Annotated in this window: 48 protein-coding genes and 1 tRNA gene (1 of these 49 running past the window's edge); 26 read left to right on the top strand and 23 right to left on the bottom strand. The window is 66.9% G+C overall.

What is annotated here, in order from left to right; translation table 11 throughout:
• The 4 genes from DI041_RS11765 to DI041_RS11750 form a co-directional block, all read left to right on the top strand.
• On the top strand, nt 1-1,709 hold the 3' portion of the coding sequence (locus DI041_RS11765) for a M13 family metallopeptidase (RefSeq protein WP_136639365.1). Its footprint begins 394 nt before the window's first position; the window shows 1,709 of its 2,103 coding nt (coding positions 395-2,103); its start codon lies beyond the left edge, outside the window; it ends in the stop codon at nt 1,707-1,709.
• A gap of 203 nt (nt 1,710-1,912) precedes the next feature.
• Nucleotides 1,913-3,919: a M13 family metallopeptidase gene (locus DI041_RS11760; RefSeq protein ID WP_046983575.1), complete on the top strand. Its 2,007-nt coding sequence runs from the start codon at nt 1,913-1,915 to the stop codon at nt 3,917-3,919.
• Between the two features lie 123 nt (nt 3,920-4,042).
• The gene (locus DI041_RS11755; protein ID WP_046983574.1) at nt 4,043-4,537 is read left to right on the top strand and encodes a VOC family protein; all 495 of its coding nucleotides are present in this window, start codon (nt 4,043-4,045) and stop codon (nt 4,535-4,537) included.
• A 75-nt stretch (nt 4,538-4,612) separates the two neighbouring features.
• Entirely contained in the window at nt 4,613-6,196 is a 1,584-nt protein-coding gene (locus DI041_RS11750) for a phytoene desaturase family protein (protein ID WP_046983624.1), read from the top strand.
• 193 nt (nt 6,197-6,389) lie between these two features.
• Here DI041_RS11750 and DI041_RS11745 read toward each other — a convergent pair whose 3' ends face one another.
• From DI041_RS11745 to DI041_RS11720, 6 genes are all read right to left on the bottom strand, one after another.
• A complete protein-coding gene (locus DI041_RS11745) occupies nt 6,390-7,064 on the bottom strand; it encodes a rhomboid family intramembrane serine protease (protein ID WP_005410509.1) in 675 nt (224 codons plus the stop codon).
• Between the two features lie 93 nt (nt 7,065-7,157).
• Nucleotides 7,158-7,586 (bottom strand): MGMT family protein, encoded by a 429-nt coding sequence (locus DI041_RS11740; protein WP_428705144.1) that lies wholly within the window; start codon nt 7,584-7,586, stop codon nt 7,158-7,160.
• The gene (locus tag DI041_RS11735; RefSeq protein WP_046983623.1) at nt 7,493-8,413 is read right to left on the bottom strand and encodes a DMT family transporter; all 921 of its coding nucleotides are present in this window, start codon (nt 8,411-8,413) and stop codon (nt 7,493-7,495) included. The genes DI041_RS11740 and DI041_RS11735 overlap by 94 nt, the downstream gene beginning before the upstream one ends.
• A gap of 569 nt (nt 8,414-8,982) precedes the next feature.
• On the bottom strand, nt 8,983-10,341 hold the full coding sequence (gene gorA, locus DI041_RS11730) for a glutathione-disulfide reductase (protein WP_046988030.1): 1,359 nt from the start codon (nt 10,339-10,341) through the stop codon (nt 8,983-8,985).
• Nucleotides 10,342-10,556: 215 nt separating this feature from the next.
• Entirely contained in the window at nt 10,557-11,801 is a 1,245-nt protein-coding gene (locus DI041_RS11725; RefSeq protein ID WP_136639364.1) for a DUF418 domain-containing protein, read from the bottom strand.
• A 99-nt stretch (nt 11,802-11,900) separates the two neighbouring features.
• The gene (locus DI041_RS11720; protein ID WP_012511747.1) at nt 11,901-12,383 is read right to left on the bottom strand and encodes an FKBP-type peptidyl-prolyl cis-trans isomerase; all 483 of its coding nucleotides are present in this window, start codon (nt 12,381-12,383) and stop codon (nt 11,901-11,903) included.
• 111 nt (nt 12,384-12,494) lie between these two features.
• Here DI041_RS11720 and DI041_RS11715 point away from each other — a divergent pair, with 111 nt between their 5' ends.
• Entirely contained in the window at nt 12,495-13,034 is a 540-nt protein-coding gene (locus DI041_RS11715; RefSeq protein WP_012511748.1) for a C40 family peptidase, read from the top strand.
• Nucleotides 13,035-13,180: 146 nt separating this feature from the next.
• Entirely contained in the window at nt 13,181-13,939 is a 759-nt protein-coding gene (locus DI041_RS11710; protein WP_426355739.1) for a C40 family peptidase, read from the top strand.
• Between the two features lie 233 nt (nt 13,940-14,172).
• On the opposite strand, the gene DI041_RS11705 is transcribed toward DI041_RS11710, so the two are convergent.
• Nucleotides 14,173-15,507, bottom strand: coding sequence for a dicarboxylate/amino acid:cation symporter (locus DI041_RS11705; protein ID WP_046988032.1), 1,335 nt, complete (start codon nt 15,505-15,507; stop codon nt 14,173-14,175).
• Between the two features lie 154 nt (nt 15,508-15,661).
• Here DI041_RS11705 and DI041_RS11700 point away from each other — a divergent pair, with 154 nt between their 5' ends.
• From DI041_RS11700 to DI041_RS11680, 5 genes are all read left to right on the top strand, one after another.
• A complete protein-coding gene (locus DI041_RS11700) occupies nt 15,662-17,368 on the top strand; it encodes an alkaline phosphatase (RefSeq protein WP_136639363.1) in 1,707 nt (568 codons plus the stop codon).
• Nucleotides 17,368-17,910, top strand: a complete 543-nt coding sequence (locus DI041_RS11695; protein WP_430543765.1) for a WG repeat-containing protein — start codon at nt 17,368-17,370, stop codon at nt 17,908-17,910. The genes DI041_RS11700 and DI041_RS11695 overlap by 1 nt, the downstream gene beginning before the upstream one ends.
• 535 nt (nt 17,911-18,445) lie before the next feature.
• A complete protein-coding gene (gene tilS / locus DI041_RS11690) occupies nt 18,446-19,732 on the top strand; it encodes a tRNA lysidine(34) synthetase TilS (protein WP_211195218.1) in 1,287 nt (428 codons plus the stop codon).
• 36 nt (nt 19,733-19,768) lie between these two features.
• Nucleotides 19,769-20,029: an exodeoxyribonuclease VII small subunit gene (locus DI041_RS11685; protein WP_136639650.1), complete on the top strand. Its 261-nt coding sequence runs from the start codon at nt 19,769-19,771 to the stop codon at nt 20,027-20,029.
• Complete coding sequence (locus tag DI041_RS11680; RefSeq protein ID WP_136639649.1) at nt 20,019-20,897, top strand: polyprenyl synthetase family protein; 879 nt, start codon at nt 20,019-20,021, stop codon at nt 20,895-20,897. The genes DI041_RS11685 and DI041_RS11680 overlap by 11 nt, the downstream gene beginning before the upstream one ends.
• A 112-nt stretch (nt 20,898-21,009) precedes the next feature.
• On the opposite strand, the gene DI041_RS11675 is transcribed toward DI041_RS11680, so the two are convergent.
• Both DI041_RS11675 and pmbA read right to left on the bottom strand, forming a co-directional pair.
• Nucleotides 21,010-21,381, bottom strand: coding sequence for a DUF4870 domain-containing protein (locus DI041_RS11675; RefSeq protein ID WP_012511754.1), 372 nt, complete (start codon nt 21,379-21,381; stop codon nt 21,010-21,012).
• Between the two features lie 87 nt (nt 21,382-21,468).
• Nucleotides 21,469-22,836 carry a metalloprotease PmbA gene (pmbA, locus tag DI041_RS11670; protein WP_136639648.1) on the bottom strand — a complete coding sequence of 456 codons (1,368 nt, stop codon included), beginning with the start codon at nt 22,834-22,836 and terminating at the stop codon, nt 21,469-21,471.
• 68 nt (nt 22,837-22,904) lie between these two features.
• Here pmbA and yjgA point away from each other — a divergent pair, with 68 nt between their 5' ends.
• Nucleotides 22,905-23,495, top strand: a complete 591-nt coding sequence (gene yjgA, locus DI041_RS11665) for a ribosome biogenesis factor YjgA (protein WP_012511756.1) — start codon at nt 22,905-22,907, stop codon at nt 23,493-23,495.
• Nucleotides 23,496-23,536: 41 nt separating this feature from the next.
• On the opposite strand, the gene tldD is transcribed toward yjgA, so the two are convergent.
• From tldD to DI041_RS11645, 4 genes are read right to left on the bottom strand one after another with little or no spacing between them, the layout of a single operon-like run.
• Entirely contained in the window at nt 23,537-24,982 is a 1,446-nt protein-coding gene (gene tldD / locus DI041_RS11660; RefSeq protein WP_046983570.1) for a metalloprotease TldD, read from the bottom strand.
• A 59-nt stretch (nt 24,983-25,041) separates the two neighbouring features.
• Nucleotides 25,042-28,893 carry a YhdP family protein gene (locus DI041_RS11655; RefSeq protein WP_136639647.1) on the bottom strand — a complete coding sequence of 1,284 codons (3,852 nt, stop codon included), beginning with the start codon at nt 28,891-28,893 and terminating at the stop codon, nt 25,042-25,044.
• A 30-nt stretch (nt 28,894-28,923) separates the two neighbouring features.
• Nucleotides 28,924-30,411, bottom strand: coding sequence for a ribonuclease G (rng, locus tag DI041_RS11650; RefSeq protein ID WP_136639646.1), 1,488 nt, complete (start codon nt 30,409-30,411; stop codon nt 28,924-28,926).
• Entirely contained in the window at nt 30,404-31,012 is a 609-nt protein-coding gene (locus tag DI041_RS11645) for a Maf family nucleotide pyrophosphatase (protein WP_046983567.1), read from the bottom strand. Before DI041_RS11645 ends, rng begins: the two co-directional genes overlap by 8 nt.
• Before the next feature lie 129 nt (nt 31,013-31,141).
• Between DI041_RS11645 and DI041_RS11640 the strand changes: the two genes are divergently transcribed.
• The 4 genes from DI041_RS11640 (at nt 31,142) to DI041_RS11625 (ending at nt 37,315) form a co-directional block, all read left to right on the top strand.
• Entirely contained in the window at nt 31,142-31,879 is a 738-nt protein-coding gene (locus tag DI041_RS11640; RefSeq protein ID WP_046983566.1) for an SIMPL domain-containing protein, read from the top strand.
• 217 nt (nt 31,880-32,096) lie between these two features.
• Nucleotides 32,097-32,753, top strand: a complete 657-nt coding sequence (locus DI041_RS11635) for an energy transducer TonB (protein ID WP_046983565.1) — start codon at nt 32,097-32,099, stop codon at nt 32,751-32,753.
• A 191-nt stretch (nt 32,754-32,944) separates the two neighbouring features.
• The gene (locus tag DI041_RS11630) at nt 32,945-35,755 is read left to right on the top strand and encodes a TonB-dependent receptor (protein ID WP_046983564.1); all 2,811 of its coding nucleotides are present in this window, start codon (nt 32,945-32,947) and stop codon (nt 35,753-35,755) included.
• A gap of 138 nt (nt 35,756-35,893) precedes the next feature.
• On the top strand, nt 35,894-37,315 hold the full coding sequence (locus DI041_RS11625) for a basic amino acid/polyamine antiporter (protein ID WP_046983563.1): 1,422 nt from the start codon (nt 35,894-35,896) through the stop codon (nt 37,313-37,315).
• A gap of 114 nt (nt 37,316-37,429) precedes the next feature.
• Here the strand turns inward: DI041_RS11625 and DI041_RS11620 are convergent, their stop codons facing one another.
• The 9 genes from DI041_RS11620 to DI041_RS11580 form a co-directional block, all read right to left on the bottom strand.
• Complete coding sequence (locus tag DI041_RS11620; protein ID WP_169050361.1) at nt 37,430-38,389, bottom strand: alpha/beta hydrolase; 960 nt, start codon at nt 38,387-38,389, stop codon at nt 37,430-37,432.
• Nucleotides 38,390-38,478: 89 nt separating this feature from the next.
• Nucleotides 38,479-38,555, bottom strand: a tRNA-Asn gene (locus DI041_RS11615).
• A gap of 22 nt (nt 38,556-38,577) precedes the next feature.
• Entirely contained in the window at nt 38,578-39,048 is a 471-nt protein-coding gene (gene rlmH, locus DI041_RS11610) for a 23S rRNA (pseudouridine(1915)-N(3))-methyltransferase RlmH (RefSeq protein ID WP_012511763.1), read from the bottom strand.
• A gap of 64 nt (nt 39,049-39,112) precedes the next feature.
• On the bottom strand, nt 39,113-39,526 hold the full coding sequence (gene rsfS / locus DI041_RS11605; RefSeq protein ID WP_012511764.1) for a ribosome silencing factor: 414 nt from the start codon (nt 39,524-39,526) through the stop codon (nt 39,113-39,115).
• Nucleotides 39,527-39,584: 58 nt separating this feature from the next.
• A complete protein-coding gene (nadD, locus tag DI041_RS11600; protein ID WP_046983561.1) occupies nt 39,585-40,250 on the bottom strand; it encodes a nicotinate-nucleotide adenylyltransferase in 666 nt (221 codons plus the stop codon).
• Between the two features lie 3 nt (nt 40,251-40,253).
• The gene (gene holA, locus DI041_RS11595) at nt 40,254-41,291 is read right to left on the bottom strand and encodes a DNA polymerase III subunit delta (protein WP_046983560.1); all 1,038 of its coding nucleotides are present in this window, start codon (nt 41,289-41,291) and stop codon (nt 40,254-40,256) included.
• Nucleotides 41,292-41,300: 9 nt separating this feature from the next.
• Entirely contained in the window at nt 41,301-41,885 is a 585-nt protein-coding gene (locus DI041_RS11590; RefSeq protein WP_046983559.1) for an LPS-assembly lipoprotein LptE, read from the bottom strand.
• Between the two features lie 136 nt (nt 41,886-42,021).
• Nucleotides 42,022-44,664, bottom strand: a complete 2,643-nt coding sequence (gene leuS, locus DI041_RS11585) for a leucine--tRNA ligase (RefSeq protein ID WP_136639644.1) — start codon at nt 44,662-44,664, stop codon at nt 42,022-42,024.
• A gap of 105 nt (nt 44,665-44,769) precedes the next feature.
• Entirely contained in the window at nt 44,770-45,372 is a 603-nt protein-coding gene (locus DI041_RS11580; protein WP_136639643.1) for a DUF998 domain-containing protein, read from the bottom strand.
• A 124-nt stretch (nt 45,373-45,496) separates the two neighbouring features.
• Between DI041_RS11580 and trxA the strand changes: the two genes are divergently transcribed.
• From trxA to DI041_RS11555, 5 genes are all read left to right on the top strand, one after another.
• Nucleotides 45,497-46,354, top strand: coding sequence for a thioredoxin (gene trxA, locus DI041_RS11575; protein WP_046983556.1), 858 nt, complete (start codon nt 45,497-45,499; stop codon nt 46,352-46,354).
• Between the two features lie 107 nt (nt 46,355-46,461).
• Nucleotides 46,462-48,162: a FecR family protein gene (locus tag DI041_RS11570; protein WP_136639642.1), complete on the top strand. Its 1,701-nt coding sequence runs from the start codon at nt 46,462-46,464 to the stop codon at nt 48,160-48,162.
• Complete coding sequence (locus DI041_RS11565; protein WP_136639641.1) at nt 48,159-49,784, top strand: CHASE2 domain-containing protein; 1,626 nt, start codon at nt 48,159-48,161, stop codon at nt 49,782-49,784. The genes DI041_RS11570 and DI041_RS11565 overlap by 4 nt, the downstream gene beginning before the upstream one ends.
• A gap of 73 nt (nt 49,785-49,857) precedes the next feature.
• Complete coding sequence (locus DI041_RS11560; RefSeq protein WP_046983553.1) at nt 49,858-50,310, top strand: DUF4442 domain-containing protein; 453 nt, start codon at nt 49,858-49,860, stop codon at nt 50,308-50,310.
• A gap of 47 nt (nt 50,311-50,357) precedes the next feature.
• Nucleotides 50,358-51,074, top strand: a complete 717-nt coding sequence (locus DI041_RS11555) for a hypothetical protein (RefSeq protein WP_046983552.1) — start codon at nt 50,358-50,360, stop codon at nt 51,072-51,074.
• Nucleotides 51,075-51,082: 8 nt separating this feature from the next.
• Here the strand turns inward: DI041_RS11555 and DI041_RS11550 are convergent, their stop codons facing one another.
• Nucleotides 51,083-52,396, bottom strand: coding sequence for a hypothetical protein (locus DI041_RS11550; protein ID WP_136639640.1), 1,314 nt, complete (start codon nt 52,394-52,396; stop codon nt 51,083-51,085).
• Between the two features lie 76 nt (nt 52,397-52,472).
• Here DI041_RS11550 and DI041_RS11545 point away from each other — a divergent pair, with 76 nt between their 5' ends.
• From DI041_RS11545 to gloA2, 5 genes are all read left to right on the top strand, one after another.
• Entirely contained in the window at nt 52,473-53,156 is a 684-nt protein-coding gene (locus tag DI041_RS11545; RefSeq protein WP_046983550.1) for a DUF502 domain-containing protein, read from the top strand.
• Entirely contained in the window at nt 53,153-53,938 is a 786-nt protein-coding gene (locus DI041_RS11540) for a queuosine precursor transporter (RefSeq protein ID WP_046983549.1), read from the top strand. Before DI041_RS11545 ends, DI041_RS11540 begins: the two co-directional genes overlap by 4 nt.
• Before the next feature lie 95 nt (nt 53,939-54,033).
• On the top strand, nt 54,034-55,974 hold the full coding sequence (locus DI041_RS11535) for a DUF885 domain-containing protein (protein WP_136639639.1): 1,941 nt from the start codon (nt 54,034-54,036) through the stop codon (nt 55,972-55,974).
• Nucleotides 55,975-55,990: 16 nt separating this feature from the next.
• Nucleotides 55,991-57,061 (top strand): serine hydrolase domain-containing protein, encoded by a 1,071-nt coding sequence (locus tag DI041_RS11530; protein ID WP_046983547.1) that lies wholly within the window; start codon nt 55,991-55,993, stop codon nt 57,059-57,061.
• Nucleotides 57,058-57,462 (top strand): SMU1112c/YaeR family gloxylase I-like metalloprotein, encoded by a 405-nt coding sequence (gene gloA2, locus DI041_RS11525; protein ID WP_136639638.1) that lies wholly within the window; start codon nt 57,058-57,060, stop codon nt 57,460-57,462. Before DI041_RS11530 ends, gloA2 begins: the two co-directional genes overlap by 4 nt.
• Nucleotides 57,463-57,671 lie beyond the last annotated feature (209 nt).

The raw sequence follows: 57,671 nt of genomic DNA, 5'->3' as shown, positions 1-57,671 counted from the left end.
CCACCGGCATGGACGAAGCCAAGATCAACGCGCAGGGCATCGAGCCGCTGAAGGCCGACCTGACCGCGATCGAGGGCCTGCAGGACAAGGCAGCCATCGCCAACTACCTGCGCACCAGCGCCGCCAAGGGTGACAACATCCTGTTCGGCTTCGGCGCCGAAGCCGACTTCAAGAACTCGGCCGTGAACATGGCCTACGCCAGCCAGGGCGGCCTGGGTCTGCCGGACACCACCTACTACACCGATGCCAAGAACGCGGACAAGCTGAAGGCCTACCAGGCGCACGTCGCCAAGGTGCTGGAACTGTCCGGCGTCGCCGCGGCCGACGCCGCCAAGCAGGCCGAAGAAGTGGTCAAGTTCGAAACCCGCCTGGCCAAGGCCTCCAAGTCGCGCGTCGAGCTGTCGCGCAACGTTGAGTTGTTCTACAACCCGGTCACTCTGGCCGACGCCGACAAGCTGACCCCGAACTTCAACTGGACCGAGTTCTTCAAGTCGCAGGGCGTTGCCGCGCCGGAGAAGTTCTCGCTGGCCATGCCGGCCTTCCATGAAGAAGTGAGCAAGGCGCTGGGCGATACCGATCCGTCGGTGTGGCGTGCCTACCTGCGCTTCCACACCGTGGACAGCGCTTCGCCGTACCTGGCCGACGCCTTCGTGCAGGAGAACTACGAGTTCTACGGCAAGACCCTCAATGGCCAGAAGGAACAGAAGCCGCGCTGGAAGCGCGTGCTGGGCACCATCGAGAACGATGCCGGCGAAGCCTTCGGCCAGCTGTACGTGAAGGTGGCCTTCTCGCCGGAAGCCAAGGCGAAGATGGAAGAGCTGGTGAAGAACCTGGCGGCTTCGCTGAAGGAACGCATCCAGGGCTTGAGCTGGATGAGCGAGGAAACCAAGGCCAAGGCCATCGCCAAGTGGGAAACCTTTACCCCGAAGATCGGCTACCCGGACAAGTGGCGTGACTGGTCGGGCCTGCAGACCCAGCGCGACAGCTTCCTGGGCAATGTGCGCGCCGCCAGCGAATTCAACTACAAGTTCAACCTGTCCAAGATCGGCAAGCCGGTGGACAAGACCGAGTGGGGCATGACCCCGCAGACGGTCAATGCCTACTACAACCCGCTGCAGAACGAGATCGTGTTCCCGGCTGCCATCCTGCAGCCGCCGTTCTTCGATCCGAAGGCCGACGACGCGCTGAACTACGGCGGCATCGGTGCGGTGATCGGCCATGAAATGACCCACGGTTACGACGACCAGGGTGCGCGCTTCGGGCCGACCGGCAACATGGAAGACTGGTGGACCCCGGCCGACAAGAAGAACTTCGAAGGCCTGACCGGCAAGCTGGTCAAGCAGTTCGACCAGTACAAGGTCGACGGCCAGGCGGTGAACGGCCACCTGACCCTGGGCGAGAACATCGCCGATCTGGGTGGCCTTGCCACCGCCTACGATGCCCTGCAGAAGGCCACCGCCGGCAAGGAAGATGCGAAGGTCGACGGCTTCACCCGCGACCAGCGCTTCTTCTTCAACTGGGCCACCGTGTGGCGCACCAAGTACACCCCGGAGAACGCCAAGGTCCGCCTGGCCACCGATCCGCACGCCCCGGCGCAGTTCCGAGCCATGGGTGCGCCGTCGAACCTGCCGACCTTCGCCGCTGCGTTCCAGTGCAAGGCCGGTTCGCCGATGGTCCGCGCCGGCGAACAGCAGGTGGTGATCTGGTAAGCCCTGGCTGATGCCAAGGTAGACCTGCAGAGGCCCGGGAATTCCCGGGCCTCTGCTTTTGGCGGCGCATTGCATGTCATCCACGCATGGCCTGGATCTACTGATGCCGGTGACCCGCGAACAGGGCGTGACGCCTGCATGCCGCGTCGATGCACAGCTTGCTATAGTGCGCGCGCCCTCAATCCATCACGGATTCGTTCCACATGCCCAATTTCCGTCCGCTTGCCATCGCCCTGGGCATCAGCCTGGCGACCCTGGTCCCGACCCACGATGCATTCGCCGCCAAGAAAAAGGCCGCGCGCGCCCCGGCTGTCAGCGCCCAGTGCAGCGACTTCTACGACGCCACCAATGCAGGCTGGCTGAAGGCCAACCCGGTACCGCAGACCGGCGCCATCACCGCACTGGGCCAGCTGGTCGACCGCAGCCGCCAGCAGCAGCGCGAACTGCTCGACGCGGCGATGAAGTCGCCGCAGGGCAACGTGCAGAAGCTGCTGGGTGATTTCTGGGCCAGTGGCCTGGACGAAGCGGCCGTGGAAGCGGACGGCTCCAACCCGATCGCACCGCTGCTGACCCGCATCAACGCGATCAAGAAGGCCAAGGATGTACCGGCCTCGATCGCGGCACTGCACCAGGTCGGCATCCCGGTGGCCTTCAACTTCGGCCCGGACGTCGACCTGAAGGCACTTGACCGCCACATCGGCTACTTCATGCAGGGCGGCATGGGCTTGCCGGATCCGGCGTTCTATACCCGTACAGATGCCGACACCGTGGCCCTGATGGGGCGCTACCGCAACTACGTCAAGCAGATCCTGGCGCTGACCGGCACCCCGGCCGCCAAGCTGGATGCCGAGTCGCAGGCGGTGATCGCGCTGGAAACCGAGCTGGCACGCAATGCGCAGTCGCTGGCCGGCATCAACAACCCGTTCAACAACTACGCGCCGATCTCCACCAAGGAGCTCAACAGCCGCTACCGCAACCTGCAGCTGGACGCTTTCCTGAAGGCACAGGGCGTGGATGACGACCTGGTCTCGCTGGCCGACCCGGGCCTGTTCAAGCAGCTCGACGGCATGGTCACCAAGCTCAAGCCGGACCAGTGGAAGGCCTACCTGCGCTGGCGCGTGGGCGACTCGATGGCGCCGTACCTGTCCAAGGCCTACCGCGACGCCGAGTTCGAATTCCGCGGCCGCGTGCTGCGTGGCGAGACCCTGCCGCCGCAGCGTTGGGAAGACGTGCTCGATGCGATCAACGTGGCCGCTGGCCCGATGGTCGGTCGCGAATACGCCGCCCGTTACCTGCCGGCCGAAGACCGTCGCCAGGCGGCGTGGATCGTCGACAAGGTCCGTGAAGTGCAGATCGAAGCGGTCAAGAACAGCAGCTGGATGAGCGCCGAGGCCAAGACCGAAGCGCAGGCCAAGCTGGCCGCGCTGAAGATCGAGATCGGCACCCCGCTGCGCGACCTCGACTACAGCGTGCAGCCGATGGGCCGTGGCTCGTTCGGCGGCAACATGCTGATCGCTTCGACCTGGCGCCATCGCGAGGAAATGAAGCGCATCGGCAAGGGCAACGCCGACCGTCGCTGGGACGTGCTGCCGCAGCAGCCGTCGCTGGCCTACGACCTGGCCCAGAACCGCCTGATCGTCACCGCCGCGATCCTGCAGGGCCCGGTGTTCAACGCCAAGGCCGATGCCGCCGACAAGTTCGGCAGCTTCGGTGGCCTGGTTGGCCACGAACTGACCCGTGCGATCGATGCCAAGGGTGCGCTGGTCGACGCCAAGGGCGAGTTGCGCAGCTGGTGGACCCCGGCCGACAAGACCGCCTGGACCCTGCTCGGCAACCGCGTGGCCGCGCAGTACGGCAGCTATGATTTCCCGGGCGTGAAGGGTGCCAAGGTCAACGGCACGCTGACCCAGGAAGAGAACCTGGCCGACATCGCCGGCCTGGAGCTGGCCTGGGCGGCTTATCTCGCACAGGAGCCGAAGGCCAAGCAGGCACAGCAGCAGGGCTTCTTCCGCGCCTGGTCGGCGCTGTGGGCACAGCAGCTGTCGCCGAACGAAGCCGTGCGCCGCCTGACCGCCGACATCCGTGCGCCGGGCCTGTGGCGCAGCAACGGCACGCTGGCCAACCTGCCGGCATTTGGCGCCACCTTCAGCTGCAAGGCCGGCCAGCCGATGCAGCGCAGCGAAGCCGAGCAGATCAAGGTCTGGCGCTGAGCCAACTGCCGCACCGGTAATGCAGAGGGCGCCTTCGGGCGCCCTTTTTTGCGGGTGCAGCACGATCCCGGGTTAACACCGGGCGTGCTATCGCTGCGGCTTCGTCCATCGCGGAGCCCCGACATGGCACACAAGAATACGATCTGTGTCTGGTACGACAACGGCGCGCTCGAGGCCGCCACCTTCTACGCCAGCCTCCTGCCCGACAGCGCGGTGACCGCCGTGCATCACGCCCCCGGTGACTATCCCGACGGCAAGGAAGGCAATGTGCTGACGGTCGAGTTCACGGTCTGTGGTGTTCCCTGTGTCGGCCTCAACGGCGGCACCGCGTTCAAGCACAGCGAAGCGTTCTCCTTCCAGATCCAGACCGAGGACCAGGCCGAGACCGACCGCCTGTGGAATGCGATCGTCGGCAACGGCGGACAGGAGAGCCAATGCGGCTGGTGCAAGGACCGCTGGGGCATCTCCTGGCAGATCAGCCCGCGCATGCTGATCGAAGCGGTAACCAGCAAGGACAAGGCACTGGCCAAGCGCGCCTTCAACGCGATGATGCCGATGAAGAAGATCGACATCGCCACCATCGAAGCGGCAATCAAAAAAGGGGACGGAGGGGATTAAGTCGTTTCTGCCCCTGTCCTGTGCTCAGATGCAGATTGCGACTTAACTCCCTCCGTCCCTTTTTCCGAGGTGCTGATGACCTGGGATGCGATCATCGTTGGCGGTGGCCACAACGGCTTGGTCTGCGCGGCCTATCTGGCGCGCGGCGGAAAGAAAGTGCTGGTGCTGGAACGTCGTGGCGTTCTCGGCGGCGCGGCAGTCACCGAGGAATTCCATCCCGGTTTCCGCAATTCGGTGGCGTCATACACGGTCTCGCTGCTGCAACCGCAGGTGATCGATGACCTGCAGCTGCATGCACATGGGCTGCGCATCGTCGCGCGTCCGGCCAACAACTTCCTGCCGTTGCCTGATGACCGCTATCTGCTGTCGGCGCTGGGCCGCACCCAGGCCGAAGTAGCGAAGTTCTCCAAACAGGATGCGCAGCGCTTGCCAGCGTACGAGGCGCGCCTGGAGATCTTCGCCGACGTACTGCGCGCGTGGGCTCTGCGTGCGCCACCGGATCTGGGCGTGACGGGCGGTTGGCGTGCCCTGCCCGCCCTGTGGCAGATGGGCCGCCTCGGTCGTGAACTGGCTACGCTGGATACCTCGCTGCGGCAGGAACTGCTCGACCTGTTCACGCTGTCGGCGGCCGAGTATCTGGATCGCTGGTTCGAGAGCGCGCCGATCAAGGCGCTGTTTGGTTTCGATGGCATCGTCGGCAACTACGCAAGCCCGTACACACCGGGCAGTGCGTACGTGCTGCTGCACCACGTATTCGGCCAGTGCAATGGCGTGAAAGGCGCGTGGGGCCACGCGATCGGCGGCATGGGAACGATCAGCCAGGCGATTGCGGCGTCGGCACGCGAGGCCGGCGCGGAACTGCGCGCGGAGGCCGGGGTGCAGCGCGTGCGGATCGAACAGGGCCGCGCGGTGGGCGTGGAACTGGCCAACGGTGAAATCCTGCGTGCAAGAGCAGTGATCGCCAACGTCAATCCAAAACTGCTGTACGAGCAATTGTTGGAACCTTCGCAGGTACCGGCAGCTACGCGCGAGCGGATGGCGAACTGGCGTTGCGGCTCCGGCACCTTCCGGATGAACGTGGCGCTGTCGCGGTTGCCGGACTTCCGCGCCCTGCCCGGCCCCGGCGATCACCTCAGCGCCGGCATCATCATTGCGCCCAGCCTGGACTACATGGACCGGGCCTGGCTGGATGCGCGCCGCGACGGCTGGTCGCGCGAACCGATCGTGGAAATGCTCATTCCCAGTACGCTGGACGATTCGCTGGCGCCGCCCGGCCAGCATGTGGCCAGCCTGTTCTGCCAGCACGTGGCGCCGGTGTTGCCTGAAGGCCGCCATTGGGATGATCACCGCGATACCGTTGCCGACCTGATGATCGCCACCGTTGAACGGTATGCACCCGGCTTCGCCGACAGTGTTCTCGGTCGACAGGTGCTGTCACCGCTGGATCTTGAACGGACCTTCGGCCTGATCGGTGGCGACATTTTTCATGGCGCGCTCAGTGCCAACCAGCTGTTCTCGGCTCGACCGATGGTCGGCCAGGCCGGCTATCGCGGCGCCCTGCCCGGACTATACCTGTGCGGGTCGGGCACCCATCCCGGTGGCGGTGTGACCGGTGCGCCGGGACACAATGCCGCCCAGGTGGTGTTGCAGGATCTGTAGATCCTCGCCACGCGCGGATGCGGGTTTGCCCTGCCGTTGTCGCGATCTGCTGTTGGTAGGTGCCAACCAAGGTTGGCAACTACCGGGCAATGCGTGCCGACCAACGGTCGGCACCTACAGCGTCAAATGATCCCGTTCAAAGCGTGCCAACCAAGGTTGGCACCTACCCGCGTGAAGCGAGGCGCATCGCGCCTCACTTCACGCTGCGCAGATGGTTCGGGCGCTTCGGCGGGCCGGGCGGACGACGCTTGTTGAACGGCGGCTGCCCGCGCCAGTAGCGGATCAGCAACCAGCCGAACAGCATGCCGCCCAGGTGCGCGAAATGGGCCACGCCCGGCTGCCAGCCGGTCATGCCCAGCACCAGCTCGCCCACGCCGAACAGGATCACGAAGGTCCGTGCCTTCATCGGAATCGGCGGGAACAGCAGCATCACCCGTTGGTTCGGGAACAACATGCCGTAGGCCAGCAGCAGGCCGAACACGCCACCGGAAGCGCCCAGCACCGTGGCCGGGTTTTCCAGCAGCGTGCCCACCAGCAGCTGGCAGACGCCGGCACCGGCCACGCACACCAGGTAATAGAGCAGGAAGCGCTTCTCGCCCCAGGTCTGCTCCAGTGGCGCGCCAAACATGAAGACGGCCAGCATGTTGAAGAACAGGTGCCCGAAGCTGCCGTGCAGGAAGCCATAGGTCAGCAGCTGCCACGGCTGGAAGTTGCCACCCGGCGAGAATGCGTCGAAGCCCTGCTGCAACGGTTGCAGCATGAACGGCTCGAAGGTCTGCATGCCGAGCAGGAACGGCTGCTGCAGCAGGAACAGGATCGCGTTGGCGATCAGCAGGGCCTTGGTAACGGTAGGCAGTCGCGGGAACATGGGAGCACCGGCATGGAACGGCCTCCATCATAGCCGCAGCACCGTGTCTTGTTGGCGACCGGCAGGCGTAGCCTGTTCAGTCGCCAGCGGCGCTCAACCGGGGCCCCACACGGCCGCATCCAGCGCTGCAACCGGATCGGTCGCGGGCATCCGCACCCGGCCATTCTCCACCACTACGCCCTCGGCACGCAGCCGCTGCGACTGCTCGCGCCAGCCGGCCGACCCTTCTTCCATGGCAATGCGCCCATCCGAGCGCAGCACGCGGTGCCAGGGCAGGTCTGGATCGTCGTTCTGGCCGAGGATGCGTGCGGTCAACCGCGCGCGCCCAGGCAGGCCGGCACGCATCGCCACCTGGCCGTAGCCCATCACCTTGCCAGGCGGAATCGCACGGATCACCGCCAGGATGCGCGCACGCGCCTGCTCCGGCGTCAGCGTCGCAGGCGGGTCACCAGCAGTACGCCGATCAGCACCAGTACGGTGCCGGCGATCTGCGCCGGCCCCATCGGTTCGTCGAGCAGCCATAGGCTCATCACGATGGTGGAAACAGGGCCCAGCATACCGACCTGCGCGGCCAGCGACGAACCCACGCGCTGCACCGCCAGCATGATCGCCAGCACCGGCAGCACCGTGCACACGGTGGCGTTGACCAGCGACAGCCACTGCACCGGCGCCGGAGCCTGCCACAGCAGCGGCAGCGGATGGGTCACCGCGAAATGCAGCAGCACCAGCGCGCTGGCCACGCAGCTGGCATAGGCGGTCAGCCGCACCGCACCGATGCGCGCCACCACCTGCCCACTGCCGAACAGGTACAGCGCATAGCTGAGTGCACTGCCCAGCACCAGCAGGCTGCCGAGGATGATCTGCCCGCCCTCACGCTGCAGATCGTGGCCGAAGGCGATCAGCACGCCGATATAGCTCAGCACCAGCGCACCGATCTGCCAGCGGCCCGGCCGCTGTCGTGCCAGCAGCACGTTGATCAGCAGTACCAGGGTCGGGTTCAAGTACAGGATCAATCGTTCCAGGGTCACGCTGATGTACTGCAGCCCCTGGAAGTCCAGCAGGCTGGACAGGTAATAGCCGGTGAAGCCCAGCCACAGCACGCGTGCACGGTCGCGCCAGGACAGCGGTGCGGCACGGCGCGAGGCCCACACCGCCATCAGCGCGAACAGGGGCAGCGCCATCAGCATGCGCAGCGCCAGCAGCGTTGTGGCATCCACGCCATGGCGCAGCCCCAGCTTGACGATGATGGCCTTGCCTGAAGCGGCAATGGCGCCGATTGCAGCCAGGCCGATGCCGCCCAGAGCGATGCGCGGGGACGTGGTGGCGATGCGGGGGGAAGAAGTGGACATCAGGAAGAAAACGGGCCGCATGGGCGGCTGGAAGCAGCCGGATTGCTTCCAATTGTCTCATGGCACTTCCGGGCGAACGATCCGATGTCCGTTCATGCTCACTGCAACTCCTGATCCACGCATGGCGTGGATCTACGTGTCGACCAAGGTCGACACCTACCAACAGCAACACAAAACGCAGTTCGGATAGATCGCAGGAGTCTGTCGAAGGCGGGGTGGGTCCGGTTGCGGGGGCGTGAGCCGCATGGGCCCGAGGCACGCCTCGGGCGGGTTGGGCAGGACGCCCAACCCCGGTCTTGCCGTGTACGCAGGACAGCGCACACGAGCAAGCGGCGACCGAGCTTGCGGGGGTGAGGGCGCTTTGCTTGCGAAGCACTGCTTCGCAAGCGCCCGAACGCACAGCCGCCAGCGGCTGGGCCGGGCCCCGGAGGGGGACTTGCAGCGTCCCCCGCAACCAGACCCACCCCGCCATTCCACGGAATGCACGCTGTTGCTGTTGCTGTTGCTGTTGCTTCGGCCGTTGCTGTCGAGGTTGCCGGCCAGCGGCCGGCACTACCGTGAGTGTCGGCTCAGCGCATCAACACCACTTCTTCAGCAGACGTCGGGTGGATCGCCACGGTGTCGTCGAACTGGGCCTTGGTCGCGCCCATCTTCACCGCCACTGCGAAGCCCTGCAGGATCTCGTCTGCGGCCTCGCCCAGCAGATGGATGCCGACCACGCGTTCTTCCGGGCCGGCGCAGACCATCTTGAACAGGCTGCGCTGGGTGCCATTTGCCAGCGCCTGCAGCATCGGGCGGAAACGGCTGTGGTAGACGCTCACCTGGTCGAAACACGCGCGTGCTTCTTCTTCGCTCATGCCCACCGCGCCCAGCGGTGGGTGCGAGAACACTACGCTGGCCACGTTCTCGTAATCCATCTTCGATTGCGGCCGGCCACCGAACAGGCGGTCCATCAGCCGCCGCGATGCCGCCACCGCCACCGGGGTCAGGCCGACCTTGCCGGCGATGTCCCCCACCGCGTGCACGCTCGGCACGTTCGTGGTCTGCCACTCGTCCACCTGCACCTGCTGGTGCTCGCCGATGCCGATGCCGAGTGCTTCCAGGCCCAGATCACGGCTGTTGCCGCGGCGGCCGGTAGCAAAGAACACCGCATCGAACACGCTGTCGAGTGGGCCGTCATGGCCGAATGCACGCACGCGTTCACCATCGCGCTGCAGTTCGCGCAGGCGGTAGTCGAAATGGATGCGCACGCCCTGCTGTTTCAGGTTCTCGGCCAACTGATCGGTCAGTTCGTAGTCGAACCGCTCCAGCAGTCGCTTGCCGCGCACCAGCAGGCTGACCTTGCTGCCCAGTGCCTGCAGCAGGCCCGCCAGTTCCACCGCGATGTAACCACCCCCGATGATCGCGACCTCGGCAGGCGCCGCGCGCAGATCGAAGAAATCGTCGGAGACCAGGCCCAGTTCGGCACCGGGAATGTCGGGCCGCAACGGGTGCGCACCAGTGGCGATCAGGATGTGCTCGGCGCTGTAGCGCACACCATCGCTACAGGCCACGGTGTGCGCATCCAGCAGATGGCCACGCGCTGGAATACGCACCACGCCGGTCTCATCCAGGCGCTTGTGGTAGCTGGTGTGGATGTTGCTGATGTAGGCCTGGCGATGGATCACCAGTTCCTTCCAGGAAAGTGCCGGGCGCGCTTGGACATCGAAGCCCATCGCACTGGCCAGGCCGATGCGCTCGTGCAGGTCGGCCGCCAGCCACATCGCCTTCTTCGGCACGCAGCCGACATTGACGCAGGTCCCGCCCAGTTCGCCCGGCTCCAGCATCGCCACGCGCTTGCCGTGCTGCGCGGCGCGGATCGCGCCAGCCAGGCCGGCGGAGCCACCGCCAAGGACGATCAGATCGTAATCATAGGGTGCAGTGCTCATCGGAATCGCTCGGGTCGGTAGGAGGCAGGATCGATCACGGGTGGACGGTCGCAGACAGGATCGGTGATCAGCGGGCCGGTGCCGGCACTCATGCTGATATCGAGCATGACACGGCCCACTGCAGGCCAGACGTGAACTGACGCGACCGATGATCTGCAACAGCTGCACAGATGATGGCGGCGATCAAGGTCAACGGCGTGTGTGCCAGGCATCGATCAGCCCTGCCCGGCAACACGTCGCATCGCCGGCAATTGCCCGTAGGTCATCGCTCGCCACAGCCATTCCATCGGACCAAAGCGGAACCGACGCAACCAGAGATGGCTGATCACCACCTGGCTGGCGAACAGCAGCAATGCCGACAGCAGCTGCACGCTGCGAGGCATCACCTCGAACCATCCCAGGCCGTAGTGATAGAACAGGAGCGTGCAGACCAGCGACTGCGCCAGGTAATGGGTCAGCGCCATGCGCCCGACCGGTGCCAGCCAACCCAGCTGCGTGCGCCAGCGCACGATCCACGCCAGGTAGCCCAAGCACATCAGCAGACCGCCGATCGTCACCAGTGCCATCGCGGCTGTCACCGGCAGGTCGTAGGCACCCGGCACCAGGTACGGCTTCCAGGCAACGCCCAGTACCGTGACCAGCAGGCCCAGCGGCAGCGCAATCCAGCGCAGCACCGCGTACAGCCGCGGGAAGCGCTCCGGCGCCACCAGCGCACCGCTGCCGGCGAACCAGCTGCCAATCAGGAACATGCCCAGCACTTCGGGGCCGGTGATCAGCAGCGCACCCATCGACGTGCCGAACTCGCTCAACCGCTGCACGTTGGCCTGCATCCAGCTGCCGTGCCCGTACACCAACCGTTGCTGATCGATGCTCTGCTGCGCCTCAGCCAGCATTTTCTGCACATCCTCGTCCGAGGCCATCGATACCATCGCGCCGACCATCAGCATCATCACCACACCGCCCAGATAGAGCATCACGCCCATCCATGGCAGCCAGCTGCGCGGCGCCTCGCGGCAAGCCAGCAACGGCAGCGACACCAGCGCGTACATCACCAGGATGTCACCGGACCAGACCAGCAGCGCATGGCACAACCCGATCAGCAGCAGTCCGGCGCTGCGGCGCAGGTAGAACGGAGTGAAGCCACGCCCGGCCACTTCAGCGCGCTGCGCCATCACCGCAAAGCCGGCACCGAACAGCAGCGAGAACAAGGTAAAGAACTTGCCCTGCACGAACACGTAGACGAAGGCGTCAGCCCAATAGTCGATGCCCTGCCAATGCGCGTCGATGCCGGTGAAAGCCAGATCCAGCGGTCCGCTGAAGGCCTCGATGTTCATCAGCAGGATGCCCAGCAGCGCGGCACCGCGCAGCATGTCCAGCACCGCGATGCGTTCGCCGGAAGCCACCGGCTGCAGGGAAGGAGAAGCGGCGTTCACGGGGGATCCGTCGGGCAGATTCGCCATTATGCCGCTGGCCTGCGCGCCATGGATGGCCGCGCCGTGTTCCACAAACGCAACGGCCCGCCGTAGCGGGCCGTTGCAGCCATCACGATCGCGCTGCGATCAGTGCTGGTGACCACCGTCGCCGTGGACGTGGCCGTGGTCGAGCTCTTCCTTGCCGGCTTCGCGCACGTCGACGATTTCCACGTCGAAATGCAGGTCCTTGCCGGCCATCGGGTGGTTCAGGTCAACGTCGACAACGCTCATGCCGACCTTCTGCACGGTCACCGCACGCGGGCCGAAGTTGGTCTGCAGCACGACCTGCTGGCCCGGGACCAGCTTGGTGTTGCCGAAGTGCTTCTTCGGCACGCGCTGGGACAGGCCGTCACGGCGCTCGCCGTAGGCGTCGGCCGCCTTGACGTCGACATTGAAGGTCGCGCCGGCTTCCTTGTCCATCATGGCGTTTTCCAGGCCCGGGATGATGTTGCCGTGGCCAATCAGGATCGCCAGCGGCTCGCCGCGGTCCTTGGACGATTCGATCGGCTCCTGGCCGGCTTCGGAAACGGTGTAGTGGAAGCGGACAACGCGGTCTTTTTCGATCTTCATGCGCAACTCTGTATGGATCTGCCGGAGGCAGGCGGGTTGGGGCGGGTTGTCGCCCGGCGGGGACGCCGCCATCATGACGGCCAATCCAAGGTGGCGCATTATCCGGAGATCATGCAGATCACGCCAGTTTCGTCCGGCCCGCGCCGGCTCCTCGCCCCGGCCCTGCTGCTGGCCCTGCCCCTGTTGATGACCGCCTGTGGCGGCGGCAAGGCCACGCGCCCGGCCCCACCACCGCCCTCGGCGAACTGGCCGAAGACGGTGCCGGACAATCCCGAGGCCGCCAACTCGGTGCTGATGCGCGCCATCAGCCTGGTCGGCACGCCTTACCGCTATGGCGGCAACACGCCTGATTCGGGCTTCGACTGCAGCGGACTGGTCGCCTACGTCTATCGCGAGATGCTGGACCTGAAGCTGCCGCGGACCTCGCGCGACCTGGCCGCGGTGCAGGGCCCGAAGATCGATCCGCAGCGCCTGGCCACGGGTGACCTGGTGTTCTTCGGCAGCCGCGGCAGCGTCACCCATGTAGGCATTTATGTAGGTGAAGGACGCTTCGTGCACGCGCCGAGCACCGGCGGTACGGTTCGCCTCGATTCGCTCAGCGGGCCCTATTGGAAAGACCACTACACCGGCGCAAAACGTGTTCTTCGCTAAAATGAACAGGCGATATGTTCAAAAGTGTGACGTCCATCACCATCAAAATAACGGTTTTATAACGGAATTTTTAACTTTTAGATGCGTCCGCAGGGCATGATGCCCCATCGTTTTTTTCCTGTGACCGACGCGTGACGACTGACGACCTGAAAAGCGAAGGCCAGACTTCCGTATCTTCACGTAGTGCCCGCCCGCTGTTGCTTGGCTTGGCACTGTGTCTGACCAGCCTTCCGGCCTGGTCGCAGACTGCTCCGAACCGTTCCGATGTGACCCCGGCCCCGGCGGCCGAGAACACCGCCCGACCGGCTGCCAAGGCCGAGGCTGCTGCTCCGCAGCGCAGCCGCGTCGATGCCGCCGCCAGCGCCACGCTGGCCGCCCTGCTGCCGCACCTGGCCGCCAACGACACCATTCCGCTGATGGACCGCTCGGCCGTAGTGGCCGGCGACCTCAGCCGCCTGCTTGCCAACTACGACACCAGCAGCGCCGCCAACGGCAGCGTTGTCGGTACCGCCGCCGACAACGGCAAGGTGCAGTCGCTGCTGCGCCGCGCAATGACGCTGCTGGGTACCCCGTACCGTTGGGGTGGCAGCAACCCGGACAGCGGTTTCGATTGCAGCGGCCTGGTCGGCTACGTGTTCCGCTCGGCCCTGGGCATCGAGCTGCCGCGCGTCTCGCGCGAGATGGCGCACGACGACAACGCCGAACTGATCAATGACCGCACCGCGCTGGCCGCGGGTGACCTGGTCTTCTTCGGCCGCAAGGGCCGTGTTGACCACGTCGGCATCTATGTTGGCGACGGCCGCTTCCTGCACGCTCCGAGCTCGGGCAAGGACGTCCGCGTGGACACCCTGCTCAGTGGCTACTGGGGCAACAAGTTCATGCAGGCCCGCCGGGTCGACCTCTGATCTGGCCCGCTGGCGCCACGGCGCCGCCTGATAGGAGAAAAAGCCGCTGCCCCTGCAGCGGCTTTTTTGTTGTGCCCGTTATGGGTGGGTAGCTGCCGACCTTGGTCGGCACTCTCCATCCACGCATGGCGTGGATCTACCGGGGGGGGGGGCCGCCTTGGTCGGCAACGCGTCCGCCATCCCCCAAACAAAAGGCCCGCCGGTCAGGGCGGGCCTTTCATTTCCACGCAACCTCAGCCGCGTGGCGGCGTCGGATCTGGATCGTCCACGCCCACGTTGCTGGACGGGTTGTCGTACACCGCTTGGTCGAGCAACCCGGTTTCCTTGGCCACGATCACCGGTACCAGCATCTGGCCGGTCACATTGGTCATCGTGCGCATCATGTCCAGGATGCGGTCGATCGCGTACAGGTAACCGATGGTTTCCAGCGGCAGGTTGGCCGCACTCAGCACCACGGTGGCCATGATGACCGCCGTACCCGGTACGCCGGCGGTGCCGAAGCTGCCCAGCACCGAGGCGATCAGCACCACCACGTACTGTTCCGGCGTCAGCGGCACGCCGCTGTACTGCGCGATGAACACCGCGCACAGCGCCGGGTAGATCGCGCCGCAGCCGTCCATCTTGATGCTCGCGCCCAGCGGCACGGCGAACGAACCGTAGTCCTTGTTCACACCCAGGTTGTGGGTGATCGAACGCAGCGCCACCGGCATCGCAGCGAAGCTGGACGAACTGACGAAGGCGACCTGCATGCCCGGCGCCGCACCACGGAAGAACTTCAGCGGGTTCAGGCCATGGGCAAGCAGCAGCGCGCTGTAGACCACCACGATGTGCAGCGCGCAGGCGACATACAGCGCCAGCACGAAATGACCCAGTGGCAGCAGCTTCTCGAAGCCATAGCTGCCGACCAGGCCGGCGATCAGGCCGAAGGTACCGATCGGGGTAACCTCAAGCACGAAGCGGGTCACCTGGATCATGATGTCGCTCATCTGCCCGACCAGCTTGCGCGCTTCGGTCACCTTCTCGCCCAGCTTGACGATGGCAAAGCCGACCAGGCCGGCGAAGAAGATCACCGGCAGGATCGAGCCTCGGCCGGCGGCCAGCACGGTTTCACCCGCTGCGTTGACCTTGGTGCCGATGCCGGACAGCGCGTAGAAGACATTGGCCGGTACCACGTCCAGCAGCACCTGCACCACGCTGGGCACTTCACGCGGCACGTAGTTGCTCGCCATCGACAGCTGCAGGCCACCGGCGCCGGGCTGCAGAACGGTGCCCACGCCCAGGCCGACGCAGACCGCCAGCGCTGCGGTGATCACGAACCACAGGAAGGTGCGGCCACTGAGCGCGGCGACCGACTTCTGGCCGTGCAGCGACGAGATCGCATTGATGACCGCGAAGAACACCAGCGGCACCGCGATCATCTTGATCAGGGTGACGTACAGCTCGCCCAGCGGGCCGAACCAGGTTTCAGCAGCCGGGCCGAGCGCCCAGCCGGCCAGCGCGCCAAGCACGAAGCCACCGACCACGCGCTGCCAGAATGGAATCCGCAGCCAGGCAGAGACCAGCTTCATAGGCAATCCAGAGGGGAAGGAAGGGATGCTGGCACGATAGCCCAAGGCGGCCCGCAGAACGACCGCCGGGCGGGCAAATCAGTGTGTCATCGGCGTGCCTTGCGAGGGCGGGCATAATGAACGTCCCGTTACAGTTTGTGAGATCCCAGCGTCCATGCGCCGTTCCGTCTCCCTGTTGGCCGCCTGCGCCACCACCCTGCTGCTGGGCGCCTGCGCCAGCACCACCCCCGCGTCCGCCCCGGCCGGCCTGAAGGTCGCCGTCGATCCCGTTGCCCATCCGGCCGGCGAGACCCCGCAGTGGTGGTACCGCAGCGGCGCCGCCCAGGCCGCCGCCAACGGCGCGATGTCCGGCAAGGCCAGAAACGTCATCCTGTTCCTCGGCGACGGCATGAGCCTGACCACCGTGGCCGCCTCGCGCATCTACGAAGGCCAGCAGAAGGGCGGCTCGGGTGAAGAGAACCTGCTGTCCTGGGAGCGCTTCCCGGCCACGGCGTTCAGCAAGACTTACAACACCGATTCGCAGACACCGGATTCGGCCGGCACCATGACTGCCATCACCACCGGCGTGAAGACCCACATGGGCGCGATCGGCGTCAGCGCCGGCAGCCGCACTGACTGTGCCGACAGCCTGTCCAAGGGTCTGCTCACCTGGCTGCAGCTGGCCGACAGCGCCGGCCTGGCCACCGGCGTGGTCTCCACCGCGCGCCTGACCCATGCCACCCCGGCCGCCACCTACGCGCACTCGCCTGAGCGCAACTGGGAAAACGACACTGATCTGACCGAAGCGGCGAAGGCCGCCGGCTGCAAGGACATCGCCCAGCAGCTGCTGTCCACCTCGCGCTATGGCCGCGGCCCGCTGGTCGCCCTGGGCGGTGGCCGTGGCGAGTTCACCACCGTGGAGGAGCGCGATCCCGAGTACGACGACAAGGTCGGCCAGCGCCTGGACGGCCGCAGCCTGGTGCAGGAATGGCAGCAGGCGCATCCGCAGGGTGCCTACGTCTGGAACAGCAAGCAGCTGGCGGCGGCCGCGAATGCGCCGGCCATCCTCGGCCTGTTCGAGCCGGACCACATGCGCTACGAATACGAGCGTCCGCAGGATCCGGGTGGTGAGCCGAGCCTGGCCGAACTGACTGCCGCCGCGATCAAGAATCTTTCAAAGCACCAGGAAGGCTACGTGCTGATGATCGAAGGCGCGCGCATCGACCACGCCAACCACAGCGGCAACGCCTACCGGGCGCTGACCGAGACCGTGGCGCTGTCCGACGCCGTGCGCGTGTCCAACGAACTGACTTCGGCCGATGACACCCTGATCATTGTCACCGCCGACCACTCGCACACCCTGAATTTTGTCGGCTACCCGGCGCGCGGCAACCCGATCCTGGGCAAGGTGAAGGACAAGGGCGGCGAAGATGGCGCCGGCAAGCTCGACTACGCGCTGGACGGCACCGGCCAGCCCTACACCACCCTGAGCTACGCCAACGGCCCGGGCCACACCGGCAGCAGCAACCAGCAGCCGGCCGGCAGCAAGCGCTACCCGCACAATCCCAGCACCTTCGAACCGGCCAACGGCCGCCCGAACCTGCGCGAGGTCGACACCGAGCATCCGGACTACATGCAGGAAGCGCTGGTGCCGATGAAGTCCGAATCGCACGGTGGCGAGGACGTCGGCATCTGGGCCCGTGGCCCCGGCAGCAAGGCGATCCGCGGCACGCTGGAACAGAACGCGATCTACCACATGATCGTGCAGGCCACCCCGGCCCTGCGCGAGCGCCTGTGCCAGGCCGGTACCTGCGATGACAAGGGCGTGCCGGTGCAGTTGCCGGCGCCGACCGTCTTCGAGCGCAAGGCCGAGGCCAAGTGATGGTGTGGCCGGCACGCCCTGCCCCTGCCAGCGGCCGCCTCGCGCGGTCGCTGGTCCTGCTCGGCGTGCTGGCCAGCGGCAGTGCGCTGGCGCAGGGACCGGCCTGCAAGGTCATGACCGAAGAGCATGGTCTCTGGATGCTGCCGGGCTGCGAGGTCGCCAACGGCCGGCCGCAGATCAGCCGGGACATCCTGGCGCAACTGCCGTACGACGATCACGGCCTGGCCGTGGTGTACGCAGGCGAAGGCTTCCACTACGTCAACCGCAAGGGTCGCAGCCTGCCGGTGATCACCTGGGACAACGGCCCGGAGACACCGCAGGAAGGCCTGTTGCGCGGGCGCGTTGGCAATCGCGTGGCCTACTTCGATCTGAAGTTCCGCCAGGTGGTACCCGGCACCTTCGATTTCGGGTGGCCGTTCCAGGATGGCGTGGCCGAGGTCTGCAATGGTTGCCGTCATGGTACGCCGGATGGCGATGGCCACACGCCGATGGAAGGCGGCGACTGGTTCCGCATCGACCGCAAGGGTCGTCGAGTGAAGTAGGTTTTCGGCAGGGCTGCGCCCTGCACCTGCAGACGCAACGGCAACAGCCGAAGCAACAGCGTGCATTCCGTGGGATGGCGGGGCACTGTGGGTTTGCGGGGACGGCGCAAGTACGTCCATGTAGCCTTGATCGCCGCATCCATGCGGCTCACACCCCGCAAACCCACAGTGCCCCGCCTTCGACAGTTTTCCGGCGGCCGGTAGATCCACGCCATGCGTGGATCAGATCTGTCAGATATCGAATTGAATCCGGGGTCAGATCCGTTTTCCTGCGGAAAACGGATCTGACCCCATCAACATGCCGGACAGCTCGCAGGAAACTGTCGAAGGCGGGGTGGGTCCGGTTGCGGGGGCGTGAGCCGCATGGATGCGGCGACCGAGCTTACATGGATGTACTTGCAGCGCCCCCCCGCAACCGGACCCACCCCGCCTGCCCTCAGGAAACCCGCTTCTGCTGTTGCTTCGGCCGTTGCCGTTGCTTGCGCGTCTGCGGGTGCAGGGCGCAGCCCTGCCGACCAACCCTATACTTGCCGACGTGAGTGAATTCCCTGCCCTTGTTCCGCTGGATGCGCCCGTGCTGGTGGGCTACAGCGGCGGTGTCGACTCGACCGTGCTGCTGCACTGGTTGTGGCGCTGTGCACAGGCCTCCGGTACCCCGCTGCGCGCGGTGCACATCCACCATGGCCTGCAAGCTGCAGCTGACAAGTGGGTACTGCACTGCCAACAGCAGTGCATAGCATTGGGCATCGAACTGGCCGTACACCGCGTGCAAGTCGAAAGCGATACAGGCCTGGGACCCGAAGGTGCGGCCCGGCAGGCACGGCGGGCGGCGTTCGCGGCCGAACTGCGCGAGGGCGAAACGCTGGCGCTGGCGCAGCACCAGGACGATCAGGCCGAAACGTTCCTGCTGCGCGCCTTGCGTGGCTCCGGCGTCGACGGCCTTGCGGCGATGTCCGCCGACAGCCTGCTCGACGGTCACCGTCTATGGCGACCACTGCTGCAGGTGCCCCGCAGCACCCTGCTCGACCATGCCCGCCAGCACGCACTGCGCTGGATCGAAGACCCCAGCAATGGCGATGACCACGCCGATCGCAATTTCCTGCGCCTTCAGGTGCTGCCGCTGCTGCGCCAGCGCTGGCCGCATGCGGCCAGCGCATTGGCGGGCAGCGCGTTGCATTGCAGGCAGACGCGGGACCTGCTGGATGAAGAAGACGCGGAACTGATCACGCATCTGGAAGTGGCACCGCGCGTGCTGTCGCTGCAGCTGCTGCGCCAGGTCTCGCCGAGCCGCGCCGCCCGCGTGTTGCGTGCCTGGGTGGTCGGCCACGGTGCCGCGCCGCTGCCGGCCACGGTGCTGCAGCAGGCACTGGACGAACTGCTGCCGGCCGACAACGACCGCCAGGCGCGCGCGTGCTGGCACGATCACGCGATCCAGCAATGGCGCGACCATGCCTACCTGCTGCCCGCGCAGCTTCCCGTGCTGCCGAACGACTGGCAGACCGAATGGGACGGGCGAGCGCCGCTGCCCCTGCCCGACGGTGGCCAGCTGCGCCTGCAGGGCATCGCTGCCTTCGAACGCCCGCTGCAGGTGCGCGCGCGCATGGGTGGCGAGCGCATCCAGCTGCCCGGACGCCAACATTCGCACGCGTTGAAGGACTGCCTGCAGCGCGAACATCTTGCGCCGTGGCGTCGCGCGCAGCTGCCGTTGATCTTTGATGGCGCGCAGTTGCTGGCCGCCGCCGACATAGTCATCGCCGCACCACTGCAGGCCTGGTTGCAGGCGCATGACGCGCAGCTGCAGTGGCGGCCGGGCGGCTGGTGAATTGACCCCCGCGCGCGGCCCGTCCACACTTGCCGCATGGCCAAGAAGTCCCCCGAAAACGCCTCCCCGGTCGCCCAGTTCGAGCAGTCGCTCGAATCGCTGGAGCAGCTGGTGGAGCAGATGGAAATCGGCGAGCTGAGCCTGGAAGCGTCGCTCAGTGCTTACGAACGCGGCGTCGGTCTGTACCGCCAGTGCCAGCAGGCGCTGGAGCAGGCTGAACTGCGCGTGCGCCTGCTCAGCGATCCGGCCCAGCCGGAAACCGCCGAACCTTTCGACCCGCCCAGCCATGACGGCTGAGGCATTGTTCGCGCGCTGGCGCGACCGTATCGAAAGCCAGCTCGACGCCGCCCTGCCCTCGCCGGCCGAGGCGCCACAGCGCCTGCACCAGGCCATGCGCTATTCGGTGCTCGGCGGCGGCAAGCGCATGCGCCCGCTGCTGGTGTATGCCAGCGGCCAGCTGTTCGGCGCGCAGACGGAAAGCCTGGACGCGGCGGCGATGGCGGTCGAACTGATCCACGCTTATTCACTGGTGCATGACGACCTGCCGGCCATGGACGACGACGCCCTGCGCCGCGGCAAGCCGACCACCCACATCGCCTTCGACGAAGCCACCGCGATCCTCGCCGGCGATGCGCTGCAGACTCGTGCTTTTGGTCTGCTGGCCGATGCACCGCTGCCGGCAACGCTGCGCGTGGCCTGCCTGCAGACCCTGGCGCATGCCTCCGGTGCCTCCGGTATGTGCGGCGGCCAGGCCTTGGATATCGATGCTACCGGCCAGCAGCAGACCTTGGCGGCTCTGACCCGCATGCACGCACTGAAGACCGGCGCGCTGATCCGTGCAGCGGTGCGCATGGGCGCGCTGTGCGGCCAGGCCCACGAACCACAGCTCGCCCAGCTCGACAGCTTCGCCGATGCGCTCGGCCTGGCTTTCCAGGTGCGTGACGACATCCTTGATGTCGAAGCCAGTTCCGAGCAGCTGGGCAAGACCGCCGGCAAGGACCAGGCGCAGGACAAGAGTACCTTCCCCGCCCTGCTCGGCATGGACGGTGCGAAGGCCCAGCTGCGCGAACTCGCGGCCCGCATGCAGGCCACCTTGGCCGACTATGGCGAGGAAGCCGACGCGCTGCGTGCGCTGGCGACGCTGGCGGTGGAACGCGATCACTGATCGCTGGCGGTGATGCTGCCGCGCTGCGCGCTCGACGGGCATGGCCCGGCGCTGCCGCCAAGCAAAAACGCCCGGCAATGCCGGGCGTTTTCGTTTCAGCATGCAGCCGGTCTTACTTGATCAGGCGCAGGGTGAACGGGTAGCGGTACGCTTCACCGTTGTTGGCCTTGACCGCTGCGATGATGCAGAACACCAGGTTGATGATGCCGACGATCGGGGCCAGGATGCCGCCGATGATCACGATCATCAGGATGATGCTGATGACCATGGCGATGGTCACGGTGATCTGGAAGTTCAGGGCTTCCTTGGCCTGGTCGGTGACGAACGACTTGGCAGCATCGTCCTTGTTGATCAGCCAGATGATCAGCGCGCCGATGAAGCCGGTGAAGATGCCCAGCAGGTGGGCAGCCAGGGCCATGGTGCGCTGGTCGGCCGGCACATCGGTGGTGACCGGCGGCGGCGGGACGTTATCGAATTCGCTCACGACAAAACTCCTTTTCATTGGGTGGTCTTGACCCACCAGCACCAAGCTGGTTGGGTCAGGCGGGCATAGCTTACGCCATCGACGCTATCAATCATTACCGGCGATGGTCATCCGCCCCAACAGGATCGAGCCGGTGCGGATGTGCGAGCGCGGGTCGACATCGCTGCCGACCGCTTCGATCGAACGGAACATCTCGCGCAGGTTGCCAGCGATGGTGATGCCGTCCACCGGGTACTGGATCTCGCCGTTCTCGACACGGAAGCCGCCAGCCCCCCGCGAGTAGTCGCCGGTCACCCCGTTCACGCCCTGTCCCATCAGCTCGGTCACCAGCAGGCCGTCGCCCATCTGCCGGGCAATCTCCTGCAGGGAACCGGCGTTGGCGGCCAGCTGCAGGTTGTGCACGCCGCCGGCATTGGCGGTGGTCTGCAGGCCCAGCTTGCGCGCCGAGTAGCTGCCCAGCACATAACGCTGCAGCACACCGTCGCGGACCAGGGCCGAGGCGCGGGTAGCCACGCCATCACCGTCAAAGGCAGCCGAGCGCAGGCCACGGCGAAGGTGCGGCAGTTCCTCGATCTGCATCCAGTCCGGGAACAGCTGCTGGCCGACGCTGTCCAGCAGGAAGCTGGCCTGGCGGTACAGCGCACCGCCGGACACGGCCGAGAGCAGATGGCCGACCAGGCTGCGCGCCACTTCCGGGGCGAACAACACCGGCATGCTGCCGGTGGACAGCGACCGTGGCTGCAGGCGGGCAACGGTGCGTTCGGCGGCACGGCGGCCGACCAGGCCCACATCCTCCAGGTCTTCACGGGCCAGCGCTCCGGTGTACCAGCCGTCGCGCTGCATGCCATCACCCTGGCCAGCGATCAGCGCACATCCGATCGAATGGTGGGTGCCGCGCTCACGGCCGACGAACCCATGCGAATTGGCGTACACCGACAGGCTCTGCATGCTCGACACCGAGGCACCGTCGGAATTGCGGATCTGCGCGTCAGCCTCACGGCCGGCGGTTTCACAGGCCAGGGCCAGGTCCACGGCCTCATCGGCCTGCAGCGCCCACGGATGCCAGGCATCCAGATCCGGGAAATCGGTGGCCATCAGCGCGGCCTCGGCCAGCCCGGCGGCCGGGTCGTCCTCGGTATGCCGGGCAATCGCGCAGGCCTGCTCGACGGTGGCCGCCAGGCTGGCCTCGTTCAGGTCGCCGGTGCTGGCACTGCCCTTGCGCTGGCCGAAATAGACGGTGACGGCGATGCCGCGGTCACGCGTGGACTGCACGGTCTCCACGTCCCCGAGGCGCACATTGACCTCCAGGCCACGGTCCTCGCTGCAGCTGACCTCGGCCTGGCTGGCGCCCAGCGCGCGGGCACGGTCGAGCAGCTGCTGGGAGAGGTCGGCCAGCCGTTCCAGCCGGGCCGGGCTGTCGTCACCGACGGCGACTTCAGGGGCGATCACGTTCAATGCTTTATCCTGTACAGGTTGGGCCCGGCATCACGCCGGGCGACTTTTTTTGAAATCAGGTATGGACGATGCGCGGACGCGACGAAGAAACCGGTGAATTCCACGACAAGAGCCGCAGCCAGAACCGGCGCGACGCGCTCGACGTTCTGGCCCTGGGCGAGAAGCTGGTGTCGCTGACCCCGGCCCAGTTGGCGCGCCTGCCGGTTCCGGAAGACCTGCTGCCGCACATCGCCGAGTGCAAGCGGATCACCGCCCACATCGCCCACAAGCGCCAGCTGGCGTTCCTGGCCAAGCACATGCGCCGCGAAGAAGATGCCACCCTGGATGCGATCCGCGATGCGCTGGATGCCAACAGTGAGACCGGCCGCCGCGAAGTGGCGATGATGCACCGTGCCGAAGACTGGCGCGAGCGCCTGCTTGCCGAGGGCGACAAGGCGCTGGCCGCCCTGCTCGATGACTACCCGCAGGCCGACCGCCAGCAGCTGCGCACGCTGGTACGCAACGCCCAGGCCGAAAAGGCCAAGAACAAGCCGCCGCGCGCCTACCGCGAGATCTTCCAGGTGCTGCGTACGCTGATGCTGCCGGCCGCGCTGGGCCTGAAGGCCAGCGACGACGAGGTCGAGGCCGACGACACGGCCGACGCCAGCGACGAGGACTGAGTCCCCGCCGGGCCTGGCGGTGGCGCTGGCCATCGCCCGGTTCAGGCCTGGGTACCGCCGACGGTGATGCCTTCGATCAGCAACGACGGCTGGCCGACGCCCACCGGTACGCTCTGGCCGTCCTTGCCACAGATACCCACGCCTTCGTCGAGGGCCAGGTCGTTACCGACCATGCGCACCTTCTGCATGGTTTCCGGGCCGTTGCCGATCAGGGTCGCGCCTTTCACCGGCGCGGTGATCCGGCCATCCTCGATCAGGTAGGCCTCGGTGGCCGAGAACACATACTTGCCGCTGGTGATGTCGACCTGGCCGCCACCGAAGTTGACGGCATACAGGCCCTTCTTCACCGACCGGATCATCTCCTGCGGATCGTGCTGGCCGGCGCGCATGTAGGTATTGGTCATGCGCGGCATGGTCAGGTGCGCGAATGATTCGCGGCGACCGTTGCCGGTCGGCGCCATGCCCATCAGCCGTGCATTGAGGCTGTCCTGCATGTAGCCAACCAGGATGCCGTCCTCGATCAGCGTGGTGCACTGGGTCGGGTGGCCTTCATCGTCGATGTTCAACGAGCCACGGCGGCCGTCCAGCGTGCCGTCGTCGACGATGGTCACGCCCGGGGCAGCCACGCGCTCGCCGATGCGACCGGCGTAGACGCTGGTGCCCTTGCGGTTGAAGTCACCTTCCAGGCCGTGGCCGACCGCTTCGTGCAGCAGCACGCCGGGCCAGCCCGGCCCGAGCACCACCGGCATGACACCGGCCGGCGCCGGCACCGCGTCCAGGTTCACCAGCGCCTGGCGCAGCGCCTCGCGGGCGAACGCTTCCGGACGTCCCTCGGCGAACAGTTCGGCATAACCATAGCGGCCACCGCCGCCGGCATAGCCCGATTCACGGCGGCCGTTCTGCTCGACGATCACCTGCACGTTCAGGCGCACAAGCGGGCGCACGTCGGCGCCCAGCACGCCGTCGGTGCGGGCCACCAGCACGGTGTCCACGCCGCCGGACAGGCTGACCATCACCTGCTTTACGCGCGGGTCGGCGGCACGCAGGTAGCCATCCAGGCGCTTGAGCACCTCGACCTTGGCCTCGTTGCCCAGGCTGTCGATCGGGTCCAGGGTCGGGTACAGCGCGCGCGCGTTGCCGCGCAGCAGCGAACGCCCGGACTGGGCACCGCCTTCACGCGAGATCGCACGCGCCGACTGCGCCGCCGCCAGCAGCGCGTCGGCATGGATGTCATCGGAGTAGGCGAAGCCGGTCTTCTCCCCGGCAATCGCGCGCACGCCCACGCCCTGCTCGATGGAATGGGCACCGTCCTTGACGATGCCGTCCTCCACGCTCCAGCTCTCGCGGCGGGCGTGCTGGAAATAGAGGTCGCCGAAGTCGACACCAGGGCCGAGCAACTGGCCGAAGGTGCGCTCCAGGCCAGCGGTATCCAGGCCACCGGGGCGCAACAGGCGGTCTTGGGCAAGCGTCAGGGCGGTATCAGTCATGGTCTCGATCTGGGGATGCGGGGGCGCTCAGGCAAGCCCCGTGAACAGGAGGGCCACGCTCAGCGCGAGCGCGGCAGGTCGGTAACGGTCGGCGGAATGGCCGGCGCCGGCTTCGGCGCGGGCGGCGGAGTCTTGTCGCGGCTGCGTTCGATCACTTCCACTTTCGGCTCCTTCCATGGACCGGTCACCTTGTACGTGCGGGCGCCGATTTCGCCCAGTGGCTTGGACAATACCGCATTGGTGGCGGCACCGAGCGCAGCGCCCACAGGCCCGCCGGCCACCGCACCGACCACGGTCAGCAGGTTGCCGGCACGCGGGTTGACGTCGATGGTCTGGTCGAACTGCTGGTTGCGCAGGTCGGCCTGGCCGCGGATGGTGATGTTCGCCGCCGGGCCCTCGATCAACACCTTGTCGGTACGTGCCATGCCCTGGCCGAACTGCATGCTGCCGTCGATCTGGTTGAACGCGAAGCCTTTGGAGAAGAAGTCGCGGAAGTCGAACATCAGGCGCCGCGGCAGCTGGGTGACGCTGAGCAGTCCCAGCACGCGGCCGGCACCCGGCTCCAGCTCCAGCAGCTGGCCGTTGCGTGCATGCAGATCGAGGGTGCCCTGCAGGTTGCCCAGCTGGAAGTCCGACGGACCGCCGCTCCATGACGCCTGCAACTGCGCCCGGCCCGAGCCTCCGCGCAGCTGGCCGCCGTAGTCGAGGTTCTGCATGAGTCCACCGAGGTCTTCGCTGCGCACCTGCGCGGTCAGTTCGGTACGCGCACCACCACTGCGGCCCAGCCAACGGCCGCTGATGTCGATCTCCTGGTCCGGCGCGCGGAAGCGCAGCTCATCCACGTTCAGGCCATTGCCCAGCGGCCGCGTGCGCAGCACCGTCTGGCCGAGCACGACCTTGCCGAACTTGAGGTCGGCGATGTCCAGCGCGAACGGCGGCAGCTTGGCCGGGTCCATGTCATTGGCACCGGCCTGCACCCGCGCCGGCGCGGCAGCCCCGGGGGACGGCGGCAGCGACTGCCAGTGCACTCGGTCGAGCTGGCCACTGATGGTGCCGCCCTCGGCGTTGGGTACCGTCAAACGGCCGGCCAACGTAGGTCCATCCAGGCGCACGTCCAGTGCCTGCGGGCCGGGCTGCAGCTGCAGCCGGGTCTGTTCGAAGACGCCGCCGATCAGCATCAGCTTGCCGACCTGCACATCCACCGCACGCAGCGGCATCGCATCATCGTCGCCACCCCCACGGGCCAGGCTGATCCACTCCAGCGCATCCAGGGTCGGGCTGCGGCCGTTGACGGTCAGCCCACTGGGCGGCGGCTCCCGGTCAACATGGTCGCTGCCCAGGGTGACCTGCACGCCGGTGCGGTTGTTGTGGCTGCGCGCGGCCAGGGCCAGACGCTGGCCGAAGGCCACGTCGATACGGCCGGCGCCCATCGGCAACTGCGCAGCCACCGTGGTCGCCAGCGGCTCGCCGGCGGGCTTGTCCAGCGGTGCCGGCAGGTCAAGACGGGTGCCGACCAGATCCGAGCTCAGCCGCAGTTCGCTCGGCGGGGCCGGTGCACCAGGCGCGACCTTCGGCAGGTTGACCGCGATGGTCCACGGCGAGACACCGCTGATGTAGGGCTTGAGCCAGGCCATCTCCGGCGCGCGGTCGATCAGCACGCCAGCGTCGAGGTTGGCCGACAGCTGCGATTCGAAGGCCAGTTTGCTGTCGTGCACATAGCCGCCGGCCCGCAGGCTCAGGCGACCGTCCTGGCCGAGATGGCGCACCGCTAGTTCCTCGGCGCCGAAACCACCGTTGCCGTAGCGCGCCTGCCCCTGCATGTTGTCGAAGGTCAGCTGGAAACGCTTGTCGACCAGCTTCACCCCCGCCAGATCTACCGTGCCCTGCAGGTGGCCGCCACCTTCATCGTGGTGCAAGGGCTGCAGCAGGTCGAAGGTCACATGCGCCGGGCCCGCCGCGGTCAGGTTGTCCAGGGTGTCGCCATAATCCTTGTGCAGCGGGCTCTGCCGCAGCATCGCCAGCAGCTTGCCTGCCTCGCTCTGGGTGTCGGCGCGCACGTACAGCGGCTGCTGGCCGAAGTCCGCAATGCCCGCTTCGAATTTCTGCACGGCCACACCGGCCAGGTCACCGCGCCCACGCATGTCGAAGCCCGGCCCGATGAAGGCGATATCGGCGTCGACCTGGCTCATCAGCGGCCAGTCGTGCTGGAAGCGGATATCGCCGTTGGTGATGTGGCCGGTGGCTTCGAAGCGGCCGTCATTGTTGTCGAACGGCCAGTCGTCCAGGTCACCACTGACCAGACCAATGCCGCCACGCACCTGGCCACCGGCCAGCGCCATGTCCAGCCAGTCGGTAGCGCCCTTGCTCATTCTGGAGTGGATCCAGAAGCGCTTGGCCGCGATCATCGGCACATCATCCAGTTTCGCGGCCAACTGCAGCCACGGCCGGGTGCCATCGCCCTGGAACCAGACCCCGCCACGCACGTCAGCGGCGTAGTCGGTGCCTTCCACGCGCATCGCCGCAGTGCCGATACGCCAGCCACCGCCCTCGTCGCGCCAACCCACCACCTGGCCGGCCAGATGCAGGTCATGGCGCACGCCAAAGCCGGTCGGCCAGTCGAACTGCAACTGGCGCTGCGGCTGCAGCTGCAGGCTGAAGCCATTGGCATCGCCCTCGAAGCGTCCGCCAAGGCCACGCAGGCCAGGCGAATGACCGACGCTGGCAAAGCCCAGCGACTGCAGCTCGCCCTGTGCCCACAACGGGCCATCGCGCTCGCCGGACAGCTGCAGCTCTGCGACGTCCAGCTGCGGCTTGGACAGGAACAGCCAGCGGCGCAGGCCGGGGTCAAGGCGGTCGCTGAGCGCCAGTGCGCGCAGCGCGGTACCGGCCTGTACTTCACCGGAGCTCATCTGCAGCTGCTTGCCGACCTGCAGCTGCAGGCCATCGAGCTGCTGCTCGCCCTCTTCCGTCTTCAAGCGCAGGCGCGGGACCTGCAGCGCCCAGCCGTCGGCCTGGCGTTGCCAGCGGAGGCGTGCCTGCAGGCGCTGCAGCTGCAGCTGCGGTGCAGCCAGCTCCGGCATCGGCGCGCCGTCGATGCGTACGTCGCGCAGGTCCGAATCGGTGGTCAACGCCACCGGTGCGAAATCACGCAGGGTCAGCCACAGGTTCAGTTCGCCCTTGCCCTCGCGCAGGCGAATGCCGCCGGCCGCCAGCAGCGGCGACCAGGCATGGAAATCGACCGGGTCGGCACCCAGCCAGGCCTGACCGTTGCCGCCTGCGCGGTCTACGTCCAGTACCGCGGTCAGCGGCAGCGCATCGGTCTGGGCCCAGGCCCGCACGCCCACCCGCAGACGCTCGCCGTTGACGCGCAGGCGCAGATCGATGCGTGGCAGCGTAGTGTCGATGCCGAGGCCAGGCGCATGCACGCCCAGACGACCACCAATCACCTGCAGCTCGCCCAACCGGCGCAGTGCGTCCAATGGATCACCACCGCTGTCGGATCGGGGCAGGCCGCGTACCGACCAGCGCCCGTCCTCGCCCTGCTGCAGGTCCAGCGCCAGCCCGCGCAGGCGCAGCTCGGTCAGCGAGCGGCCCGGCAGCAGGCCGCTGTACATCGACACCAGCACTTCGGCCTCGCCGATAGCCAGGCCCTGCCCTGCACCGATGCGCAGGCCCTTCAGCTGCAGCAGCGGACCACGCCGGGTCCAGGCGGTCTGCAACTGATCGAAACGGACCGGCTGGCCGGCACGCTCGCTCAGCCACGCAGCAATCTTTTCAGGATGGCGCTCGGCCAGCGGCAGCAGCTGGCTGAGCGTTCCCACCAGCAGCGCAAGCCCGACCAGGCCGACCGCACAGGCGGCAATGAAATGACGGCGGATCCTTCGCAGTCGCAGGCGCGGCGGCGCGCTCATCGGCCTCGGCCGGCGCGTTGCCGGCGTTGATCAGAGCAGAACCACATCGTACTGCTCCTGCAGGTACTGCTCGTCCGCCTGGAAACGGATGCTCTTGCCGAGGAACTCCTCGAGCTCGGCCACCGCTGAAGACTCTTCGTCGGTGATGCGCGCCACCACCTTGGTCGAGGCAATCACCAGCAGGCGCGCGGCATCGAACTGGCGCACCGCTCGGGTGATCTCGCGGAAGATCTCGTAGGTCACCGTTTCGGTGGTCTTGATGGTGCCGCGGCCACTGCACTGCGGGCAGGTTTCCGACAGCTGCCGCTCCAGGCTTTCCACCGTGCGCTTGCGGGTCATCTCCACCAGGCCCAGCGGCGAGAAGTCGTACACCGTGGTCTTGGCATGGTCGCGCGCCAGCGCCTTTTCCAGCGTGCGCAGCACCTGGCGGCGATGTTCGGCATCGTCCATGTCGATGAAGTCGATGATGATGATGCCGCCCAGGTTGCGCAGCCGCAGCTGCCTGGCCACCGCCTGCGCGGCCTCCAGGTTGGTACGGAACACGGTCTCTTCCAGGTTGCGCTGGCCAAGGAACGAGCCGGTGTTGACGTCGATGGTGGTCATCGCCTCGGTCTGGTCGATCACCAGGTAGCCACCGGACTTCAGCGGCACCTGCTTGTCCAGCGCGCGGCCGATCTCGTCCTCCACCCCGAACATGTCGAAGATCGGACGATCGCCGCTGTACAGCTCGATCTTCTCGGCCAGCACCGGCATGTACTTGGCCACGAAGGCCTGCAACTGGGCGAAGGTCTCCTTGGAGTCCACCTTCACCTTGTCAACGTCCTTGCGGATGAGGTCGCGCACCGAACGCAGCGGCAGGCTCAGGTCTTCATAGATGTTGCTGCACGAGGCCGCCTCGCGGCCACGACGTTCGACCACGTTCCAGACCCGCGACAGGTAGGCGACGTCCTCGGCGATGGCCTCGGCCGGCTGGCCCTCGGCATTGGTACGCACGATGTAGCCGTAGCCGCCGTGCTGGGCTGACAATTCGGTCACCAGCGCCTTCAGCCGCGCGCGCTCGGTTTCATCCTCGATGCGCGCGGACACCCCCACCACCTTGGACTGCGGCAGCAGCACCATGTAGCGCGAGGGAATGCTGATCTGCGTGGTCAGGCGTGCGCCCTTGGTCCCGATCGGGTCCTTCACCACCTGCACCACGATGTCCTGGCCGTCGCGCAGCAGTTCGACGATCGGCACGCTGGACGGGGGTGGAAGCGTGGTGTTCTCGGTATCGGCACTGGCCACCGGCGCCGGCCGCACCACGTCGTTGGCGTGCAGGAACGCGGCGCGCTCCAGCCCGACCTCGACGAAGGCCGCCTGCATGCCCGGCATGACCCGCTGCACCTTGCCCTTGTAGATGTTGCCGACCACACCCCGGCGCCAACCGCGCTCGATGTGCAGTTCCTGCAGCATGCCGTTCTCGATCACCGCGACGCGCGTCTCGCGCGGGGTCACATTGACCAGGATTTCCTCAGACATCGGCAGCCTCCCTGGCGGCATCAGCAGTTGTGGCCGGCACGCCGCAGCGCGCCAGCAGACGATCGGTATGCAGCAGTGGCAGCCCCATGACACCGGAGTAGCTGCCGGAAAGATGTTCGATCCAGCGCTCGGCACCGCCCTGGATGGCGTAGGCGCCGGCCTTGTCCAGCGGCTCGCCGGTGGCCACGTAGGCGGCGATGTCGGCGCTGTCGATCGGCGCAAAGGTCACCTCGGAAACGACCAGCTCGCTGTCCAGTCCTTCCGCGCCGACCACCACCACCGCGGTCATCACCTGATGGGTACGCCCGGCCAGCCGCGCCAGCATCGCCCGCGCGTCGCCAGCATCGGCCGGCTTGCCGAACACCTCGCCGTCCAGCACCACTTCGGTGTCCGAGCCGAGCACCCGCGCCTGCGGGTCATCGGCCAGCACCCGGGCCAGGCCGGCACGTGCCTTGTCGGCAGCGACCCGGCAGACATACTGTTCGGCGCTTTCAGCGGGCGCGCGCTGCTCGACGACCTCCAGGTCCAGGGCCTGGAAGGGGCGTCCGAGTCGGGCCAGCAGCTGGTTGCGTCGGGGGGAGCGGGAAGCAAGATAGAGCATCGGCACAGCATAACCTGAGGCCGCCACCTGAATCGTCGGCAACCCCTCGCGGAACGCTTCCAACCCCGAACAGGCTCACAACGCGTTCATCGCTACGACACCACCCTCACCCCACAACAAGGAGATCCCATGCGCCTGACCGCCACCCCGCTGCTGCTCGCCCTGTCCCTCGCCCTTGGAACCTCGATGACCGCCCATGCTGCCCCGTCGTCGCCGTCGATCGCCGCCCCGGCCGAAGGCACCCTGCTGAACATCTCGTCCAACGCCGAAGCCACCCGCGTGCCGGACGTGGCCACCTTGTCGGCCGGCGTAGTCACCCAGGCCGCCGATGGCAACAGCGCGATGCGCCAGAACGCCCAGCAGATGGACAAGGTGCTGGCCGCGATCAAGGCTGCCGGCATTGCCGAGCGTGACGTGCAGACCAGCGGCGTCAGCCTCAACCCGCAGTACCGCTATGCCGACAACGAAGCACCGAAGATCACCGGCTACCAGGCCAGCAACACGGTCAGCCTGAAGGTGCGTGACATCGCCAAGCTCGGCAAGGTACTGGACGCACTGGCGGCGCAGGGCGCCAACCAGATCAATGGCCCCAGCTTCGAGATCGACCAGCCGGAACCGGTCTATGACGAAGCCCGCCTGGCCGCACTGAAGAAAGCCCAGGCCCGCGCCCAGACCTATGCGAAGTCGCTGGGCCTGCAGGTCCGTCGCATCGTCAGCATTTCCGAGAATGCCGGCGGCGGCTATCGCCCGATGCCGATGATGCGGGCAATGTCGGCCGGCGCAGCGATGGACAAGGCCACCCCGGTCGCGCCGGGCGAGTCGACCGTCTCGGTCAACCTGGATGTGGTGTTCGAACTGGGTCGCTGATCCAGTTCGTCATTGCCGACAAAGGCGGATCCCGCAGGGGATCCGCCTTTTTTCATGCCCGCGGCCGGCACTGGCTGAAGGCCAGCCCAACGATCGCCCCCCTGCCTCTAGGCAGTAGCCGCCGCGCCGCGCTACTGATGCACTGCCAGCCGCGTGCGGCAACCCCGTGATCGGCCCTGGTGCGTTGAGGACTTCGTCACTGGCATGGAGGTGGACCATGGTTCGTACGTATCCCGTTGCATCCCCGCACTTCGACCCCGCCCGCGTTGCCGCCTGGAGCGCGGCCATCGCCCTGCATCTGATCGCGCTGCTGATGTTGCTGATCCCGGCGACCTACCACGCCGTCACCGCACTGCCCCGCGACAACACCACGGTGCGGCTGATCCCGAAGGAACAGCCCAGACCACCGGAGCCGCCCAAGCCGCCCACCAACCCGGAACAGGTACAGGTCAAGGCCGAGCCACGGCAGCAGACCGTGCCCACGCCATTGCCCGCTCCCACCGCCACTGCCGAGGAGGCACAGGGCATCATCCTGCCTGCTGCCGAGCCTGCGCCGGTGCAGGTGGCAGCGAGCATCGACAGCTCCACACCGCTGGCCGGTGCCCAGCTGCAGTACCGCAGCGCCCCGCCGCCGACCTACCCGGCCCCGGCGCTGCGCAACCACGAGCAGGGCACGGTGCTGCTGCGGGTGGAGGTCGACCGCAGCGGCCAGCCGGTGGCAGTCAGCATCGAGCGCAGCAGCGGCTCGCGCAGCCTGGACCAGGCCGCTCGCCAGCAAGTGCTCAGGCACTGGCGCTTCGAGCCGGCCCAGCGTGATGGCGTGGCCGTGCCGGCCATCGGCATGGTGCCGGTACAGTTCTCGCTGCCGGACTGACGTGATCGCCGGCCCGGCTATCTGCCGGGCCGGCCCTTCCGTCCGGGCGGGTACGGACGGAACAGGATCAACTGTTATCAATTAAGCAAAAATTCACGACTTCGTCACCTGTCGGAAACCTAGATTGGTCCGTCCCGGAACCTTCCGGAGACAGCCCTCAACGCTAAGGTTTTCCAGTTAGGAGAGAAGCTGTGAAACACCCGATCCAACGGCCCGCCAGCCGCCGCCGCTGCACCCTGGCATCGTCCATCACCCATATCCTTACCGGCGGCACCCTGCTGCTGGTTGGCGCCGTGGCTTCCACCTCCGCCTTCGCGCAGGAAAAGGCCACCAACCTGGACCGGATCACGGTCACCGGTTCGAACATTCCGCGTACCAACACTGAAACACCGTCCCCTGTGCAGGTGGTGACCCGCCAGGAAATCGACCGTACCGGCAAGACCACCCTTGCCGAGTATCTGCAGACCATCACCGCAGACGGCGCGGGTTCCATTCCCAAGACCTTCGGCAACGGATTCGCAGGTGGTGGCGCCGGCATCTCGCTGCGCGGCCTGGGTGCGGGTTCCACGCTCGTCCTGTTGAACGGACGCCGAATGGCCACCTACGGCCTGGCCGACGATGGTCAGAAAGTGTTCACCGATCTGAGCACCATTCCGCTCGATGCCGTTGAACGCGTGGAAGTTCTGAAGGACGGCGCCTCGGCGATCTATGGCTCCGACGCCATCGCCGGCGTGGTCAACATCATCCTGCGCAGTGACTTCCAAGGCGCCATCCTGCGTGCGTCCTATGGCCTGTCCGGCGACAGCGATGGAGATTCCAAGAAGGCGACCCTGACTGCTGGCACCGGTGACTTGGCCAGCGATGGCTGGAACGCGTTCTTCAGCCTGGACGTCGGCAAGACCGATGCGATCAAGATCAGCGATCGAAAGAACCGCAAGTGGATCGGCACCGGCGACACACGTCCGTGGGGCTACGACGCAGCCGATTCGCAGTTCCTGGGCGGCGCGTATCTGTCCAAGGGCACGGCAGGCGGCGTCGGCCCCAATGGTTCGGTCTTCGACGACCGCAATGTAACCAAGGACAATCCTGCCTTCCTGGTTGCGCTGCCGGGCTGTGCGAACCTCACCACCATTCCGGGCCAGACGGATGCAAGCGCGCAGGCGCAAGGCTGCCTGTGGGATCCGGCGCAGCAGTATCGCGACCTGACTCCCGAAGAGAAGTACATCAACGTGTTCGGCCGTGCCAGCTTCGCTTTCGGCGAAGGCGGCGAGATCTACACGGAGATCGGCTACTCGAAGAAGGAAACGATCTTCAGCAACACCCCGTCAGGCGCTGCGGGTACCTGGGGCTATCCGGGCGGCGTCGTCACCGCGAACAGTGGCTCCAAAGCCACCGTGCTCGGCCCGAACCATCCTGACAACCCGATTCCCGGCCAGGCCTCGAGGCTGCGCTATTCGGCTTGGGATGTCGGTCCGCGCGTGACCAACAACACCAACGAGTTCAACCGTTTCCTGGTGGGTGTCAAGGGCAACTGGGGTGACTGGAGCTACGACACCGCCTACCTGCATTCGGCGACCGACCTGGTCAACAAGCGCACTGGTTTCCTGCGCTACAGCGCCGTGCAGTGCGCACTGGGCAATCCGAACTGCGCAGGTGGCGTGTGGCGCATCGGCGACAATGCCAATCTGAATTCGCAGGCGTTGTACGACTACATCTCACCAACCATCAGCGCCCGTGCGAAATCCGGCCTGGACATGTTCGACTTCACCGTGTCGCGCAGCCTGATGGACCTGAAGGGTGGTCCACTGGGCCTGGCAATCGGCACAGAATGGCGCAAGACCAGCAACAGCCTGACCCCGCAGACCTACACCGACACGGGTGACATCATCGGCCTGGGTTACTCGGCCTACGATGGCACCCAGAACGTGTATGCCGGTTACGTCGAACTGTCCGCACCTGTGCTGGAACAGCTGGAACTGTCCGGTGCCCTGCGATACGACAAGTACGAAAGCGGTGAAGGCAAGGCCACGCCGAAGCTCGGCGTGAAGTGGACTCCTGCCGATTGGATCGCACTGCGTGCCAGCTATGCTGAAGGCTTCCGCGCACCGAACCCTGCCGAAAACGGTGACGGTGGCCTGGCTGCTTTCTCGAACGCATCCGACCCGGTTCGTTGCGCCATCGACTCCGACGAATGTACCGCCCGCACGGTGGCGATCATCACCCGCCCGAACAAGGATCTGAAGCCGGAGGAATCCAAGAGTTACTCGGTGGGCATCGTGCTGCAGCCGACGTCCTCGACCTCGTTGACCGTCGATGCCTGGCAGATCAAGCGCACCAACGAAATCGCCCAGGGCAGCACGACGGCAGCGATCCGGGCCGGCAACGTGGTGCGTGACATCAACAACATCGGCGGCGTTGCCAACAGCGGCAATATCCTCGCAGTCAACACGGCCTACGTGAATGCCAACTCTTCACGTGTTCGCGGCATCGATACCGACATCCGCCAGACCTTCGACATCGGCCCGGGCCAGCTGGAGATGGATCTGCAGTGGAGCCACATCCTGAAGTTCGAGCGAACCGAAGGCACTGAGACCGTCGACTATGCCGGCACCCACGGCAACTGCGACGTCACCAACTGCATCGGCACGCCGAAGGACAAGATCAACTTCGGCACCACCTGGCGGCAGGGACCGTGGAGCGTCAGCGGCGTTGCCAACTACATCGGCAAGATGGACAACACCGATAAGCGCGGCGGCACGTATCAGGCGTTCTATGCAGACGGCACGCCGGTGACGAAGATCTCCTCCTTCACTACGTTCGACCTGTCGGGGCGCTGGAACATCACCGACGCCTTCGAACTCAACGCCTCCGTGGCCAACGTATTCGACCGCATTGCTCCTCTCGATCCGACCACATATGGCGGTGTGAATTACAACCCGATGCACTTCTCTGGTGCGCTGGGCCGTTACTTCACCGTCGGTGCCAAGTACACCTTCAAGTAATACAGACACCATCCGTCAACACAGCAAATTCGAAGGCCCGGGCATCTGCCCGGGCCTTCGTCGTTCTGCCCCTTGCAGGCATGTTCACAAGCACATGGCTACCGTGTGCACGCGGCATCATCGCCGCAGGGGATCTCCATGACCGCGACATCGCAGCGCCTGGGCCTGCCCGCGTTGACTGCACTGGTGGTCGGCTCGATGGTCGGCGCAGGCATCTTTTCATTGCCGCAGAACGTGGCGCGCAGCGCCGGCCCGGCCGCCGCGCTGATCGGCTGGGCCCTGAGCGGCGCGGGCATGCTGATGCTGGCCTTCGTGTTCCAAGCGCTGGCCAACCGCCGGCCTGATCTCGATACCGGCATCTACGCCTACGCGCGCGAGGGCTTCGGCAATTACATCGGCTTCTCTGCTGCGTGGGGTTACTGGGTCGCCTCGGTACTGGGCAACGCCAGCTTCTTCGTGCTGATCTTCAGTGGTCTCGGCCACTTCATGCCGGTCTTCGGCGAGGGCAACACGCCCGCCGCCGTGGCGGCCTCGTCGCTGTTGCTATGGACCGTACACCTGCTGGTGTTGCGCGGCCTGCGCACCGCAGCCATCGTCAACGGCCTGGTGACCGTCGCCAAGCTGCTGCCGATCGCGCTGTTCCTGATCCTGGCCGCTGGCGCGTTCCGCATGGACGTGTTCCGCGCCGATTTCCTCGGCACGCCTGCACTGGGCGATCTCGGCCAGCAGCTGCGCGGCATGATGCTGGTCACCGTGTGGGTATTCATAGGCATCGAAGGTGCCAGCATCTACTCACGTCGTGCCGCCCGCCGCGCCGATGTCGGCCGCGCTACGGTGATCGGCTTCGTGGGTGTGTGGCTGCTGCTGGTGCTGGTCAGCCTGCTGTCGATGGGCGTGCTGTCACAGGCCGAACTGGCAGGCCTGCCCAATCCGTCGATGGCCTATGTGCTGCGCGCCATCGTCGGCGAATGGGGCGCGACGGTGATCATCGTCGGCTCGATTATTTCCGTGCTGGGTGCGCTGCTGGCCTGGGTGCTGCTGTGCGCCGAAGTGCTCTATGCCGCCGCGGGTGACGGCACCATGCCCGCCTTCCTTGGCCGTGAGAACGCGCGTGGCGTGCCGGCCAATGCACTGTGGTTGAGCAACGGGCTGATCCAGTTGTTCCTGCTGTTGGTGCTGGTCAATTCCGGCAGCTACACCGGACTGGTGCTGCTGGCCGCATCGATGAGCCTGGTGCCCTACTTCCTGTCCACCGCGTTCGGTGTGCAGCTGGCCTGGCGCGGTCACGCCTACGCAGGTGAACCGGGTGTGCGCTGGCGCGATTTCGCGGTTGCGCTGCTGGCCAGCGCGTATGCACTGTGGCTGGTGTATGCAGGCGGCCTGGACAACCTGCTGCTGTCGGTGCTGCTATACGTACCGGGCGTAGTGTTGTTCGCGCTGACCCGGCGCCAACGCGGCGAACAGGTATTCACGCGTTGGGAGTGGGTGCTGTTCGGTGCGATCCTGATCGTAGCGATCGCCACGCTGGTGGCGTTCTGGCGAGGAGCACTGACACTGTAAAGCCGAGCATGGCTAGGCTGCACCTGGGTAGAGTCGAGCTTGCTCGACTGGTTTTCCGCAGCAGTCGAGCAAGCTCGACGCTACGAAGCAGAGCGGCCGAACATGGGTTTGACTCTACAAGACCCTGGGCAGCATCCCGATATCGCGCATCCAGCGTTCGGCCAGATGCGGCCACTCCGCCACCGGCGCGTCCTTCACACGCAGGCCGAAGGCATGGCCGCCACGCGCGAACAGATGCATTTCCACCGGCACGCCCGCGCCGACCAGCGCACGGTAATAGGTCAGTGATTCGCGCACGTCATCGGTCGGGTCATCGGTGGCCTGCACGATAAAGGTCGGCGGCACCGCATCATCCACCGTAATGTCGCCGGCCAGCGACAGCCCGTGCTTCGCACCGGTCCACAGATGCCCGGAGTACATCACCATGGCGAAATCCGGGCGGCTCGGCTGCGCATCTACGGCATCGATCGCAACGTAGCTGCGCGCGCCATGCGTGCTCAGTCCAGCCACCACGTGGCCACCAGCGGAAAAGCCGATGACCCCCACCCGCTTCGGATCGATCTTCCAGCGTCCGGCCTGCGCACGCAGCAGGCCCATCGCACGCTGTGCATCCTGCAGCGCCATCGGCACCGCTGGAATGTCTCGGCAGTTGCAGTCACTATCCCAGTTCGGCCCCGATGCCGGCACACGGTATTTCAGCAGCGCGCAGGTGATGCCCTGGCCGGTCAACCAGTCGCAGATCTCGCTGCCTTCCAGATCCATCGCCAACACGCGGTAGCCTCCGCCGGGCACCACCATCACCGCCGTTCCGTTGCCACCACCCTTGGCGGGAAACACGGTCAGCGTCGGCACGGCCACGTTCTGCAGCATCGCCCAGCGTTCGCCGCTGGCCTTCGAGATGGTATCCCTGATCTCTTCGGGCCCTTTCAGTTTCGGTGGCGCCGTTACCTTGCCCGCTGGCCACAGCGGCATCTCGGTGCTGCCCGGTGGTGGCTGCCAGGTTGGCGTTACCGCCATCGCCGCGCAGGGCGACAGTACAAGCAGCACTGCAATGGCAATGACAGACGCACGCATATCCGACTTCCCTATGGATGAAGAAGGATTGTAGGGCCGGACAATCGACGCAAAAAAAACCTGCATCTCGCGATGCAGGTTTCTCAAGGTGGCGCCCGAAGTTGGACTCGAACCAACGACCCCCTGATTAACAGTCAAGTGCTCTAACCGGCTGAGCTATTCGGGCAGACGACTAGTATAACCACTCTTCACGCGCGATGGTAGGGGTGATTTGCCAACATCGCCGCAGCGCGATACAGCTGTTCGGCCACCACCAGACGCACCAGCATGTGCGGCAGCGTCAGCGGGCCGATCGACCACTTCTCATCAGCCAGCGCCGAGACTTCCGGCGAATGTCCTTCCGGCCCACCGATCAGGAACGCGAGATCCCTACCCTGCCCGCGCCAATGTTCCAGGCGCTGTGCAAGCTGCTCGGAACTGAGCTGGCGACCCGGTACATCCAGCGCCACCACGTAGGCATTCTTCGGCAGCGCAGCGATCACCCGCTTGCCTTCATCTTCGGTGGCGCGGCGCGGGTCACGGCCCTTGCCACGCAGGCCCGGCTCGATTTCCACCAGCTCGAAGGGCAGCCAGTGCGAAAGACGCTTCTGGTACTCGGCGAAGCCCTGCGCGACCCAGCTGGGTGCGCGCTCGCCGGTAGCAATCAGTCGGGCTTTCATCAACGGTCCTCCAAAACGTCGACGGCGCCATCGGCGCCGTCGAAGGGATGCATCAACGTGTGGCTCAGGCCACTTCGTCGTCGTCGCGGGACGGCGGCTGGTCGCCGACGGTCCACAAGCGCTCGAGTGCATAGAACTCACGCACGCGCGGCAGCATCACGTGGACGATCACGTCGCCCAGGTCCACCAGCACCCACTCGGCCTCGCGCTCGCCTTCCACGCCCAACGGCATGACATCGATCTTCTTGGCAAAACGCACGACTTCATCGGCAATCGACTTGACGTGGCGGGTCGACGTACCCGACACGACCACCATGTAGTCGGCGACGCTGGAGCGGCCACGCACGTCGATCTCGACCGGGTCCTTGGCCTTCAGGTCTTCAGTGGCTTGGCGGACGCTGGCCAGCAGTTCCGGCACGGACGGCGGCGGGCTGGGCAGATCGACCTTGATGGTCTGGGGCTGGGTCTGGTTGCTCAAAGTGGATCGACTCGATAAACGTAGGGGCGATTATACGGGGATGCTGCTGCCGCGCCATTCACGGCGTGGCCGGGCGGTACAGGCCGTGTGCAGCGACGTAGTCGGCCACGGCCGGCGGCAGCAGCGCCCGCCAGGGGCCGGAGGCGGCAATCTGGGCACGCACAGCACTGGCCGATTCTGCGCGCAGGGGATGGTGCAGGCGCAGGATACGGCCGGCCGGGCTGGAAAACAGAGCCTGCTCGCTGTCGGCCCAGCGCCCCTCCAGTGCCCGGCCCAGCTCGCCGTCCACCGAGGCCTGCAACGGGCTGCCGGGGCGCTCTGCCACCACGAAATGGGCCAACCCGAACAGGTCTTGCCACTCGTGCCAGCTGGGCAGGCCAAGCAGGCTGTCGGCCCCCACCAGCCAGGCCAGCGGCCGGCTCGGGCCAAGCTCCCCGCGCAGGTCGCGCAGGGTATCAACGGTATAGGACGGGCGACCGGGAAAGCGTTCAGCTCGATCCAGTTCGCGGCGGTCCAGCAGCAGGCCCGGCTCGTCGCCGATGGCCAGCGACAACATGGTGCAGCGCTGTTCGGCGCTGGCACCGGGCAGCGCACGGTGCGGGGGGTCGGCCGCGGGCATCATGCGCACCGCCACCTGCAGTTCGTCACGCGCTGCGCGCGCGATCGCCAGGTGGCCGAGGTGCACCGGATCAAAGGTGCCCCCGTAATAGATCCGCAGGCTCATTGCTCAGGCCCGCGCCAGCAGGCGCACGGCACGCGCTTCAGCCACGGCCACCAGCAGGCGCTCCAGCGCCAGCCAGGCATCGCCGTCGGCGCGTCCCTTGGCGATGCGGTCGACCAGCCCGGCCTCCGCCACGAAGCGTTCCCAGCGCTTGCCTTCCGGGTGCCGCTGCAGCGCGCGCTTGTACGGCGCCTGCCGCGATTCCCAGATACCACGGGACTTCATTTCGGCGGCCAGATTGCCGCCACGCGCCTGCACCCGTGCCAGGCCGGCACCGGCCAGCAGTTCGCGGATCACGATCGGCATCAGTGCCGCCACGGCCTCGCCTTCACCACGCAGGCCCGCCAGCATGCGCAGCACCGCCGGCGCCTGGCCGGAGAAGGTGGCCTCCACCAGCCGGAACACGTCGTAGCGGGCCGCATCGGCCACCAGCGACTCCATCCGTTCTACATCCAGCGGCTGGCCATCGGCCAGCAGCGCCAGTTTGTCGATCTCCTGCGCGGCAGCCAGCAGATTGCCTTCCACCCGTTCGGCCAGCCGCTGCACCGCGGCCGGATCGGCGCGCAGACCCTTGCCACGCAGGCGGCGCTCGATCCAGTCCGGCAGTTCATGCGGCTTGATCGCCCAGGCGACCGACAGCACGCCGATACGGTTGACCGCCTCGGCCCACTTGCCCTGGTGGGCCTTGCTCCATTCGTTGGCGGTGATCATCAGCACCACGTCCGGCGCCGGGTTGGCACAGAACTGGCTGATCACCTCGGCCCCGTCCTTGCCCGGCTTGCCGCTGGGCAGGCGCACCTCGACCAGGCGGCGGGCGCTGAACAGGCTGGGCGCGTTGAATGTTGCGTCGAGCTGGTTCCAGTCGAAATCACGGCCGTCCGCGTCGAACACCTCGCGCTCGCCGATGCCAGCGGCGCGCGCGCGCGCGCGGATGGCATCCGCCGCCTCCAGCACGCGCAGGGTTTCCGGCCCGGCAATCAGATAGACCGGCGCCAGCGCGGTATCAGCGCCCTGGCTGGCCAGCTGCTCCGGACGCAGTTCCATCGTCGCGGCTCAGTGCTTCACTGCAGGTGCCGGCCCGGCCGGCACCGCATCTTCGACCGGCGCGGTCTTCGGTGCCGACAAGCTGCCACCCTTCTCGATCTCGGCGCGGACCACGCTGTCGATGCGGCGGATGATCGAGGCCGACATCTCGCGGCGCAGCTCATTGGCCAGGATTTCGCGTTCGGTGGTGGTACCGGTGGCGTCGGTCGGCGGCGACACGTAGTCGCGCGACAGTTCGATCACCTGCTGCGGCACCAGCTCGCTGCCGTCCTCGCGGCGGAAGATGAAAATCACTGCGTAGCGCAGGCTGTATTCCTGTGCACGGCCCTGCGAATCGATGGCGATCGGCAGATCACCCCAGCGCTCGGACAGCACCTGCAGCTGGGCACTGGGCTCCTTGCTGTCCTCATCGGCCAACCTGGCGCCGGACGCCAGCAGGCTGCGGTTGAGCAGCTTGACCAGTTCGCTGTACGGCGCGGTGGAGACCACCTTCACCGGTGCCGTGTCGGTCGGCAGCATCAGCTTGCTGCGCAGATGGAAACCGCAGCCGGCAAGGCCGAGGACAAGAACGAGGGCAAGCAGGATTCGGGTCATGGAGACAGTCTGGCGGAGCCGGGCGATCACGGCAACACACAGCCTGCCCGAAGCCGCGTGAATGCAGGGCCATCAAGTGCCTGGCCCTGTACCGGAAAGAGCACCGGCCACCCGTGGGCGGCCGGTGCGGGAAGCATCAGGCAGCGACGATGTTCACGATCTTGCCGGGGACGATGATGATCTTGCGCACCGTCAGGCCTTCCATGAACTTGGCGGTGTTCGGCTCGGCCAGGGCCAGTGCCTCCACCTGCTCGCGCGCGGCATCGGCGGCCACCTCGATCGTGCCACGCAGCTTGCCGTTGACCTGCACGGCCAGGGTCAGCGCATCGCGCACCAGCGCGGCAGCGTCGGCCTGCGGGAACGGCTGGTCTTCCAACAGCGTCTCGCCGTGGCCCAGCACCTGCCACAGTGCGTGGCTGGCGTGCGGGGTGATCGGATTGAGCAGCAGCACGATGGCCTGCAGCGCTTCCTGGCGTACCGCTCGGCCCTGGTCGCTGCCATCGTCGAACTTGGCCAGCGCGTTCATCAGCTCCATCACTGCAGCGATGGCGGTGTTGAAGCTGTGGCGGCGGCCGTAGTCGTCGCCGACCTTGCCGATGGTTTCGTGGGTCTTGCGGCGCAGCGCCTTCTGGCTGGCGTCCAGCACGGCCGCGTCCAGCGCCGGTACGGCACCGTCGGCAGCGTGCTTCTGTACCTGCGCCCACAAGCGACGCAGGAAGCGGGCCATGCCGTCCACGCCCGCTTCGTTCCACTCCAGCGACTGTTCCGGCGGCGCGGCGAACATCGAGAACAGGCGCACCGTATCGGCGCCGTACTTGCCGACCATCGCCTGCGGGTCCACGCCGTTGTTCTTCGACTTGGACATCTTCTCGGTGCCACCGACCACCACCGGCTGGCCATCGGCGATCAGGGTGGCGCCGGTGATGCGGCCGCGCTCGTCACGCTGCACGTCCACGTCGGCCGGGTTGATCCAGTCCTTGGAACCGTCCGCGTTCGGGCGGTAATAGGTTTCGGCGATCACCATGCCCTGGCACAGCAGGTTGCGTGCCGGTTCATTGCTGTCCACCATCCGCGCGTCGCGCAGCAGCTTGTGGTAGAAGCGGAAGTACATCAGGTGCAGGATCGCGTGCTCGATGCCGCCGATGTACTGGTCAACCGGCAGCCAGTAGTTGCCGCGCTTGTCCACCGCATCACGCGCACCGGGCGAGGTGTAACGGGCGTAGTACCAGCTCGACTCCATGAAGGTGTCGAAGGTGTCGGTTTCGCGCTCGGCCGCGCCGCCGCATTCCGGGCAGGTGGTCTTGCGCCATTCCGGATCGGTCTTGATCGGCGAGCCGGTACCGGCGAAGGCCACGTCTTCCGGCAGCACCACCGGCAGCTGTTCTTCCGGCACCGGCACCGCGCCGCACTTGGCGCAGTAGATCACCGGAATCGGGCAGCCCCAGTAACGCTGGCGGCTCACGCCCCAGTCGCGCAGGCGGTAGTTGACGCGGCGCTGGCCCTGCGCCTTGCGCTCGAAACGCTCGGCCAGGGCTTCGAAGGCCCCCTGGAAGTCCAGGCCATCGAACTCGGCCGAGTTCACCAGCTCGAAGGCACGGTTCTTGTCGCTGTACCAGTCCTGCCAGCGGGTGGCGTCCCAGTTGCGCTCTTCTTCGCTGCGCGGATCCTTCAGCGCGATGACCTGCACGATCGGCAGGCCGTACTTGTTGGCCACTTCGTTGTCACGCTGGTCATGGCCGGGAACGGCCATCACCGCACCGGTGCCGTAGCCCATCAGCACGAAGTTGGCGACCCATACCGGCACCTGCTCGCCAGTGACCGGATGGATGGCGCGCAGGCCGGTGTCCATGCCGCGCTTTTCCTGGGTTTCCAGCTCGGCCTCGGACACGCCGCCCTGCTTCAGGTCGGCCAGCAGTGCCGCCAGATCGGGGTTGTTCTTCGCCGCGTGCAGTGCCAGCGGATGCTCGGCGGCGATCGACACGAAGGTCACGCCCATCACGGTGTCCGGACGGGTGGTGAACACGCGCAGCGGGTCCAGCACGCCACCGTCGACATCACGCACGTCGAACTGGATTTCCAGGCCCTCGGAACGGCCAATCCAGTTGCGCTGCATGGTCTTGACCGATTCAGGCCAGCCGTCCAGCTCGTCCAGGCCGTCCAGCAGCTCCTGGGCGTAGTCGGTGATGCGCAGGAACCACTGCGGGATCTCGCGCTTCTCGACCAGCGCACCGGAGCGCCAGCCGCGGCCATCAATGACCTGCTCGTTGGCCAGCACGGTCTGGTCGACCGGGTCCCAGTTCACCACCGCGTTGCGGCGGTAGGCCAGGCCCTTGCGCATCAGGCGGGTGAACATGCGCTGCTCGTGGACGTAGTAATCCGGGCGGCAGGTGGCGAATTCGCGCGACCAGTCGATGGCGTAGCCCAGCGACTTCAGCTGGGTGCGCATGTGATCGATGTTCTTGTAGGTCCACGCCGCCGGCGCGGTCTTGTTCTTGATTGCAGCGTTTTCCGCCGGCAGGCCGAATGCGTCCCAGCCCATTGGCTGCAGCACGTTGTGGCCGGTCATGCGCTTGTAGCGGCTGATCACGTCGCCGATCGTGTAGTTGCGCACATGACCCATGTGCAGCGCGCCGGACGGGTACGGAAGCATCGACAGGCAGTAGTACTTCGGCTTGTCCGAGGCTTCATCGACCTCGAAGGCACGGGTGGCATCCCAGTACTGCTGGGCGGCGGATTCAACCTGCTGCGGATCGTAAACGTTGGGTTCGACGCTGGTCATGTAACACGCGGTTGCGGCGGCAAAGCGGTACAGCGTACCGCAGTGCGGCAAATGGCTCCAATCCTGCTCGCCCGACGCAGGCGCCGCCAGCGCCCGGAACCTGTCTCAGCGTGGCCGCGACAGCGGCAGGGCCAGCGCCAGCCAGACCGCCCAGCAGGCAAAAGCGACCCGCTGCGCCAGCGGTGCCGGCAGTACGCCCTGCAGGGCGAAAGCCGCCAACGCCGCCAGTACGCCGCAGGCAACCGCCGCCCCGCCCAGCGCGCGGCCGCGCGCCTGGCGCAGCTGGGAGATGCCCAGCAACAGGGTGCCGGCGACGAAGCCCAGCACCCAGACCATCCAGGCACTGGCGTGCAGCTGGCTGGCCGGCCCGTGCAGATCGTCCACGTCCAGCGGCAGCAGGCCCATCGCGGCGAACGCCAGCCCGGCCAGCAGCAGCATCTGGCTGCCGACCCGCGGCGCCCAGCTGGCCGTGGCCGGCAGGCGCCGGCGCAGGCACTCGGCAACCACCACCGCCAGCAGGCCCGGCAGCACGAAGCCCAGCAGATTGAAGGCCAGCGCGTGCGGCACGCCCTGCGCACCCAGCAGCGCCACAGGGTGGCGCGCCTGCGCGTAGCCGTCCAGGCCGGCGCCGAAACCCAGCACCGCCACTACGAACAACAGCGCGGCAGCCAGACCGGACAGGCGCAGCAACGGTGACAGGGGCGACATGCGGGCTCCGGAAACGACGTCTATGGGAAGGCTGCATTGTCAGGTATTTGCCGCAACCCGGGTTGAGACCGGCATCGATCGTCACCATAGAATCGGTCTCCAGACGCCAAGCGATGCCTCCCCCATGACCGAGACGACCTACGTATTTGACGCCACCACTGCGACTTTCGAGGCCGAAGTCCTGCAGAAGTCGCTGCAGACCCCGGTTCTGGTGGACTTCTGGGCGACCTGGTGCGGGCCCTGCAAGACCCTGGGCCCGATGCTGGAAAAGCTGGCCGCTGAATACAACGGCGCCTTCGAGCTGGCCAAGGTCGATGTCGACGCCGAACAGCAGATCGCCGCCGCTTTCCAGATCCGTTCGGTGCCCACCGTGTTCCTGGTCAAGGGCGGCCAACTGGTGGACGGCTTCCCCGGCGCCATTCCCGAAGGCCAGCTGCGTGAGTTCCTGGCCCAGCACGGTGTGGTGCCGGCCGATGCTGGTGACACCCTCACCGAGGACGACGCGCCGCTGGACCCGCAGGCACAGGTGGACGTGCTGCGTGCGCAGATCGCCGCCGAGCCGGACAAGGATGAGCTGAAGCTGGACCTGGCCCTGGCCCTGCTGCAGATCGGCGGCGTGGACGAAGCCGGCACGCTGATCGATGGCCTGCCGGCCAACCTGGCCACCGATGATCGCGCCGTGCGCGGCCGCGCCCGCCTGGCATTTGCCGCTGCGTTGAAGGACGCCCCGGCCGCCGAGGTGCTGGAAGCGCGAATTGCCGCCGACGGCAAGGACCTCAAGGCCCGCCACCTGCGCGGCGTGCAGCTGCTGCTTGGCGGCCACGACGAAGCCGCGCTGGAACAGTTCCTGGAAATGCTGCGGATCGACCGTGGTTTCGAGGAAGGGCTGCCGCGCAAAGCGCTGATCGACGCCTTCAATGTGATCTCCGACGAGGACCTGGTCGGGCAGTACCGCCGCCGGATGGCGTCCCTGCTGTTCTGAACGGGAGCCCGCTTCGTTCAGAATCCCTGCACTGAACGCGGGCAATAATGCGCGGGATGGCGGCCGTACGGTCGCCACGATCCGTTCGGGGGGATGAGGTCGGGGCCATGGGGTCTTGCAGCTGCGCCCCCGCATTGCCGGGATTGCCAACTGTGACCTTCGTCCGCTCGCTGTCGTTTGCCATGCGCTTCAAGGGTGCGCTGCTCTGCGCCCTCCTCCTGCTGCCGACCGTGGCTGCGGCCCAGGACTGGAACTACCGGGTCCGCCCCGGCGATACCCTGTGGGACCTTGGTGGCGTTTACCTCAAGCCCTCGGTGCGCTGGCAGCAGCTGCAGCAGCACAACCGCATCGACAACCCCTACCAGTTGCCGCCCGGCCAGCTGCTGCGTTTCCCGATCAGCTGGCTGCGCATCGAACCGGCGCCGGCCCGGGTGCTGTCGGTACGCGGCAAGGTCGAACTGTCCGGCGCCGATGGCAGGGCTACCCGCGCCATTCTGGCCGGCGAGCAGTTGCACATCGGTGACACCATCGAGACCGAAGGCGATTCCAGCGTCACTCTCGAATTTGCCGATGCCTCGCGCCTGCAGTTGCGCGAATATTCCCGTTTGCGCCTGGACCAGCTCAGCCGCTACGGCCACACCGGTATGGTCGACACCCGCCTGCGCCTGCAGCAGGGCCGCGCCAGCAACCGCGTGACGCCAGCCCGCGGTCCTGCGTCGCGTTACATCATCGACGCACCCACCGCGACCAGCAGCGTTCGCGGCACCGTGTTCCGGGTCAGTGCCGGCGACACCCAGCATGTTGCCGCCACTGAAGTCCTGCAGGGCAAGGTACAGGTCGGCAACAGCCATGGCCGGCAGCTGGTCAAGCCTGGCCACGCCAGCCGCAGCAGCAGCGCCGATAGCGCGCCCGGTGCGGTCTCCGCCCTGCTGCCTGCGCCGCAGCTGCGCAACGATGAACTGCGCCTGGCGCCGCTGCCGACCCGACTGGCCTGGGAGCCGGTCGACGGCGCCGCGCAGTACCGCGTTGAAGTGGTACAGGCGGCGACACCGGAGATCCTGCTGTTCGCCGCCACCACCACCGACACCCGCCTGTCGATCGGCGACCTGCCACCGGGCCAGCTGCGCATCCTGCTGCGCGCCGTCGATGCCCAGGGCGTGGAAGGCCTCGATGCCAGTGCCGATTTCGAACTCAGCGACCAGCCGCCACCGCCGTTGACGGTCGCACCGCTGCACGGCCAGACGATCAACAGTGACCGCCCGCGTTTCCGCTGGAGCCAGGCCCCCGGCGCGCACAGCAGCGTGCTGCAGATCGCCGCCGAACCGACCTTCCAGCAGCCGTTGCAGGAACAGACCACTCAGAACACCGACCTGCGCCTGGCACAGCCCCTGCCGCCGGGCCAGTACTTCTGGCGGGTGGCCTCGCGCGATGGCAACGAACACCAGGGCCGCTACGGCCAGGCACTGCCGCTGCAACTGAGCAATGAACCGGTCGATCCCGCCCTGCAACCACCCGAAGCCGCGCATGGCGCGCTGACCCTGCGCTGGCAGGCCGGCAGCGAGGGCCAGCGCTACCGGGTGCAGGTGGATCGCCATGGCGACTTCAAGGCGCCGCTCGTCGACGAAACCGTGACCGAGCCGCAGGTCAGCTTCAAGCGGCCGTGGAGCGGCACCCTGCACGTGCGCGTGCAGTACATCGATGACGACGGCCACGCTGGCGAGTATTCCCCTGCCCAGCAGATCAAGCTGCCCTGCCGCCTGTGCTACGGCGCCGGTGGTGGCGCCCTGCTGCTGTGGTTGTTGTTGTGAGGCGGTCGCCGCTTCCATGGTCGAAGCGGATCGTGCTGGCGCTGCTGGCAGGAATACTGACGATCGTGGCCAGCCATGGCCAATGGTTGTGGCGACAGGACGAAGCCGCCTACGACGCCATGGTCGGCAATTGGGATTACCGTCCCGATCCCAGCGTACTGATCGTGGCCATCGACGAGGGCAGCCTGCAGCGCATCGGCCAGTGGCCATGGCCGCGCTCGATCCATGCGCGGTTGCTGGATCGCCTGACCGATGCCGGTGCCGAGCGCGTGGCGCTGGACCTGATGCTGTCCGAACCTGATCGCCGTGACAGCCGCCAGGATGAACAGTTGGCGGCGGCCATCCGGCGCAACGGCAGGGTCGTGCTGCCAGTCCTGGCGGCGCCCGCAGCGGGTGATCGCATGGCCGAGGAAATGCTGCCGATTCCACGGATCGCAGCCAGCGCGGCGGCGATCGGCCATACCGACGTCGAAGTGGATGGCGATGGCGTTGCCCGCGGCGTGTACCTGCACGCAGGCATCGGCCGCGCGCACTGGCCTGCACTCGGGCTGGCGCTGGCCGATCTGCCGCCGGGCGCGGTACGCGGACTGCCCGATCCCGATCCTGGCGTGAACTCGCCCTATCAATGGCGGCGCGACGACTACGTGCGGGTGCGCTACGCCGGCCCACCCGAACGCCTGCCCCAGGTTTCCTACGCCGACGTGCTCGATGGCCACGTGGACATGGCCATGCTGCGCGGCCGTCGCATCGTGGTGGGCATGACCGCCAGCGGCGTCGCACCGCGGCTGCTGACCCCGACTACCCGCGAATTCTGGATGAGTGGCAGCGAGTACCAGGCCAACATCGCTTCGATGCTGCTTCAGCACAAGCAGATCGACCTGCTGCCCCGCCTCTGGCAGCACGCCATCAGCGGCGTGCTGGTGGCACTGTGCGTGATCCTGCTCGGCTTGCGCCTGCCATGGCTGGCTGCGCTGTGCTCGCTGCCGCTGGCGCCGCTGCTGAGCTGGCTGCTGCTGCGCGCCAGCGACCTGTGGTGGGCCCCGGCCAGCGCCATGCTGGGCATCACCCTGGTGCTGCTGGCCTGGGCGACCTGGCGGATTTCGGCCTGGCACCGCCAGGCCAACCGCGACGCGCTGACCGGCCTCGGCAACCGCCTGCGCTTCGAGCAGTCGCTGCAGCAGGAATGCGATGCGGCGCGGCGCAGTGGCAAGCCGCTCAGCTTGGCGCTGATCGACGTCGACCATTTCAAGCGTCACAACGACCGCCACGGCCATCAGGTCGGCGACCGCGTGCTGCGCGATGTCGCGCGCCTGATCGGTGCGCATGCACGGCGCCCGCGCGACATGGCCGCACGCTATGGTGGCGACGAATTCGCGCTGGTGCTGCCGGATACGCCGGCCGAAGGCGCGCGCCTGGTGATCGAAGACCTGATCGCCTGCGTGCGGGCGTTGCCGGCGCCCGGTGAAGGCAGCGACGCCGGCGTCACCCTCACCATCGGCGTGTTCACCCGCGTGCCGGACGGCGAGCTGCAACCGCACGACTTCGTCGAAGGTGCCGACACCGCCCTGTACCAGGCCAAGGCCAACGGGCGCGACGGTTACGTGATCGACGGCGAGGCCTGAACACCGGCCCAGGTGCAACATACGCATGCGAATGGCTAGACTGTAGGCCTCGCCCTGCGCCCCCCGGACCCGCATGAACGCCCGCCTGTTCCGCTTCGGCATCAACCTCTGGCCACCGTTCCTGTTCACCGGCATCCACGTCACCCGGGTCTCGCCGGACTACCGGCAGATCGACGTCGAACTGCGCATGCGGCCCTGGAACCGCAACTACGTCGGCACGCATTTCGGCGGCAGCCTGTTTGCGATGACCGATCCGTTCTGGATGCTTGGCCTGCTGCACATCCTCGGCCGCGACTACTACGTGTGGGACCGTGCCGGTGCGATCGATTTCCTCAAGCCCGGCCGCGGCACCGTACGTACGTCGTTCCGCATCGATGACGCACTGCTGGACGAACTGCGCGCCGAAGCGGCCAGCGGCGACAAGGTGCTGCGCTGGTTCAGCAACGACGTGGTCGATGAAAGCGGCGAAGTGGTCGCACAGGTACGCAAGCAGGTCTACCTGCGGTTGAAACCACACGCACGCTGATCGGCGGCATTGGCGCTATTCTCTGCCTCCCCGCCATGGAGGCTCCAATGCGCCCGTTCGCCCTTGCTGCACTGCTGACCCCGCTGTCCTTCGCCGCCCACGCACTGGATGTGCCACCGGTGCAGTACCCGACGCTGCCGGCGCAGGCGGCCGATGCGGCCGGCTTCGTGCCCAAGGGCTGGACGCTGGAAACCCGACTGGAAGGTGACCTCGACCACGATGGTCGCGCCGACCTGGTGCTGGTGCTGCGCCAGCAGGACCCGCGCAACGTCATCGAGCACGATGGCTTCGGTCCTTCTCCGTATGACAGCAATCCGCGCATCCTCGCCATCGCCTGGTCGCGCCCGTCCGGCTACGTGCTCGCGGCGCAGGACCACAAGCTGATTCCGCGCCCGGAAAGTCCCGTGCTCAGCGATCCGCTCGAAGATGGCGGCGTCAGCATCCAGCGCGGCACGCTGAGGGTGGCGTTGTTTTCGTTCGCCAGCGCAGGCAGCTGGTCGATGGGCACGACCGCGTTCACCTTCCGCTGGCAGAACGGCGCCTTCGCCCTGATCGGCTATGACCGCGATTCGGTGATGCGCAACTCCGGGCAGACCGAGTCGTTGAGCGTCAACTTTTCCACCGGCAAGGTGAAACAGGTTGAAGGCAGCATCGAGACCGATACCGACAGCGTGCGCTGGCAACCGCTGCGCAGCAGTCGGCGCTGGACGCTTGAAACGGTCGGTGATGGCTGGGGATTCGATCCGTTGGTCGGGGCCGGTTGAACCTGCCCTCAATCGCGTGCGGCGGTTGAAGGCGCACCTGCGGCCAGTGGTACCGACAGCCAGGCGCTTTCATCGTTGCTGCGCGGCGGCGAGCGGCGTGGCACCTGCAGGCGGCTGCCATCGGCCGACAGGCGCGGGGTGCGTACCGGCGAGCGGAACTGCGCGGGCAACCGCTGCAGTGCATCGACCGGATCACCGGCCTGCTGGCGCAGCCAGCGTTGTGCACCCAGCAGGCGCAGCATCGCCGCAGCGTCCTGGGTCCGGGACGAATACGCGGGATAGATCGGCGCCGCAATGTCGGTCAATACGCAACCCATGACGTTGGACAGGCAACCGAAATCCCGCTGCGGCGGTGCCTGCACCGGCAACGGTCGATCTGCTTCCAGCGCCGCCATGGCGGTGGCACCACAGGCCCAGCCGAGATTGCCGGCCACGCGTGCCAGGGTGCTGCTGCGGTCCAGCACCAGTACGCCGCCGAATTCGCTCGCCGAGGTTTCAATCGCTGCCCGGCTCATTGCGTACTCCCCCTGTGTCGCGCGGCACAGACTTTGTTCGTCAGCCAGCATCGGCTGCATCGCCTGCTCGCACTCGACCGGCAAGGGATGGTCGGCGGGCAGTTCCACCAGCATGTCGGCCAGCAGCTGGGCGTTGGCCTGGACCAGGCTGGCACCGACGATGCTTTCGACCAGGTAGCTGCCCCCGGGCACCAGCCGACGGCCCAGCTGCAGGCCACGGCAACTGCCGCGCAACGCACCCTCGACGTCGCCCTGCACATAGGCCAGCGCGCGGGCGCTGGTGGCGTCCACCACCAGGCCATAGGTCGGCAACGGGACGAGAATGCCCTCGCCCTTCGGCTGGAATGGGGACACGAAGTGGTCCGCTTCAGCCAGTTGGTCCAGGCGCGTGTGCAACTGCTGGTGCCCGGCGTGGGCGTCCACGAAGCGTTGCGGGTCGGCGCGCACCTGGGCCAGGCAGTTGCTGGCAGTCGGCCCGCAACTGGCACCTGGCCGTGAGTGCAGCTCGGCGTGGCTGGCCGCCAGGTGGGTCTGGCCAATACTGCCGCCCCGCGGGTCGGCCGCCCAGCGCCGCGCGTCCTCGGCCAGCGCCTGCTCACGCTGGCGGGCATCCAGCCCGTCAAACGGAAGCGTCCACAACAGCGCATAGCCATTGCGCCCGGTCGCCGGCAGGCGCGCCTCCAGTCGCTGCTGCGCCAGCACCCTCGATTCGGGCACGGGCCACATGCGCGAGGCGCACCACACCACGATCGCCAGCACCAACAGGCCGCCCAGGGTCCAGCCCAGTCCGCGCAGGATCTTCAACACAGCTTCCCTTCCATGTGCCGTTGCCGCAGTCGATCACCCAGCGTAATCGACCGGCAGTGACCGCTACAATGCGCGCATGTCGCTCGAAGCCCCCGCCCTGGTCCCCCGCCCCTCCCTGCAGCGCCTGTTTCTCACCGGCCTGCTGACCCTGCTGCCGATCTGGCTGACCTGGGTCGTGGTCAAATTCGTGTTCGTGCTGCTGTCGGGCATTTCCAGTCCGCTGGTGGTGCCATTGTCCGAGCAGATCGCGACAAACTTCCCGCATTATCTCGGTTGGGTCCGTGCCGAGTGGATCCAGGACATCATCGCCCTGCTGGCCACCCTGCTGGTGATCCTGGCGGTGGGCGTGGCCAGCCGCCGCGTGCTCGGCCAGCGCCTGCTGCGCTGGGTCGGCGCGGTCATCAAGCGCATTCCACTGGCCAGCATCATCTACGACAGCGCCAAGAAGCTGCTGGACATGCTGCAGACCGAGCCGGGCAGCACCCAGCGCGTGGTGCTGATCGACTTCCCGCACCGCGACATGAAGTCGGTCGGCCTGGTGACCCGGGTCATCAAGGAACACGGCACCGATCGTGAGCTGGCCGCGGTATACGTGCCGACCACGCCGAACCCGACCTCGGGCTATCTGGAGATCGTGCCGGTCGAGCTGCTGACCCCGACCGACTGGACCGTGGACCAGGCGATGAGCTTCATCATCTCCGGCGGCGCGGTTGCCCCGCCCACCGTGCCGTTCACCCGCGCCGGCGATCGCGCCGAATGACCGCGGCGCCATTCGAGCGCCCGCTGCAGGACCGTGCGGTCCTGTTGTTCATCGTGCTGGCCGCGTTCTTCTGCGGCAACGCGGTGCTGGCCGAGCTGATCGGGGTGAAGATCTTCGCCCTCGAAGACACGCTCGGCATCGATCCGCTGAACTGGAACCTGTTCGGCCAGACCGGCTCGCTCAGCTTCACCGCCGGGACCCTGTTGTGGCCGGTGGTGTTCATCATGACCGACACCATCAACGAGTTCTTCGGCAAGCGCGGCGTGCGCTTCATCTCGTGGCTGGCGGTGGTGCTGATCGGCTACGGTTTCCTGTTCGCCTTCGCAGCGATCTCGCTGGCACCGGCCAGCTGGTGGGTAACGTCGATGAACGGCTACGGCGTGCCCGACTACCAGGCCGCGTTCGCTGCGGTGTTCGGCCAGGGCATGTGGACCATCGCCGGTTCGCTGGTGGCCTTCCTGCTCGGCCAGCTGATCGACGTGGCGGTGTTCCACCGCATCCGCCAGGCTACCGGTGAGCGCCACGTGTGGCTGCGTGCGACCGGCTCGACCGCGATCTCGCAGGTGGTGGACAGCTTCGTGGTGATCTGGATCGCCTTCGTGCTGGGCCCGCAACACTGGCCGACCTCGCTGTTCCTGGCAGTCGCCAGCGTCAACTACGTGTACAAGATGGGCTTTGCGATTGCCCTGATTCCGTTGCTGTACCTGATGCGGCGGGCTATCACCCGCTATCTGGGCGCCGATCGCGCCGCCGCACTGCGTGCCGCCGCCGCGGCTGACTGAAGTCCCAGCGCCGGCAAGCTGACTGCGCCTTCACGCTGGCCGTACGCGGTCGGATCGTGCAAGCTCCACGGTCTGTGTTCCACGGAAGCTTCTTGATGCCGCATCCCACCCGCGCCCTGGCCGCCGCCATCGCCGCGTTGTTCCTGTTCAGTGCCGTTCCGTCGGCCGAAGCAGCGAAGAAGAAGGCCAGCCGCCCTGCCGCCGCGCAGACCCGCCAGGCCGCCAAGCCCAAGGCCAGGCCCGCCCGCGCCACCGCGCCGGCCCGTGGCAGTTCGGCGCGCCGCGCTGCGCCACGTCCCGTCGCACCGGCCCGCGCCGTGCCCAAGCAGGTGCAGCTGGAGCGCCTGTACGACGAGTACTGGGATGCCTCGATGCGGTTGAATCCGCTGCAGGCCACCTTCCAGGGCGAGACCCGCTACAACGACCAGCTGCCCAACATCCTGTCCCCCACCTGGCGCCAGCAGTCGCACGACTTCACTACCGAATGGCTGGGCAAGGTCGAGAAACTCGGCAATGACGGCCTGCAGGGCCAGGACCTGCTCAGCTACGAGATCTTCGTGCGCGATGCGCGCGCCTCGCTGGCCGCCGAGCGTTACCCGAGCTGGATGATGCCGATCAGCCAGTACTACAACGTCGGCAGCATCATGGCGATCCTCGGTTCCGGTGCCGGCGCGCAGCCGTTCAATACCGCGCAGGACTACGACACCTGGTCGCGCCGCTCGCTGGGCATTCCCGAGCTGTTCGACCAGGCCATCGACAACATGCGGCAGGGCGTGAAGGCCGGCGTGGTGCAGCCGCGCGACCTGATGGAGAAGGTTATTCCGCAGTTGGATGCAGTGATCAAGCCAACCGCTGAGGAGAGCATCTTCTGGTCGCCGATCCGCACCATGCCGAACACCATCGCAGCCGAGGACAAGGCGCGTATCAGTGCTGAGTACAAGCGCATGATCGAACTGCGCATCATGCCGGCCTACCGTGCCCTGCGCGGCTTCATCGCCACCGAGTACCTGCCGGCCACCCGCGCCAGCAGCGGCTTGGGCGCATTGCCCGATGGCCAGGCCTGGTATGCCAACCTGATCGTGCAGACCACCGCCAGCGACCAGACCGCCGCGCAGCTGCACGCGCTGGGCGAGCAGCGCGTGCAGGAGCTGCAGGCTCAGATCGCCACGGTGATGAAGGACGCCAAGCTGCGCGGTACGCCGTCCAAGCTGCTGCGCAGCATGCGCAACGACCGCCAGTTCCAGTACGGCGACGCCAATGCGTTGATCAACCGCTATCGCCAGGTGCAGCAGCAGGTCAACGCGCGCCTGCCACAGGTGCTGGACACCCTGCCCAAGTCCACACTGGAAATACGCGCGGTGGAGCCCGAGCGTGCACTCACCTCCGCTGCGGCGGCCTACCAGCCGTCGCCGGCCGGGCAACCAGGCCTGCTGTACGTCAACACCCGAGACCTGCCCAGCCGCAAGCGTTGGAGCGTGCCGGTGCAGTACCTGCATGAAGCCATTCCCGGCCACCACGTGCAGCTGGGCCTGCAGCAGGAACTTGCCAAGCTGCCGCGCTTCCGCCGCCTGGGTGGCGACCTTGCCTTCGTCGAAGGCTGGGGCCTGTACGCGGAAACCCTGGGCGAGGATCTCGGCATCTACACCGACCCTTATGACCGCATCGGTTATCTGTACTCGCGCCTGCTGCGCGCCGCGCGCGTAGTGGCCGACACCGGTGTGAACGCGCAGGGCTGGAGCAAGCAACAGGCCGTGGCCTACCTGCAGAAGACCGTGGACATGAGCAGCGATGACGCCAACGCCGAAGTCGAGCGGATCATGGCCCAGCCCGGCCAGGCGCTGTCCAACGTGGCCGGCCTGACCACCATCGTGGCCCTGCGCGACAAGGCCAAGGCACGGCAGGGCGCAGCCTTCGACCTGCGACGTTTCCACGCCGAACTGCTGAAGGACGGCTCGATGCCATTGGACGTACTGAGCCGCAAGATGGAACGCTGGATGGCGCAGCCGGCCAGCACCACGCCCACGCCTTCGCCCTGACCCCTCTGGAGCCGTCATGCGCCCTGCCGTCGCCCTGTTCGCTGCCGTGCTGGGCCTGCTGCCTCTGGCGGGCGCCGCCGCACCGGTGCTGACCCCACCGGATACGGGCATCGACGGCCTGATGCAGGCCTACGACGGCCAGGTGCCCGGCGCCGCCGTGCTGGTGCTGCACGACGGCAAACCGGTGTTCCGCCGCGGCTATGGCCTGGCGGTGGTGGAAGACCGCACCGCAGTCACTCCGGCCAGCAACTTCCGGCTGGCCTCGGTCAGCAAGCAGTTCACCGCCGCGGCTGTGCTGCTGCTGGTGGAGGATGGCCGGCTTGGGCTCGACCAGCCGGCCCGACGTTGGCTGCCGGAGCTGCCCCCGGTGGCGGCGGACATCACGATCCGCCAACTGCTCTCGCACACCAGTGGCCTGCTCGATTACGAAGACCTGATGGACCCGGCCGGCACCCGCCAGGTGCACGATGCCGATGTGCTGGCCCTGCTGTCGCGCGCGGACCGCTTGAACTTCGCACCCGGCACGCAATACCGCTACAGCAACAGTGGCTACGCGCTGCTGGCGCTGATCGTCGGCCGCGCCTCCGGCCAGGATTTCGCGGGCTTCCTGCAACAGCGGATCTTCCGCCCGCTGGGCATGGCCCATACCGTGGCCCACCAGGACGGCGTCGATGTGGTGGCTCAGCGCGCCTATGGCTACAGCGAGCTGGACGGCCACTGGCAACGCACCGACCAGAGCACCACCAGCGCCGTGCTGGGTGATGGCGGCATCTATTCCTCGCTGGACGACCTCGCCCGCTGGGATGCCGCGCTGTATGACGACCGCCTGCTGTCGAAGGCCTCGCGCCGCGCGATGTTCAGCCCGGCCACGTCGACGCCCGAAGCCGACGTGCCGCACTACGGCTTCGGCTGGCGCCTGAACGGGCCGGTGCAATGGCACAGCGGCGAGAGCATCGGTTTCCGCAACGTGATCGTGCGCCATCCGGAAAAGCACCTGACCGTGATCGTGCTGAGCAACCGCAACGACCCCGAACCCTATCCGCTGGCGCAGAAGATTGCCCAGCGCTGGCTGGACACCCTGCAATGAGCGATGACGCCTGCGCCCTGCTGGGCATCCACCACGCCGCACTGATCTGCAGCGACTACGCGCGCTCGAAAGACTTCTACGTGCGCATCCTCGGCCTGCGCGTGCTGGCCGAGAACCACCGCAGCGCGCGCGACTCCTGGAAGCTGGACCTGGCACTGCCCGACGGCAGCCAGCTGGAACTGTTCTCCTTCCCTTCCCCGCCGCCCCGTCCCAGCCGCCCGGAAGCCCAGGGCCTGCGCCACCTCGCATTCCGCGTCGCCATGCTGGAACCCTTCATCCAGCGCCTGGCCGCGCATGGCATAGCCTGCGAACCGATCCGCGTGGACGAATACACCGGCCGCCGCTTCACCTTCTTCGCCGACCCCGACGACCTACCGCTGGAGTTGTACGAGATCGCTTGAGCGATTTTCAATCGCGGAGATTCATCCACGCATGGCGTGGATCTGCGTGTCGACCAAGGTCGACACCCACCAAGAGCAGGCAATGCCATTCCAACCGATCGCGGAACCTGTCGAAGGCGGGGTGGGTCCGGTTGCGGGGGTGTCCGCGGCATGGATGCCGCGGCCAAGCCCCCATGGATGGGTTTACGGCGTCCCCCGCAACCGGACCC

It is taken from the genome of Stenotrophomonas maltophilia (assembly GCF_004920835.1).
Taxonomy (GTDB): domain Bacteria; phylum Pseudomonadota; class Gammaproteobacteria; order Xanthomonadales; family Xanthomonadaceae; genus Stenotrophomonas; species Stenotrophomonas maltophilia_AQ.
The sequence above is the reverse complement of the archived record's forward strand: the minus strand, read 5'-3'. Positions and strand labels throughout refer to the sequence as shown.

Bases quoted from the DNA above. Each gene is read 5' to 3' on its own strand.
- yjgA (WP_012511756.1), top strand. From the start codon at position 22,905: ATGCGCGGACGCGACGAAGAAACCGGTGAATTCCACGACAAGAGCCGC.
- DI041_RS11725 (WP_136639364.1), bottom strand. From the start codon at position 11,801: ATGGCGAATCTGCCCGACGGATCCCCCGTGAACGCCGCTTCTCCTTCC.
- holA (WP_046983560.1), bottom strand. From the start codon at position 41,291: ATGGAACTGCGTCCGGAGCAGCTGGCCAGCCAGGGCGCTGATACCGCG.
- DI041_RS11700 (WP_136639363.1), top strand. From the start codon at position 15,662: ATGCGCCGTTCCGTCTCCCTGTTGGCCGCCTGCGCCACCACCCTGCTG.
- DI041_RS11740 (WP_428705144.1), bottom strand. From the start codon at position 7,586: ATGGCTGCTCGACGAACCGATGGGGCCGGCGCAGATCGCCGGCACCGT.
- gorA (WP_046988030.1), bottom strand. From the start codon at position 10,341: ATGAGCACTGCACCCTATGATTACGATCTGATCGTCCTTGGCGGTGGC.
- DI041_RS11590 (WP_046983559.1), bottom strand. From the start codon at position 41,885: ATGACCCGAATCCTGCTTGCCCTCGTTCTTGTCCTCGGCCTTGCCGGC.
- DI041_RS11655 (WP_136639647.1), bottom strand. From the start codon at position 28,893: ATGAGCGCGCCGCCGCGCCTGCGACTGCGAAGGATCCGCCGTCATTTC.
- DI041_RS11685 (WP_136639650.1), top strand. From the start codon at position 19,769: ATGGCCAAGAAGTCCCCCGAAAACGCCTCCCCGGTCGCCCAGTTCGAG.
- DI041_RS11580 (WP_136639643.1), bottom strand. From the start codon at position 45,372: ATGTCGCCCCTGTCACCGTTGCTGCGCCTGTCCGGTCTGGCTGCCGCG.
- DI041_RS11760 (WP_046983575.1), top strand. From the start codon at position 1,913: ATGCCCAATTTCCGTCCGCTTGCCATCGCCCTGGGCATCAGCCTGGCG.
- trxA (WP_046983556.1), top strand. From the start codon at position 45,497: ATGACCGAGACGACCTACGTATTTGACGCCACCACTGCGACTTTCGAG.
- DI041_RS11705 (WP_046988032.1), bottom strand. From the start codon at position 15,507: ATGAAGCTGGTCTCTGCCTGGCTGCGGATTCCATTCTGGCAGCGCGTG.
- tldD (WP_046983570.1), bottom strand. From the start codon at position 24,982: ATGACTGATACCGCCCTGACGCTTGCCCAAGACCGCCTGTTGCGCCCC.
- DI041_RS11545 (WP_046983550.1), top strand. From the start codon at position 52,473: ATGTCGCTCGAAGCCCCCGCCCTGGTCCCCCGCCCCTCCCTGCAGCGC.
- DI041_RS11625 (WP_046983563.1), top strand. From the start codon at position 35,894: ATGACCGCGACATCGCAGCGCCTGGGCCTGCCCGCGTTGACTGCACTG.
- DI041_RS11715 (WP_012511748.1), top strand. From the start codon at position 12,495: ATGCAGATCACGCCAGTTTCGTCCGGCCCGCGCCGGCTCCTCGCCCCG.
- DI041_RS11720 (WP_012511747.1), bottom strand. From the start codon at position 12,383: ATGAAGATCGAAAAAGACCGCGTTGTCCGCTTCCACTACACCGTTTCC.
- DI041_RS11540 (WP_046983549.1), top strand. From the start codon at position 53,153: ATGACCGCGGCGCCATTCGAGCGCCCGCTGCAGGACCGTGCGGTCCTG.
- rng (WP_136639646.1), bottom strand. From the start codon at position 30,411: ATGTCTGAGGAAATCCTGGTCAATGTGACCCCGCGCGAGACGCGCGTC.
- DI041_RS11620 (WP_169050361.1), bottom strand. From the start codon at position 38,389: ATGCGTGCGTCTGTCATTGCCATTGCAGTGCTGCTTGTACTGTCGCCC.
- gloA2 (WP_136639638.1), top strand. From the start codon at position 57,058: ATGAGCGATGACGCCTGCGCCCTGCTGGGCATCCACCACGCCGCACTG.
- DI041_RS11535 (WP_136639639.1), top strand. From the start codon at position 54,034: ATGCCGCATCCCACCCGCGCCCTGGCCGCCGCCATCGCCGCGTTGTTC.
- DI041_RS11570 (WP_136639642.1), top strand. From the start codon at position 46,462: ATGGGGTCTTGCAGCTGCGCCCCCGCATTGCCGGGATTGCCAACTGTG.
- DI041_RS11750 (WP_046983624.1), top strand. From the start codon at position 4,613: ATGACCTGGGATGCGATCATCGTTGGCGGTGGCCACAACGGCTTGGTC.
- DI041_RS11640 (WP_046983566.1), top strand. From the start codon at position 31,142: ATGCGCCTGACCGCCACCCCGCTGCTGCTCGCCCTGTCCCTCGCCCTT.
- DI041_RS11680 (WP_136639649.1), top strand. From the start codon at position 20,019: ATGACGGCTGAGGCATTGTTCGCGCGCTGGCGCGACCGTATCGAAAGC.
- DI041_RS11555 (WP_046983552.1), top strand. From the start codon at position 50,358: ATGCGCCCGTTCGCCCTTGCTGCACTGCTGACCCCGCTGTCCTTCGCC.
- DI041_RS11735 (WP_046983623.1), bottom strand. From the start codon at position 8,413: ATGTCCACTTCTTCCCCCCGCATCGCCACCACGTCCCCGCGCATCGCT.
- DI041_RS11745 (WP_005410509.1), bottom strand. From the start codon at position 7,064: ATGTTCCCGCGACTGCCTACCGTTACCAAGGCCCTGCTGATCGCCAAC.
- rlmH (WP_012511763.1), bottom strand. From the start codon at position 39,048: ATGAAAGCCCGACTGATTGCTACCGGCGAGCGCGCACCCAGCTGGGTC.
- DI041_RS11755 (WP_046983574.1), top strand. From the start codon at position 4,043: ATGGCACACAAGAATACGATCTGTGTCTGGTACGACAACGGCGCGCTC.
- DI041_RS11635 (WP_046983565.1), top strand. From the start codon at position 32,097: ATGGTTCGTACGTATCCCGTTGCATCCCCGCACTTCGACCCCGCCCGC.
- DI041_RS11645 (WP_046983567.1), bottom strand. From the start codon at position 31,012: ATGCTCTATCTTGCTTCCCGCTCCCCCCGACGCAACCAGCTGCTGGCC.
- DI041_RS11695 (WP_430543765.1), top strand. From the start codon at position 17,368: ATGGTGTGGCCGGCACGCCCTGCCCCTGCCAGCGGCCGCCTCGCGCGG.
- DI041_RS11530 (WP_046983547.1), top strand. From the start codon at position 55,991: ATGCGCCCTGCCGTCGCCCTGTTCGCTGCCGTGCTGGGCCTGCTGCCT.
- leuS (WP_136639644.1), bottom strand. From the start codon at position 44,664: ATGACCAGCGTCGAACCCAACGTTTACGATCCGCAGCAGGTTGAATCC.
- nadD (WP_046983561.1), bottom strand. From the start codon at position 40,250: ATGAGCCTGCGGATCTATTACGGGGGCACCTTTGATCCGGTGCACCTC.
- DI041_RS11560 (WP_046983553.1), top strand. From the start codon at position 49,858: ATGAACGCCCGCCTGTTCCGCTTCGGCATCAACCTCTGGCCACCGTTC.